A 57,671-nucleotide genomic window follows, 5' to 3' on the forward strand; every position below is an offset into this window, starting at 1 on the left:
CGGCGTAACGTGGCTGCCTGAATGGGGAGAAACCCGGCTGCATAACATGGTCCGCGACAGAGGAGATTGGTGCATTTCCAGGCAGCGCGCGTGGGGCGTGCCGATTCCGGTCTTTTACGAAGAAGACGGCACCGAAATTGTCACCGATGAGACCATTCAGCACGTCTCCCGGCTGTTCCGTGAACACGGGTCGAATATTTGGTTTGAGTGGGAAACGAATGATCTTCTGCCGGAAGGCTATACGTCGGACAAGAGTCCAAACGGCGGGTTTACAAGAGAAATGGATATTATGGACGTCTGGTTTGACAGCGGGTCGTCCCATGAAGCGGTTCTTGAAGAACGAGAGGAATTGAGACGTCCTGCTGATGTGTACCTGGAAGGATCCGACCAGTACAGAGGCTGGTTCAACTCATCACTGACAACGAGTGTTGCGACAAACGGGTCCTCTCCCTACGACATGATCATCAGCCACGGATTCGCTTTGGACGGCCACGCCCGGAAAATGAGCAAATCGCTCGGCAACGTAATGGTGCCAAACGATATCATGAAGCAGCTCGGAGCTGATATTCTGCGGATGTGGACGGCTTCTGTCGACTATCAGGCAGATGTGCGGATCTCCAATGAAATACTGAAACAGGTCGCCGAAGTGTACAGAAAAATGAGAAACACCTTCCGCTTTCTTCTCGGTAACCTTCAGGATTTTGATCCAGATGTGAACCGTGTGCCTGAAGAAGAGTTGTCTGAACTGGACCGTTATATGAAACTCCGCCTGAATGACCTGACGGCAAAAGCGAAACGGGGTTACGATCAATATGAATTTGCGCACGTGTACCATGCGCTGCACAATTTCTGTACGATTGACTTAAGTTCTTTCTACATGGACATTGCCAAAGACACTTTGTATATTCTGCCGGAAAACGACCCGTCCAGACGCGCGTTCCAGACAGTTATGTATGACACCCTGATTGCTCTTGTCCAGTTGTCATCACCAATTATGCCGCATACGGCGGATGAAGTATGGGAATATATCCCGGGTGTAGAGGCATCATCGCCGCAGCTGACGGATATGCCGAATCCTGTCCAAAAAGAAGAAAACGAAGCGCTTCGCCGCAAGTGGGATACTCTTATGGAAATCCGTGATGAAGTATTAAAGGCGCTTGAAGAGGCCAGAAACAATAAGGACATCGGAAAGTCACTGACAGCCGCTGTTACTATTCACGCCGATGAAAATGTGCAACCGTTCCTTGATGGAGAAAATCTAGAACAGCTGTTTATCGTGTCCAAAGCTGAACTTGGAGTGGCAAAAGAGAAAGCCCCTGAGGCAGCGGAACATTTCGAATACACTTCTGTGCAGGTATATCCGGCCGAAGGTGAGACGTGTGAACGCTGCTGGACGGTTCGCACCGATGTCGGCAGTGATCCAAAACATCCGGGCCTCTGCAGCAAATGTGCTGATATTGTAAGCAATCATTACAGTCACGTGAATACAGCCGATGAATAAAACGGTCCTTCGGGGCTTAGGAAAAGCAGGTGTCCAATAAAATGAAAAAGCTGTTATATTACGGACTGGCACTGTTTACGATTGCGGTGGACCAGCTGACCAAATGGCTGGTTGTTCAGTATATGGATTTGAGGGAAAGCATAGAAATTATCCAGGGTTTTTTCTATTTGACCTCCCACCGCAATGCGGGAGCAGCTTTTGGCATGCTTCAGGGACAGATGTGGCTTTTTTACATCGTAACGGTCATTGTCGCCGCGTTCATTGTCTATTATCTGCACCAGTACGGAATGCGGAGTAAATGGTACGGTATTCCTCTGGCTCTCATTCTTGGTGGAGCGCTTGGTAACTTTATTGACCGGGTGCTTTTCGAAGAAGTGGTAGATTTCTTTGATGTCTACATTTTTTCATACAATTATCCGATATTTAACATCGCCGATTCCGCACTTGTCACCGGAGTACTGGTGTTGATTGTGAAAATGGCAGCTGACGACTGGAAAGAAAAGAGGAAAGAGAAGCATGGATAAGTATCATACCTGGAAGATAACGGAAGAAGACGCCGGAATGCGGATTGACAAATTTCTTGCCGCTGCAGGGGCGGACTGGTCCAGAACAAAGGTGCAGCAATGGGCCGGAGAAGGAAGCATTCTCGTCAATGAACGCGTCGTGAAAAGCAATTATGTGCTGCGGGACGGCGATAAAGTGGAAGTCAATGAAGCAGAAAAACAGGAGCAGCTCCTGCTTCCGGAATCACTGCCGCTCGATATTTATTATGAAGACGAGCATATTATTGTCGTCAACAAGCCTAAGGGAATGGTTGTCCATCCAGCACCAGGGCATTATTCGGGAACGCTTGTAAACGCTCTGCTTTATCACTCGGCGGCATTGTCTTCGGTAAACGGTGAAGAGAGACCGGGGATTGTCCACCGGCTCGACAAAGACACGTCGGGGCTCTTGGTCTGCGCGAAACATGACAGTGCCCATCTGCATCTTGCCGCTCAGCTGCAGGATAAAGAGATGAAACGGGTGTATCAGGCGGTTGTGCATGGCAGTATTGCCCATGATACCGGAATTATAGAAGCTCCTATCGGAAGAGATACGGCTGACCGTCAGAAAATGGCGGTCACCGATTATCATTCCAAAGATGCCGTTACACATTTTCGTGTGATGGAGCGTTTTGAAGACTTCACATTGGTGGAGTGCCGTCTGGAAACCGGGCGGACGCACCAGATCAGGGTTCACTTTTCCTATATCGGCCATCCTGCGGCAGGAGATCCAAAATATACGAAGAAGAAGACTGCCGGTTTGAGCGGTCAGGCCCTCCACGCTGCCGGTCTGTCGCTCATCCATCCGGCGAGCGGAGAATGGATGAGCTGGGAAGCGCCTTTACCCGAAGAAATGCATGTATTGCTTGAAGATCTTCGAAAAAAGGATTGACCCGAACAGCATAATCTGACATAATCTATACAAACGATATGAAATCCTTTAAAGACAGTCCCGTGAGGCTGGGAAGGAAACGGATGCCCCTTTTTTAACAGGGGTGGTGTATATTGTGCACGCAGCCATCCTCCCACCCAATCGGGCGGGGGGATTTTTTTATGACAAAAACGGTCCGTCAGGAAAGGTCGTGAAACGATGGGGGAAGATCGAACGTTACTGGATGAGCAGGCGGTCCGCCGGGCCTTGACACGTATTTCACACGAAATAATTGAAAAAAACAAAGGCATTGAAGACTGTGTTCTCGTCGGCATTAAAACAAGAGGTATTTATATTGCCAACCGTATTGCGGCAAATATTAAACGGATCGAAGGAAAGACCGTACCGGTCGGCGAAGCGGATATCACTCTGTATCGGGATGATCTCTCGCATCGCTCGGGCGGCGGAGAGCCGGAACTCCGGGGAACGGATATCCCGGTGGATATCGAAGGCAGAAAAGTCATCCTCGTGGACGATGTGTTGTATACCGGCCGGACGGTAAGAGCCGCCATGGACGCGGTCATGGATCTCGGCAGACCTGCCCACATACAGCTGGCCGTGCTTATCGACCGGGGACACCGGGAACTTCCGGTCCGCCCGGATTATGTAGGGAAAAATATCCCTACATCCAAAGAAGAAATCATCGCCGTGCAGCTGCAGGAGACTGACCGGATTGATGAAGTGACGATTAAAAGCAAAAGCAGTTAAACCCGCTTTAAATCAGTCCAGTGAGGCTGAAAAGGGGTATAAATGGAGCAGGAGAGACGTGTCTTCCTGCCTCCTGTTTGTACCTCTTTGCCTGACGGGCAAAGATTTTTTTTGCCCATGGAAGAGAACACCAACCAGAACAGGAGAGATGACAAATGGAAGACACCCAGGTGAAACTGAAAAAAAACGACGTACCAAAATGGAACGAATGGCTTATCCTGAGTATGCAGCATTTATTCGCGATGTTCGGTGCCACCATTCTCGTACCGGTGTTAACCGGTTTGAGTCCGGCTGTTGCGCTTCTTTCAAGCGGACTCGGAACGCTTGTCTATCTGGTCATAACTAAAGGACAGATCCCGGCTTATCTCGGATCATCGTTTGCCTTTATTATGCCGGTAACATCCGCCATGGCAATCGGCGGGCCGGAAGGAGTTATGATCGGCACCTTTGCCGCTGGAGTTGTCTACAGCATTACGGCTCTTGTGATCAAAAAAACCGGGGTGAAGTGGCTGATGAACCTGCTTCCTCCTATTGTTACCGGACCGGTCATTATCGTAATCGGGCTCGGTCTGGCTGGAACGGCGGTGGATATGGCCATGAATTTCGACGACCAGAGCGGGCAGTATGTCCAGCCGACGCTCCATTTCAGTATTGCGCTTGCGACCCTTGCATTGACCATCATTGTGTCGGTTTTTGTAAGAGGTTTTCTGAATCTTATTCCCATTCTTATCGGATTGAGCGGCGGATATATCATCGCGCTGGCCGTCGGAATTGTAGATCTCAGTGACATCGCGCAGGCAGCCTGGTTCCGGGTTCCGGATCTGGTCGTTCCTTTTATAGGCTTTGAGCCGCAGTGGTCGTGGAGCATTATTTTCATCATGACGCCGATTGCCATTGTGACCCTGGCCGAACATATCGGTGATCAACTCGTCCTAAGTAAAGTTGCCGGCGAAAACTATGTAAAAAAACCAGGTCTGCACCGCTCCATCATGGGAGACGGAGCAGCAACGATCGTGGCTTCTCTGATCGGAGGACCTCCGAACACGACATACGGCGAAAATATCGGGGTGCTCGCCATCACAAGAGTTTTCAGTGTATATGTCATAGGAGGGGCGGCCGTTCTCGCACTGGTTTTTGGTTTTATCGGCAAAGTGGAAGCTTTAATCGCGAGCATACCGGATGCGGTAATGGGAGGTGTCTCTATCCTATTGTTCGGAATTATCGCTTCCTCCGGCCTGCGGATGCTGATAGATAATCAGGTGGATCTTGGGGTGAAGCGGAATCTGATTATCGTCTCCGTCATTCTTGTCATCGGTATTGGAGGTGCCTTTATCGATATTAATGAGAACCTGCAGATCTCGGGAATGGCTCTGGCAGCTGTAACCGGCATTATATTAAACGCGGTCCTGCCGGGTAAGCAGTACGCTTTCGGCAACGGTGCCATGTTTGAGTCTCTGGACGACAAAATGAAAGAAGACGAAGCCGCTTGACATGCCAAAGGTGTTGTACGTATGACAGAAACGAAAAGAGAGGGGAAAAGCCGATGATTCGAATGGATGCGGATAAACCAATCAAAACAGAAACCGGTCCGGCGCATGTGTTAACGATGGAAGACTGGAGTGTTGATGCCATTCATAAACTGCTTGAAAAAGCGCAATGGTTTGCCGATCATCCGGAAAAACTGCCGCTGCAGCGCCTGTATGCCGCCAATCTTTTTTTTGAGCCGAGCACCCGCACGAAGCTGAGCTTTGAAGCAGCAGAGCGCAATCTCGGACTGGATCTGCTCCATTTTGAAGCAGATACGTCCAGTGTCATTAAAGGGGAAAGCTTGTATGATACCGTCAAAACACTGGAAAGTATCGGAGCTGATGTTGTCGTCATACGCCACGACCGGGATCGTTTTTTTGAGGAACTCACGGAAAAGCTGAATATACCAATTATCAATGGAGGAGACGGCTGCGGCCATCACCCGACCCAGTCTTTTCTTGATCTCTTAACGATCCGCCAGGAATTTGGGACGTTTTCGAATGTGAACATTGTCATTGCCGGTGATATTTTTCACAGCCGGGTGGCGCGGTCCAACCTGGACGTCCTCGAAAGGCTCGGAGCGAACGTCTATGTAAGCGGACCAAAGGAATGGATGGGTGACGAGCTCGAGAAGCGCTGGCTGCCGATGGACGAAGCGGTCGAAACCGCTGATGTCATGATGATGCTGCGCATTCAGCATGAACGTCATACGGTAAAGATGGCAGCCGGCCCTGATGAATATCATAAACGGTTCGGTCTGAATGAAGAAAAAGCGGCACGGATGAAACCGGACGCTGTCATCATGCATCCGGCGCCGGTCAACCGGAATGTGGAGCTGGCTGATACGTTGGTGGAATCAGATCGTTCCAGAATTTTTAAGCAGATGAAAAACGGAGTGTTTGTACGGATGGCCGTACTGCGCCACGTACTGGAAAAACAGAAAGGATGTCTCAATCAATGAAACGAAAACTGATGCTTGAAAATGGAACCATATTTACAGGAGAGGCGCTCGGAAGCACCCGTTCCACAACGGGAGAAGTCGTATTCAATACAAGCATGACCGGGTATCAGGAAATTCTATCCGATCCATCCTACTGCGATCAGATTATTACCCTGACTTATCCTTTAATAGGAAATTACGGTATTAACCGTGATGATTTTGAAACACTTCAACCGGCAGCGGGCGGTCTGATCGTAAAAGAATCCGCCCATCATCCAAGTAATTTCCGAAGCGCCGCCCGTCTTGATGATTGGCTGAAAGATAAAGATATTCCCGCCATTTCCAGGATAGATACGCGGATGCTGACCCGTGTCATCCGAAAGCACGGTACGCTGCACGGCCGGATGTTTAACGTGGAAGAGGACGAAAATGAAATACTGGAAGAACTCCGCGCTCTGCAGCCAACACGCAACAAAGTAAAAAAAGTGTCGACCCGCACCGCCTATCACGCACCGGGAACCGGCCGCCGCGTCGTTTTAATGGATTACGGCGCAAAACACGGCATCAGCCGCAACCTGATTCAACGGGGATGTGACGTATTCGTTATGCCCTATGACACGCCGGCCAAAGAAATTTTTGAATTGAACCCGGACGGCATCATGCTCAGTAACGGTCCCGGTGACCCGGAAGATGTACCGGAAGCTGTTGATACGCTGAAAGCTGTTCTCGGCCACATTCCGATTTTCGGCATCTGCCTCGGCCATCAGCTTCTCAGCCTGGCCTGCGGCGCGTCTTCATCGAAACTGACATTCGGCCACCGCGGAGCCAACCATCCTGTAAAAGATGTACGGACGGGCAGGGTTGATATGACCTCCCAGAACCACGGATACACGATTGACAGACAGTCTCTGATGGGGACGGACCTGCAGTTGACCCATGTCAATGTAAATGATGGAACCGTGGAAGGGGTTGCGCATAATGAATATCCTGCTTTCAGTGTGCAGTATCATCCGGAAGCATCACCTGGTCCCGAGGATTCCAACAACCTGTTTGATGAGTTTATGAAGATGATGGACAAAGAAAAAGCAGCGACATCGTTCGTATAAAGGGGAGAGAGACATGCCAAAACGTACAGATATTCAGAAAATACTAGTTATCGGATCCGGTCCCATCACAATCGGGCAGGCGGCGGAGTTTGATTACGCCGGCACCCAGGCCTGCCAGGCGCTGAAAGAAGAAGGGTATGAAGTCATTCTCGTGAACTCCAATCCGGCAACGATTATGACCGATACCACGATGGCCGATAAAGTGTATATGGAGCCGATCAGCCTTGAATTTGTCGTCCGCGTCATCCGCAAGGAAAAACCGGATGCACTGCTGCCGACGCTCGGTGGTCAGACCGGTTTGAATATGGCGATGCAGTTGTACCGGGAAGGCGTTCTCGAAGATCACCGTATATCTCTTCTCGGCACCGAGCTGGAAGCGATAGAAAAGGCAGAGGACCGGGAAGTGTTCCGTTCTCTCATGCGGGAGCTGGATGAACCGGTACCCGAAAGTGAGATCGTGAACACATTTGAACAGGCAAAAGCATTTGTAGAATCGATTGGTTATCCGGTCATTGTCCGCCCGGCCTACACACTCGGCGGAACAGGCGGGGGTCTTGTTCATAACGAAGAAGAGCTGGTTGAAACCGTGGAAACCGGACTAAAATACAGCCCGGTTACCCAGTGTCTGATCGAAAAAAGTATTGCCGGATTCAAGGAAATTGAATACGAAGTGATGCGGGATGCAACAGGTGAGTGCATCGTCGTCTGTAATATGGAAAATTTGGATCCGGTCGGTATTCATACCGGTGATTCGATTGTCGCGGCACCAAGTCAGACCCTTTCCGACCGGGAATATCAAATGCTCCGCAATGCTTCCCTGAAAGTCATCCGTGCGCTTGAAATCGAAGGCGGCTGCAATGTGCAGATGGCCCTGTCCCCGGAAAGTTTTCAGTACTACCTGATTGAAGTGAATCCACGGGTGAGCCGTTCCTCCGCGCTTGCATCCAAAGCCACAGGCTACCCGATCGCGAAGCTCGCCGCAAAGATCGCAGCAGGCTACCGTCTCGATGAACTGAAAAACCCCATTACCGGCACGACCTACGCAAGTTTTGAACCGGCCCTTGACTATGTCGTGACCAAAATTCCGCGCTGGCCGTTCGACAAATTTGAAGCAGCCAACCGGAAACTGGGGACACAGATGAAAGCCACAGGAGAGGTCATGGCCATCGGACGGAATATGGAAGAATCCATCATGAAAGGAATCCGCTCTCTTGAGATAGGCAGACACCATTTGTGTGACCCGGAGTACAGAGAATACTCGGATGAAACACTGACAGATAAACTTATGCATGCCGAAGACGACCGCCTATTTGTTATCGGAGAAGCGTTTCACAGGGCATGGACGGTCGAACATTTGCATCACCTCACCGGTATCGACCCTTTCTTTCTGGAGAAACTTCTGGGGATTGTCAGAATGAGCCGGGAATTGTCGTATGAGCCGGGACATATCGAAAATCTCGCCGCCGCGAAAGAAATCGGCATCCCCGATTCTGAAATCGCAAGGCTTTGGGACTGGCAGGAAAAAGACGTGTACGTACTGCGCCGCCGCAGAGGCATCACACCTGTTTATAAAATGGTGGACACGTGTGCCGCCGAATTTGAATCCCAAACGCCGTATTACTATTCCACCTACGAACAGGAGAATGAAAGCGGCCCAAGCGGACGTCCATCTGTGCTGGTGCTCGGCTCCGGCCCTATCCGCATCGGGCAGGGTATCGAATTTGACTATGCAACCGTGCACGCCGTATGGGCGCTGCAGGAAGAAGGTTATGAAGCGGTTATCATGAATAATAACCCGGAAACAGTATCGACGGACTTCAGTACGTCCGACAAGCTTTACTTTGAACCACTGACGGTGGAGGATGTTATGCATGTCGTGGATCTGGAACAGCCGGAAGGTGTTATCGTTCAGTTCGGAGGACAGACCGCTGTCAATCTGGCCGATGAACTGCATGCGCGCGGTGTAACGATTCTCGGGACGACACTTGAAGATATGGACCGCGCCGAGGACCGTGATAAATTTGAACAGACCCTCCATGAGCTGGACATTCCGCAGCCTCTCGGCAAAACAGCGGTGTCAACGGGAGAAGCACGGAAGATAGCATCCGATATCGGTTACCCGGTCCTTGTACGCCCGTCTTATGTACTCGGGGGCAGAGCGATGGAAATCGTTGATGATGAAACGGAACTGCGTTCTTACATGGAACGGGCTGTGAAAGTGAATGAAAAGCACCCCGTTCTGATCGACCGTTACATGGTTGGAAAAGAAGTGGAAGTAGACGCGGTGTCCGACGGAGAGACGGTCTTTATACCAGGGATTATGGAGCATATTGAAAGAGCCGGCGTTCATTCCGGCGATTCGATTGCGGTGTATCCAACCTGGTCCCTAAGTGAAGAGGTCAAACAGAAGATTGTGGAACGCACGGTTGCGATCGGCAAAGGACTGAATATAAAAGGGCTCCTTAATATTCAGTTTGTCATTCATGAAGAAGATGTTTACGTTCTTGAGGTGAATCCAAGAGCCAGCCGGACCGTACCTTTCCTGAGCAAAATCACCGGTGTTCCAATCGCAGCCGCGGCGACAAGAGCCATGGCGGGTACGACGCTGGTAGAACAGGGCTACGCCGACGGCATGCTTCCGGAGAAGAAAGAAGTCTCCGTAAAAGTTCCGGTATTCTCCTTTGCGAAACTGCGCCGTGTGGATATTTCATTAGGACCTGAAATGAAATCAACAGGTGAAGTCATAGGCCGGGACGCCTCTCTTGAAAAAGCACTCTATAAAGGATTGATTGCATCAGGCATGAGCATCCCTGCCCACGGTTCGGTGCTTTTCACGGTAGCAGACAAAAACAAAGACGAAGCATTGAAACTGGCACAGCGTTTCCATGCCATCGGCTATACGCTTCTTGCGACGCAGGGAACGGCTGATTTTCTGCGCAGACACGCCATTCCTGCTCAAACGGTAAATAAAGTATCTGAGTCATCCCCTGATCTGCTCGATGTGATCCGCAAAGGTCAGGCTCAGTTTATCATTAACACCTTGACCCAAGGCAAACAGCCGGCAAGGGACGGATTCCGGATCCGCCGGGAAGCTGTTGAAAATGAAGTGGTCTGCATGACGTCGATGGACACGGCGGATGCATTGCTCAGGGTGCTTGAAATGTTCTCCTTCTCCACCGAGGCCGTGCCGGAAATGACAAAACGCACGTCACCGGCATCCGGCGGGGTAACCGTATGAAAAAAGAAAACATGACAATTACCAATCACCGCCGTATTGCACGGAATATTTATGAAATGGAACTGGAAGGGAAGCTTGTCCAGGAGACAGCCGGCCCCGGGCAGTTTCTTCACATCCTGCCGCCCGCAAGCGATTCGATGCTGCTGCGCCGCCCGATCAGCATCTGTAAAACAGATAAAAAAACCAGCCGGTTGACGATCATCTACCGGGCGGAGGGAAAAGGGACGAACCAATTGGCTTTTGCTCCGGAAGAAAGCAGGTTGGATGTAATGGGGCCGCTCGGCAACGGTTTTCCGGCGGAAAATGTTTCCCCGGGCGAGCACGTGCTGCTCACCGGCGGCGGAATCGGGGTACCGCCGTTGTATGATACCGCCTGTGATTTACGGGAAAAAGGAATAGAACTGACGACGGTTCTTGGATTCTCAGATAAAGAAACTGTATTTTATGAAGAACGATTCAGAGAGCTTGGAGATGTGTATGTGTCCACCGAAGATGGAAGTTATGGCACAGCCGGCTTTGTGACAGACGTGATAGCGAGTGAAAAGCTGTCTTTTGACCGGATTTTTGCCTGTGGTCCCGTTCCGATGCTGAAAGCACTGGAGGACGCTTATCCCAATGCCCGCGGCAGTATTTCTCTTGAGGAACGGATGGGATGCGGTCTTGGGGTTTGTCTGGCATGCGTCTGCCGAAGCCGGGAGGATTCAGACGGAACAGATTACCGCAAAATCTGCAGCGATGGACCAGTATTTTCATGGGGAGAGGTGCTTTTATGAGCAGAATGTCAGTAAGTCTGCCGGGACTTGAGATGAAAAACCCGGTCATGCCCGCTTCCGGATGTTTTGGGTTCGGAGAAGAAATCGGCACTTTGTATGATCTGGATGAACTGGGTGCGATAGCATTGAAAGCAACGACGCTGGAGGCGCGTTACGGTAATGAAACCCCCCGTGTAGCCGAGACGGCGTCTGGTATGCTGAATGCTATCGGGCTGCAGAATCCAGGTTTGGAGAAAGTGCTGTCGGACAAACTCCCTCCTCTCGCTTCCAAAGAAGTTCCACTGCTTGCCAACATTGCCGGAAGTACGATGGAAGATTATGAAGCAGTGGCGGACGCGCTTTCGGCCAGTGGCCGGGTTGGCGCACTGGAGCTGAATATATCATGTCCGAACGTGAAACAAGGAGGCATCGCCTTTGGTACAGATCCTGATCTGGCAGCTGAGCTGACCGAAAGGGTGAAAGCTGTGTCACACGTGCCGGTATACGTCAAACTATCGCCTAACACAAGTGATATCACCGTGATCGCTGACGCGGTGGAAAAGGCGGGGGCGGATGGGTTGACCCTGATAAACACGCTGACAGGAATGAAAATCGACCGGAAGACAGGCAGGCCGCTGCTTGCCAATCAGGTTGGCGGTCTGTCCGGACCTGCGGTCAAGCCGGTCGCCATCCGCATGATCCATGAACTGCGGCAGCAGACGACACTGCCCATTATCGGAATGGGCGGCATCATGGAAGCTGGAGATATTATAGAATTCATTATGGCTGGAGCCGATGCGGTAGCTGTAGGTACCGCCAATTTCACGAATCCGTTCATCTGTCCGGAATTAATCGGGGAGCTGGGCAGCATGTTGGAACACGAACAGGTGGATCATTTGTATGATCTGCGGGCGGAGGAGGCAGGAGTACGTTGAATCATCCACTGATTATTGCTATGGATTTTAAAGAGAAAACAGAAGCCGATACATTCCTCGAAAAGTTTGCGGAAGAGAAGCTTTTTTTAAAAATTGGAATGGAACTTTTTTACCGGGAAGGGCCTGACCTCATTCATACCTGGAAGGAAAGCGGGCACAGTATATTTCTGGATCTGAAACTGCATGACATTCCCAATACAGTAAAAAGTGCCGCCCGTCAGCTTGCCGCACTCGATGTGGACTTGACGACCGTGCATGCTGCAGGCGGCATGCGGATGATGGAAGCAGCGCTTGAAGGGTTGGACGCCGGTACGCCGGCAGGGCGTGCTGTTCCATCGTGTGCGGCAGTGACCCAGCTCACGAGCACGTCTGAAAGTGTCATGAACAAAGAAATTGGTATTCCGGGGACGCTTGAGGAATCGGTGCTGCATTATGCGCGAGGCGCCGCGGAGGCTGGAATGCAGCATGTTATTTCTTCTGCATGGGAAGCAGGATCAATCAAACAACAGATCCCCGGCATGAAGGCTGTCACACCCGGCATCCGTCTGACAGAAGATGCAGCAGACGACCAGAACCGGGTGGTGACGCCGGCACGGGCAAGGGAGTACGGCAGTGATGCGATTGTAGTGGGCCGCAGTATCACCCTGGCAGAGGAGCCGCTTCCTAAGTACCGTACAATGATGAAACAATGGAGGGACCATTAACATGAAACAATGGCTGGCAGAGGAACTATTGAAAATTGAAGCAGTGAGTTTAAGTCCGAACGAGCCGTATACGTGGACATCTGGTATTAAGTCCCCGATTTACTGCGACAACCGGCTGACTCTGTCTTATCCTGCTCTGCGTAAAGCGATAGCCCGCGGTCTGGCGGACATGATACGAAAAAAATACCCGGAGGCTGACATCGTGGCAGGGACAGCAACAGCAGGCATCGCTCATGCGGCGCTCGCTGCAGATATGATGGAACTGCCTATGATTTATGTCCGTAGTTCGTCCAAATCGCATGGAAAAGAAAACCGGATTGAGGGAGAAATGCAGAGCGGCCGGAAAGTAGTCATTGTGGAAGACCTTATATCAACAGGCGGTAGTGTCGTGAAAGTGAAAGACGCGTTGCTTGAAAACGGCGCCGAAGTGCTCGGCACCGCTGCCATTTTCACCTATGGTCTTCAAAAAGGCGAGGGGCAGCTCCACGGGGCAGGAATGGAGTGGGATACCCTGACTGATTATGGAACATTGATCGACACCGCCCTGCACAAAAACTATTTAAGCCAAAACGAAGCCGAGCGGCTCCACCGCTGGAAGCAGAACCCCGAAGACGAAAGCTGGCTGCAGACGGATGAAGCATCTTCCTCCTGAAAATGTACTGGAAATAAAACGCTTCCGCTTATCATACATGACAGCCGGAAGCGTTTTATTTCGTAATAACCCAGTCTCAGGTTTTTCTTCATGAACACGGTGTTGTAAGGAAACGTTTAGTGTTACTGGTCCGCCTGCAGGCGCAGGATGAGATCCTGGTCGGGGGTGACAAACACGGTGGACTGGTTGTCATAGGTAACAAAACCTGGTTTTGATCCGTTTGGTTTCCATACGTGTTTGATGCTCGTGTAATCGACGGGGACGGATCCCGATTCTCTCGCCTTCGAAAAATAGGCGGCGATGTTAGCAGCTTCAAGCAGTGTTTCCGTTGATGGATCACTGTCCCGGATCACAACGTGGGACCCCGGGATATCCTTTGTGTGAAGCCACGTATCTTCGCGCTTCGCCGCACGGGACGTTAAATATTCATTCTGCTTATTGTTTTTGCCTACCAGAATTTCCGCACCGTCCGATGATCTGTATGTTTCGAGAACCGGTTTGGCTGGTTTATTTTTTCTGCGTTTTTTCTCCGGCTGTTTTTTGATATAACCGCCTTCTGACAACTCTTCACGTATTTCCTCAATATCAGAAGGAGAAGCTGTCTCAAGCTGCTGAATGAGCTGTTCGAGGTATTGCATCTCGGACCGGGCTTCCGATATCTGTTTTCTGCTCATCTCAAGCGACGTCTTCGCTTTGTTGTACTGGCGGAAGAACGCCTGCGCATTATCGGACGGGGCTTTCTGCGGATCGAGTGGAATCGTTATCGTCCCGCCGTTCTCATCATAATAGTCCATGACGTTTACTTCTTCTTCCCCGCCTTTGACGATATGAAGATTTGCCGTCAAAAGTTCCCCGAATTTCTGTGCTTCGTGGGCATTTTCCGCCCTTTTTTCGGTTTCTTCCAGCTTTTTAATTTTCTTTTTGTTTTTCTGCCATTCATTGCGCAGCATACGCTCAAGATCATAGGCGCGCTGCTTCACCCGGTCCCGCTCCGCTTTTCCGGAATGAAAACGATCGAGCATTTCGCCGGTGGAAGAAAACATCTTCTGCTCTCCTTCCAGATGCGTCATATCCAGAACAGCGTAATATTCTTTTCCGCCCTGCTCGATGATCTGCGGGGTGTAGTTTTCGTCCGCGGCTTGTTTCATCATGGACGTAAACATGGAAGCGATGGACCGAGCGCCCGCCCCGATGCCACAGCGGTGAATCACTTCCTTTGCCGTCTGCGGAGAAATACCGGTGAAATGCTGTACCAGCTGCTGGTCCAGCTTTCCTTCGTTCATATCCAGCTTCTTGATAATGGTCTCTTCACCGGCTGCCAGAGGATTCTCTTTATGCTGGACGGGAGGATGAACGTATTCCCTGCCTGGCAGAATCGTACGGTACCGGTTAACAGACGGTGGGAGGTGTTTCATGCTGTCGAGGATGATTCCCGTTTCTGCTTCGACGAGCATGATGTTACTGTGTTTTCCCATAATCTCCACAACAAGGTGTTTGATGGACGTATCCCCGAGTTCATTTTTCCCTTCAATGACAAAGGTGACGATCCGTTCCATACCTTCCTGCCTGATTTCACGGACAAAACCACCTTCGATGTGTTTGCGCAGAAGCATGCAGAACATCGGGGGTTCTTTTGCATTATCGATTTTCATCCCTGTTACATGCATCCGTGCAAAACCAGGATTCGCCGATAACAATACTTGATGATTCTGGTGGTTTGCACGGATGGTGAGAAGCAGGTCGGTTTTATAAGGTTGTTTTATTTTTGTGATACGGCCGTTTTGGAATGTATGGCTGCATTCATCAACGGCTGCTTTGGTCATCATTCCATCAAAAGACATACGGGCATTCCTTCCTTTCTGCTGTCTCACAAGTATAGCATGAATAACGGCTCGTCTGAATACAATGTGATGATACGTTGAAGGACAAGGAGCGAGCGGAATGAACTGGTACAACCAAACCCGGGAAGAACTGGAACGTATGCTGAACGTGTCGGCATCGAGCGGCCTGAAAGATGAAGAGGCTGCATCGAGGAAAAAACAGCACGGCGCAAACCGACTGGAAGAAAAGAAAAAAACTCCGTCATGGAAACTTTTTCTGCAGCAGTTTCAGGATATGATGATTGTCCTTTTGATCGGCGCGGTTCTTGTTTCAGCTCTGCTGGGAGAATACGCGGATGTGTTCACGATTGTCGGTATCGTTTTGTTAAACGGCATTTTAGGATTTATCCAGGAAAACAAAGCGGAAAAATCTCTGGATACGCTGAAGGAACTTTCTTCTCCCATGATGGTCGTTCAGCGCAGCGGTGTCTGGAAAACAATCCCTTCTGAAGATGCGGTACCGGGGGATATTGTACGATTAAAAAGCGGTGACAAAATAAGTGCTGATATCCGTCTTTTCAACGTCCAGGGCTTGATGACGGAAGAATCACCCTTAACAGGAGAATCCCAGCCGGTTGAAAAAGAGGCAGGGCCGCTGGAGAAAAAACATCTTTCCATCGGCGAAAGAGTAAACATGGCATTTTCCGGTACGCTTGTTACGAAAGGACAAGCTGAAGGTATCGTTGTTGCTTCCGGTATGAAAACGGAAATGGGGAAGATCGCTCATCTGCTGTCGGAATCCAAAACAAGCGAAACGCCGCTGCAGCAGAGGCTGGCCCACCTGGGAAAAGTATTAATAAGCGGAGCGCTGATTTTAACGTCGGCCGTCGTATTACTTGGTATTGCACAGGGGCAGCCGTTTTACAAGATGATCCTGTCCGGTGTATCCCTTGCGGTGGCAGCCATACCGGAGGGACTGCCGGCGATTGTGACGGTCGTGCTGGCACTCGGCGTGCAGCGTATGATTAAACAAAACGCTATTGTCCGGCATCTGCCGGCTGTGGAAACACTGGGGTGCGCCTCCATCATCTGCTCGGATAAAACCGGGACGCTTACGGAAAACAAGATGACCGTGACCGGAATATGGAATGAACATGGTTTATCGGTGCGAAGCAAGCGCAAAGACCGGTTTGACCGGAGACGCTGTGAACATCTTCTTATCCAGTCCGTGCTTGCCAGTCAGCAGGCTATTGATACGTACCTGCAGGGCGGGACAAGCGGGGGCGATGCAACAGAGACCGCTCTCATGGAGGCAGCTCAGGAGCTTGGAGTCAATTTTCCCGAGTTGTTCTCTAAATATGAAGTGGAGAAAGTGTTTCCCTTTGATTCTGAACGCAAACGTATGACGATGCTCGTCAAAGACAAAGAAGGGCGGCGGTTCGTTTTCAGCAAGGGCGCCCCGGATGTACTCCTTAAAAAGTGTACAAGCCTGCAGAAACAGGGAAGAACCGTGGCTATGAACAACGGAGCCGTGAAGGAAATCAGGCAGATGATTGAAACGATGGCATCCAGGTCCTGGCGCACGATTGCGGTTGCGTCCCGATCCGCTTCATCCCATGAACGAATCGAAACGGCCGCTGACGCAGAGAAGGACCTGACATTTACAGGTATGCTCGGCATGATGGACCCCCCGCGGCCCGAAGCTGCCGCCGCCGTCCGTGAATGCCGGAGAGCAGGAATCAAAACGGTGATGATCACCGGAGATCATAAAACAACCGCAGCCGCGGTCGCACGCAGTATCGGTATTCTCCCTAAGTATGGAAAGGTGATGAGTGGACAAGAATGGAACACATCAGCTCCTGAAAAAAAACGGGAGATGCTGCAGCGTACGTATGTATTTGCAAGAGTCAGCCCCCGCGACAAACTCGATATTGTTCAGGAGCTGCAGAAAGCCGGGCACGTTGTTGCTATGACAGGGGACGGAGTCAATGATGCGCCGGCACTGAAAGCTGCTGATATTGGTGTAGCGATGGGCCGTACAGGGACGGATGTTGCCAAGGAGGCTGCTGCTCTCGTACTGCGGGACGACAATTTCGCCACCATCCGCCTGGCGATCAAAGAGGGGCGCAATATCTATGACAATATCCGTAAGTTTATCCGCTATATGCTCGCCTCCAATGTAGGGGAAATTCTCGTCATGCTGTTTGCGGTCATGCTTACGCTGCCGCTGCCGCTCGTTCCCATACAGATTCTTTGGATTAATTTAATCACAGACGGACTGCCTGCTATGGCTCTTGGGGTGGATCAACCGGAACGGGATGGTATGAACAGGCCGCCGCGGTCAAAAACAGAGAGTATTTTCGCAGACGGTATGGGAAAAAAGATTGTCAGCAGGGGCTTTTTAATCGGTATTGTCACACTGATCGGGTTTATAACGGCGCTTTGGGAATATCCGCAGGATCTTGTCCGAGCCCAGACGATTGCGTTTTCCACTCTTGTTATGGCACAGCTGATTCATGTGTTTGACTGCCGGGCGTCTACTTCTATTTTTGACCGAAAGCCGTTTGAAAACAAGTTTCTTACCATGTCGGTTTTATCATCGGTGCTGCTGCTTTTGATCGTTATCTACGTTCCGTGGTTTCAGCCCGTGTTCCATACTACGCCGCTTACGGCAATGGAATGGCTTCTTGTTATGGCGCTTGCATCCATTCCTACGTTCGCTCTTGCCGGAGGACGGAATTGGAACAAAAAACGTAACTAATACAGGCTTTCCCCTTTTCTTCGGCTTGTAGCGGGTGATAAAATTAGCTAGAATAGGAGAAGCGGAAGTGATAGAATGCTGAGAAGTATGACCGGCTATGGAAGCAGTACGGTGGAGACCGGGGAAGGCCGGATAACGGTGGAGATGAAATCGGTGAATCATCGATACTGCGATATTTTGTTCCGGATGCCGCGGGCTCTGAATTACCTGGAAGATACACTCCGCCGCCGGGTTCAGGAGAAAGTGGAGCGCGGACGGGTGGAAGTTTTCATATCTTTGGAGGGAGAAGCCCGTTCCAAACGCGATGTGACAGTGGACTGGGGGCTTCTTCATCAATTTCTCGACCGTGCTGATGAAATGGAACAGTGGAATGTGTTTGATGCAAGGCTGCGGCTTCAGGATTTTCTGCTCCACCCGGATATATCAGCCGTAGAAGAACGAAGCGGCCTGAATGATACCTGGGAATCAGGTGTTGAAGAAGCAGTGAAAGAAGCTTCTGCGGATTTGTCGGAGATGAGACAGAAAGAAGGGGAAGCTCTGCAGGCTGATCTGGAAAATAGACTCGCCGTGATAAAACAGGAGGCTGAAGACATTTACCGGAATGCACCATCCGTCGTAGAGGCTTACCGCAGGCGGCTTTATGAACGGATTCAGGAGGCAATACGTGAAACAGGCTATGCTCCCGATGAACAGCGGCTGTTGACGGAAGCAGCAGTTTTTGCCGATAAAGCAGATGTGCAGGAGGAAGTCACCCGTCTTTTCTCTCATTGCAGCCAATTTTCCTCCATTCTCGGTGAAGAGGGTGCCAAAGGCAGGAAGCTGGATTTTCTCATGCAGGAGATGAACCGGGAAGCAAATACAATCGGGTCGAAAGCTGGAAGCGCTGAACTCGGCCGGATTGTAGTGGAAATGAAAAGTGAACTTGAAAAAATGAAAGAACAGGTGCAGAATATAGAATAGACATCGAACGCATTTTCGATTGCAGCACAGGAAGCTCCAAAAACATAGAGCGAAGCCGCCGCTTTGGACGAAGTGAGGGATTGTTGTGAATATTAAACTGATTAATATCGGGTTTGGCAACATCGTGTCGGCAAACCGGATTATTTCCATCGTCAGCCCGGAGTCAGCTCCAATCAAACGGATTATCCAGGAGGCGAGAGACCGGGATATGCTGGTCGATGCAACATACGGACGCAGGACAAGAGCTGTTATCATCGTTGACAGCGACCATGTTATTTTATCGGCTGTCCAGCCGGAAACGGTAGCGCAGCGACTGACGACACGGGATGATTCCACCGACGATTCTTAATTATTTTTTGCAGAAAGGCGTTGGAGTCCATGCAGGATGATAAAGGTTTATTGATTGTTTTATCCGGGCCTGCCGGAGTCGGAAAAGGCACGGTCTGCCGTGCACTGCGGGAACAGAATACAGACATTAAATACTCTGTATCTGCTACAACGAGAAACCCCCGCGAAGGAGAAACACACGGGGTGAATTACTTCTTTAAATCAAAACAGGAATTTGAACAGATGATTGAAGAAGACCGTCTTCTCGAATGGGCCAGATATGTAGATAATTATTACGGCACGCCGCTGGATAATGTACTGGATACCATAAACAGCGGGCAGGATATTATACTCGAAATAGAAGTGCAGGGCGCCGGTAAAGTCAGGGAAAAACACCCCGAAGGCGTTTATATCTTTTTGATGCCCCCGAGTCTGGCGGAACTGCGGTCGCGCATTACAGAACGCGGAACCGAGACCGAAGAACTGATAAATAAACGCATGACAGTGGCCAGAGAAGAACTGGAAATGATGAAACATTACGACTATGTGGTGGAAAATGATGAAGTCGGCTCGGCTGTTGAGCGCATCCGCTCGATTGTTACCGCCGAGCATTGTAAAAAAGACAGGCTGATAAACAAATATCAACAATTAGTGGAGGTCAAGTAATATGCTTTATCCATCTGTAGACACACTCATGAATCATATTGATTCCAAATACACCTTGTGCACCATCTCCGCACTCCGCGCCCGCGAACTGAAAGAAGAACAGCAGGATCCGGAATTCACCGGTAAGGATTATGATTCTTCAAAGCTGGTCGGAGCGGCTTTGCAAGAAATTGACGAGGGAACTCTTGGGTATAAACACAAAGAGTAAAACGACTGCTGGGAGGCTGTATCATAAGGTACAGCTTCTTTACATGGTCCGGGATAGATCATTTGGAAGCAGAAGCCCGGGACCGGAAGTGCTTCCCTCTTTCTATTTCATTTCATCAAGTTTTTCAGGGCTTTTTGTTTGATAGAGCTCTTTGTTTTTTTACGGATAAAAGAAGAGGAGGGACCCAATGATGCTTGAAGGCAGACATGTGGTTCTTGGGGTCACCGGCGGCATTGCTGCTTATAAATCAGCCGCACTTGCCAGTAAACTTGTACAGGCCGGAGCAGAAGTAAAAGTTATCATGACCTCGCACGCAGAGGAATTCATAACACCGCTCACGTTTCAGGCGTTGACCCGGGATGTGGTGTATGACGACACGTTTGCAGAGAAAGAGCCGGAAAAAGTAGCCCATATCGATGTCGCAGACTGGGCGGATCTTATCATCATCGCCCCCGCCACGGCCGATATTTTAGCTCAGGCAGCGGGAGGTCATGCTGTCGATATGCTGACGACCACGCTTCTTGCGGCCCGCTGTCCGGTGTACGCCGCACCGGCCATGAACGTAAACATGTATGAACATCCGGCCGTAGAGAGCAATATGCAGACACTAAAAGCCAGAGGTGTCCGGTTTATTGAACCGGGAGCGGGTTATCTTGCGTGCGGATGGGTCGGCAAAGGCAGGATGGCAGAACCGGAAGATATCACAGCCTTTCTCTCCTCAGAAAATGATCAAAATCAGTCTGCTTTCTCCGGAAAAAAGGTGCTTGTCACCGCAGGACCGACCCATGAGTACAGTGATCCGGCCAGGGTGTTCACCAACCCCTCAAGCGGGAAAATGGGGTTTGCCGCTGCAGCGGAAGCGGCTGCTCGCGGTGCCGACGTTACATTGGTAGCCGGTCCGGTCCAGCTTGAGACTCCTCCAGGCGTACAGCGGATCGATGTTACGTCGGCTGAGGAAATGTATGAGACGGTTACCGGACTCTATCCTGACGTGGATGCTGTATTGAAAGCTGCCGCGGTCTCTGATTACCGTCCGTCTGCCGTATACCCGGATAAAACAAAAAAGCAGGACGGAACTTTGACGATAGAAATGGAACGCACGAAAGACATTCTGGCTGAACTCGGCCATCAAAAAAAGAACCAGCTGCTGATCGGTTTCGCCGCAGAAACCACAAATCTTGAAGCCTATGCACAAAGCAAACTGGAGCGGAAGAATCTTGATATGGTAATCGGCAATCTTATTGGAACCGGTGATACCGGATTCGAAAGCGATACGAATGAGATGGTCATTCTGCGGAATGGGTACGAGCCGCAAAAGCTGCCGCTTCTCACAAAGACGGAGACGGCGGTGCGGATTTTTGATGCGGCGGAACCGCTTCTAAAAAAGGATGAGTCCTGATGTATGCGAAAGTCATTGTGGATGTGGCGGCTGCCCGTACAGATAAAGCCTTTGATTATCTGATTCCGGAAGAACTCGAAGAAATGGTCCACCCCGGCATGCGTGTCATGGTACCCTTCGGACCTCGCAGTATCCAGGGATTTATATGGAAAGTAACAGACCACACCGAATTATCACGCGTTAAGCCTGTCAAAGAAGTGCTTGATCCTACGCCGGTATTAACCGGTGAAATGCTCGAACTTGGGGAGTGGATGGCGGAGGAGACGGTTTGCTTTTTAATAACGGCTTATCAGTCGATGGTTCCTTCCGCCATCCGGGCAAAGCCGAAAAAAATCATCCGTACCAATGTGGAAGCAGCCGGTCTGCCGGAGGTACTGAAGCCGTTCTTTGATGGGAAAGACGAAGCAGCCTGGGATGATGTGGTGCAGACGAAAGAAGCCGCATCGGCACTGAAACAGATGACCGGTGACGGCTCGATGACGGTTGATTACCAGCTTAAAGATAAAACCGGGAAAAAAATGATCCGGATGGTGCGTATTGCCGGTGGGAATCCTGAGGATGAGTACAGCGGCACCCTCGGGTCAAAAGCCGTCAAACAGGTGCAGGTGATGAACTGGATGTCCCGTCATTACGGCACTAAGGCGGTTAGCGTACGGGAAGTGCAGGACAACCTGCAGGTGACATTCGGTGTCCTGCAGGCATTAATAAAAAAAGATTTCCTCCTGGAAGAATCGCTGGAATCGTATAGAGATCCTTACGAAAACCGTATATTTACCGAGTCACAGCGGCCTTTATTGACAAATCAGCAGAAAGAGGCACTCGAACCGGTACAAAACGCGATGCGGGAACAGAAATACGATCCCTGTCTTCTTCACGGCGTCACAGGCAGCGGAAAAACAGAAGTATACCTGCGGGCAATCGAAGAAGTACTGAAAGAAGAAAAAGAAGCGATTGTCCTTGTTCCTGAAATTTCTCTCACCCCCCAGATGGTGGAGCGCTTTAAAGCGCGCTTTGGTTCCGAGGTTGCAGTGCTGCACAGCGCCCTTTCTTCCGGGGAGAAATACGATGAATGGCGCAAAATCCACCGCGGCGAAGTGAAAGTGGCGGTTGGTGCCCGCTCGGCCGTTTTTGCCCCATTCCGTCATCTCGGTCTTTTAATCATAGATGAGGAACATGAGGGGAGCTATAAGCAGGAGGATCATCCCCGCTATCACGCAAGGCAGGTCGCGTTGTGGAGAGGACGCTGGCACAGCTGCCCCGTACTGATGGGAAGTGCCACCCCGTCGCTTGAGTCCTATGCGAGAGCGTCCAAAAATGTCTACCGGCTTCTTGAAATGCCCCACCGGGTCAATGAAGCCGTTATGCCTGAAGTGGAAGTGATGGATATGAGAAAGGAGCTGAAGAAAGGAAACCGTTCGGCGTTTTCCGAGCAGCTTCTCGAAAAAATGCAGGACAGGCTCGAAAAAAAAGAACAAATGGTCCTTTTTCTCAACCGGCGGGGTTACTCCACCTTTGTGATGTGCCGCAGCTGCGGTTATACGGCATCGTGTCCGCACTGTGAGATTACATTAACCTACCACCATACCGGGCGGCAGCTGAAATGTCATTACTGCGGCTACGGGGAACCGTTAATGCAGACGTGTCCGGACTGCCATAGTGAACATATCCGCTTTTTCGGAACCGGGACCCAGAAAGTCGAAGAAGAGCTTACCCGGCTTCTTCCTGATGCAGGTATCATCAGGATGGATGTTGACACGACGTCGCGGAAGGGAGCACACGAAAAGCTGCTCGATTCGTTCCGCAGAGGGGAAGCGGATATTCTTCTCGGTACCCAGATGATAGCCAAAGGGCTGGATTTTCCGAAAATAACGCTTGTCGGCGTGCTCGCTGCCGATACGATGCTGCACCTGCCGGATTTCCGTGCATCCGAGAGAACCTTTCAGCTTTTAACACAGGTAAGCGGCAGAGCAGGAAGAGCCGAACTTCCCGGAGAAGTAGTCGTTCAGACTTATACGCCGGAACATTACAGCATTCAGCATGCGAAAGGGCATGACTACCATTCATTTGCAAGGGAAGAAATGGCTCAGCGTAAACGAGCAGGCTATCCGCCGTACTACTATTTGACGCTCATTACTATCGCCCATGAAGATGCGGCAAAAGTGATGAAGACAGCAGCGCGGATCGCAGACCGTTTAAGAAAACAGCTTTCGCCTGAAGCGGGGGTGCTGGGCCCGACTGTATCTCCCATTGCCCGAATCAAAGATAGATATCGGTATCAATGCATGATAAAATACAAAAATGAACCGGAACTCATCCGGATTCTAAATGATATGAATGCCGAGTACCAGAAAGAAATGGCAGAAGAAAATCTTACCATCTCTATAGATATGGAACCGCAGATGTTTATGTGATGCACCAGCCCCGTTGACGAACGTTTCCTGATACGGGGTTGTTTTAATGGCAGGTTCCTGTAAATCGCGTCAAGAGAAAGCAGAGGGATAGAAATGAAAATTGTGTTTATGGGGACCCCGGATTTTTCCGTTCCTATTCTGGAAGGGATTTTGGAAGAAAATTGGGAAGTTGTGGGTGTGGTCACACAACCGGACCGCCCGAAAGGAAGGAAGAAAATTCTTACTCCGCCTCCGGTGAAACAGGCCGCCGAGGTGCATGGTATTCCGGTGCTGCAGCCAAAAACCCTGAAAAAAGAAGAAAATGTCCAGGCGGTGCTTGATCTTCATCCGGATGTCATCATTACGGCGGCGTTCGGGCAGCTGCTTCCGGAATCACTGCTTTCGGCTCCGCCTTATAAAGCAGTAAACGTTCATGCGTCCCTGCTGCCCAAATACCGCGGCGGCGCTCCTATCCATCAGGCTGTCATAGATGGAGAGGAAAAATCCGGAGTGACGATTATGTATATGGAAAAGGAAATGGACGCCGGCGGCATACTGGCACGCCGGGAAGTGGCCATCACCGAAGTGGACACCGCCGGCACGCTTCATGATAAATTGAGCGCCGCGGGACGGAATCTTCTGCTCGAGACACTTCCGCGTCTGGCTGATCAGCAGATCACATCGGAGCCTCAGGATTCGCAGGAAGCAACATTTGCCCCCAACATTAAGAGGGGGCGGGAGAAGATTAACTGGAACGAACCGGGGCATGTCATTTATAATCAGGTAAGAGGAATGAACCCCTGGCCCGGAGCGTATACGACGTATAAAGGAAAACCGATAAAAATCTGGGAAACCCGTAAAACACATGTATCGTCAGCAAAGGAAACGGCACCGGGAACGATCCTTGCCTTGGAGGAAGATGGTATCGTGACCGCTGCTGCCGATGATACGGCGGTGATAATCACATCTTTGCAGCCTTCCGGCAAGAAAGCGATGAAAGCAGCGGATTATCTCAGAGGATCCCACGAACTGAAGCCGGGAGAAAGGTTTAACGGAGACGAAAATAATGTATAAAAATGTGAGAGAAGAAGCGCTGCAGCTCCTTATCCGAATCGAAAAAGAAGGCGCGTACAGCCATATCCTTCTGCAGCATTCCCTCGAAGACAACAGCATATCAGGTAAGGATGCCCCGCTTTTGACGGAATTGGTTAATGGCACGATAAAGCGGAAAAACACCCTCGATTTCTATATCGAACCGTTTATAAAAAAGGGGACAGCCTCCCTCACTTTCTGGGTACTGGAACTTTTGAGGCTCACGGTGTATCAAATCGTTTTTCTCGACCGCATACCGGAACGGGCGGCTGTTCATGAAGCCGTCCAGATTGCCAAGAAAAAAGGACACAAAGGCATCAGCGGACTCGTGAACGGTGTACTTCGTTCGATGCTCCGAAGCGGCGTCCAGGATATTGGTGCAGAGTATACCGGTACAAAGCGTGATGTTCTGGAAACCAGTCACCCCGGTTGGCTGCTGAAGGAATGGACGGCCGCGTACGGAAGAGAGCGGGCCCTGGATATGGCACGCACGAATCTGGAACCCCCTGTTTTGACTATTCGTGTCAATCGTGTAAAAATCAACAGGGAGGAATTGAAACATCGGCTGCATGAAGAAGGATGCAGCGTAGAACATGGAAACATTTCAGCGGATGCGCTTCTCGTTCAGGAAGGAAATGTGTTTCATACCGAGGCTTTCAAGGAAGGACTCTTCACGGTGCAGGATGAAAGCTCGATGCTCCCTGCAGCCCTCCTTGGTCCAAGCCCGAAAATGAGAGTGCTTGATACGTGTGCGGCACCAGGCGGCAAGACAACGCACGCCGCGGAAAAGATGAACGATGAGGGCAGCGTGTACGCTCACGATCTTCATGAGAAAAAGATCCGCCTGATCACAGAGCAGGCAGACCGGCTCGGCCTCTCGAGCATCCAGGCTTCCGCCCTTGACGCCCGGAATCTGTGTCAGCAGTATGAGCAGCAGTCTTTTGACCGTGTGCTTGTGGATGCTCCGTGCAGCGGTCTTGGCGTTATCCGGAAAAAACCCGAGCTGAAATGGCGGCCGCAGGAGGGGCTTGAACGATTTCCCGGTATACAGCTGGATATCCTGGAATCCGCGGCAGCTGTAATGGCCCCGGGAGGTCGTCTGGTGTACAGTACGTGCACCGTCCGGGCGGAAGAAAATGAACAGGTCGTGGAAGCTTTTCTCGAAAAGAATCCAGACTTTACCATAGATGAACAGGCGGCAGAGAACCTTCCTGCCCCTGCTGCACAAACTCTGAAGGAAAACAGCATGCTGACCATTCTGCCCCAGGATTATCAATCGGACGGATTTTTCATGGCAGCGCTGAGGAGAAAAGCATCATTATAATTAGAAAGGGTGTACAACACCATGGAAGCATTAAAAACAAAAGTGGCGGCCGAAAGTGTCGGTCTGCCGTCCATCTATTCCCTGGAATACGGAGAACTCCAGGAATGGCTGGAAGAACAGGGCGAACCATCGTACCGGGCCCAGCAGATCTTTTACTGGCTTTATCAAATGAGAGTGACGTCGTTTGAAGAAATGACTAATTTATCCAAGAGCCTGCGTCATAATCTGAGTGAGACATTTTCCATCACCGTCTTAAAAGAAGTGACGCATCAGGAGTCCGTAGACGGTACGGTGAAGTATCTCTTCGAACTCAAAGACGGGTATACAATTGAAACCGTCATGATGAAACATGATTACGGCAACAGCGTCTGTGTGACATCACAGGTCGGCTGTCGTCTCGGCTGTACGTTCTGTGCGTCCACACTGGGCGGGCTGAAACGTAACGTGGAAGCTGGTGAAATAACGGCGCAGATCATGGAAATCCAAAAAGATCTGGACCAAATCGGTGAACGTGTGGATTCCATTGTACTGATGGGAATCGGAGAACCGTTTGATAATTATGATGAAGTCGTTTCCTTTCTTAAAATTATCAATCACGACAATGGGCTGAATATCGGTGCGCGCCACATCACGTTATCAACAAGCGGCATGGTACCGAGAATTTATGATTTTGCCGACGAACAGCTTCAGATCAACTTCGCTGTCTCCCTGCACGCGCCAAACTCCGAAATCAGAAGCCGTCTCATGCCGGTAAACCGGGCATGGCCGGTGGAGAAACTGATGGAATCCATTCATTATTACCAGGAGAAAACGAACCGGCGTGTTACGTTTGAATACGGTCTTTTCGGCGGGGTGAATGATCAGGTGGAACATGCTGAAGAGCTGGCCGAGCTGATCAAAGGGCTGAAATGTCACGTAAACCTCATCCCTGTGAATGACGTGCCGGAACGCGACTATGTCCGTACAACCAAAAATGACATTTTTGAATTTGAACGGACACTTAGAGAAAAGGGTGTGAATGTAACCATCCGACGCGAACAGGGACATGATATCGACGCGGCGTGCGGACAGCTGCGTGCCAATGAACGTGCTGAAGAAACGAGGTGAGACACCCTGTGGATAAAGTTTATGTAACGGATACAGGGATAGTTCGGGAACACAATGAGGATGACGGCGGCATTTTTACAAACGAGGCCGGTGATTATCTGGCTGTTGTAGCAGATGGAATGGGAGGTCATCAAGCAGGGGATGTTGCAAGCAGAATGACCGTAAATCTGCTGCGCTCTGTCTGGGAGCCTATCCATCAATCCTTTTCTGTGGAGGAAGCGGAGCACTGGCTGAAAGAACAGATCCGAGACGTGAACCGGCGTGTGTATGAACAGGCAGCATCTGATCAGAAGATGGCAGGAATGGGTACAACGGTTGTTGCTGCTATGTGCATGCGTTCTTTCACTGTCATCGCTCATGTCGGCGACAGCCGTGCCTATCAATTATCAGAATATGAACTGAATCTGATTACAGAGGATCATTCTCTTGTTAATGAACTGAAAAAAAGCGGGCAGCTGACAGAAGAAGAAGCAAATGATCACCCCCGAAAAAATGTTTTGATGCGTGCGGTTGGAACGGAAGAGAATGTAGATATTGAAACAGCGTCGGTGCAGTGGCAGGCTGGAGAAGGATTGCTGCTCTGTTCCGACGGACTGACCAATAAGCTGAATGCAGACAACATTCAGGAGCACCTTCAGGCTCCTGGTTCCTTACATGAGCGGGCAGTCTCGCTCATACATACAGCCAAGGAACGAGGGGGAGAAGACAATATAACGCTTGCCGTGATTTTACAGTCTTCTCTGGAGAAAGAGGTGGAGTGAGTTGAGCAGCCTTATCGGGAGAAGAATCAGTGAACGTTATGACATTTCGGAGATGATAGGCGGCGGAGGCATGGCTCATGTTTACCGGGGAAAAGATGTTATTCTTGACCGCCCGGTAGCGGTGAAGGTTCTGCAGCCTCAGTACAATGAGGATCAGGAATTTATAAGGCGGTTTTACCGTGAAGCGCAGGCAGCTACAAGTCTGGCCCACCCCAACATCGTCAATATCTATGATGTCGGAGAAGAAGAACATCTGTATTACATCGTCATGGAACATATAGATGGAGTCACGTTAAAGGAAAAAATCCAGCAGACAGGACCACTTCCCCTTGAACAGGCTGTCCGTCTCATGGAACAGGTGCTTGATGCTATTCATCATGCCCATGCCAATCAAATCGTTCACCGTGACATTAAACCGCACAACATTCTTTTAAATGACGACGGGGATGCGAAGGTAACGGATTTCGGAATTGCCCGCGCTTCTTCCGCGGCTACCATTACTCACACCAATTCGGTTATGGGTTCGGTGCATTACATGTCTCCGGAACAGGCCAGGGGTGGAGTGATTACAGCGCAGTCGGACGTTTATTCGCTGGGGATTGTCCTTTATGAAATGGTTACCGGTACACTGCCCTACACAGGAGATTCAGCTGTTGGAGTTGCGCTGAAACATCTGCAGGAACCACTGCCGTCACCGTCTGAAGACCGCCCCGGCCTTCCCAGCAGCATCGAAAACGTCATCATCAGGGCCACGGCAAAAAAACTGGAAGACCGCTACATGGATGTTTCACAGATGCAGCGGGATCTGCATACGGCGTTGAACCAGGAAAGAAGGAACGAAGCACCTGTCATACTGCCGGTGGACGAAGAAGCAACAAAAGCTGTGCCTGCCATAAAGGAAGAAAACGGGGATGAGGGCGCAACGATTCAGGCACGTACCGGTGCAGCAGGAAACGGAGGAGAAAAACAGACAGACGAACCAGCAGCTCCTAAAAAAAAGAAAAAGAGCTGGTGGAAGATTATGATGTTTCTGTTTCTGCTCTGTTTCGGCGCCGTCATCGCCGCTTTCACCATTCTGCCTGACTTACTCATGGCAGATGATGTCGATGTACCTGATGTGAAAAATATGTCCGAAGAAGAAGCCATGCAGGAACTTGACGATGCCCGGTTGAACGGGGAGGCACAAAGAGTAGCGGATGATGCGGTAGAGGAAGGTCACGTTATCAGTCAGGAGCCTGGTGCAGGCTCTACTGTGAAAGAAGACAGTGCGGTACAGCTTTATGTCAGCAGTGGACCTGGTACAGAGAGCATGCCGGATCTGAACGGCGTATCACGGGACAGGGCGGAAGAGATGCTGAGCGGCTTCGCTGGTGTAGAATTCACATCGTCCCAGACATCGGAGTATCCGCCGGATCAAATCATTGAACAGGACCCTGCACCAGGAGAAGATGTCGTCCCCCGGGATACAACAGTCCAGCTGACGTACAGCACAGAGCGTGAGTTCTCTCTGCAGAATCTGCAGCAGGAATCCCGTGAAGCGGTGGAGAGCTATCTTGAAACATCCAATCTTGAAGGTTCGTTTGAAACAGAGTTCTCGAATTCTGTAGAAGAAGGAAATGTTATCGAACAGTCACCGGCTCCTTATTCGATGGTGACAGAAGGAGATACCATTACGTTTGTCATGTCAAAAGGTCCCGAAGAACAAAAAACAACGGAACAGGAACCGAAGTCGGAGCAGGTGGAGGCGGTTATCCCGGTCGAAGTTTCACAGGAAGATCAGAAGCAGGGCAGGGAATACAGCATCCGTATCGTATACGAAGATGCAGGTACGAGCGGCCCTACCATTTTCGCTGAAGAAACCATCACCGAAACAAAAACCTACCGGGTGCCGCTTGAAGTGACCCCGCAGACGAACGGGACGTACACATTGTATGTCGATAATGAAGAGGTACAGTCCAACAGTTTTTCCTACGGGGAATAGCAGGACAGGAGGAAATATGGCAGAAGGATTAATAGTGAAAGCGGTCAGCGGATTTTATTACGTCTACGACCAGAATGAAATCTACCAGTGCAGAGCAAGGGGATTGTTCCGCAAGAAAAAGATTAAACCACTGGTCGGGGATATCGTGGAATATGAAGCGCCGAACAAAGAAGAAGGGTACCTGCTTCAGGTCATGGACAGAAAAAACGAGCTGACCCGCCCCCCGGCAGCTAACATTGATCAGGCGTTAATCGTTTTTTCAGCGCGGCAGCCTGCGTTCTCCACTGCGATGCTCGATCGTTTTCTTGTTCATATGGAAGCATTGGACATCTACCCGGTCATTATTGTTAACAAAGAAGACCTGGCGGATGAAAATCTGCACAGAGAACTCGTATACTACCAGGAAACGTATCAAAGCGCCGGCTATCCATTTCATCTCGTTTCAGGGGTGACAGAAACCGGGGTGCAGAAGCTGGATGATTACATCAGCGGCTGTGTCAGCATGGTAACCGGAGAGTCCGGTGTGGGCAAAACGACGCTTTTAAATCTGCTGATTCCTTCCCTTCAACTGGAGACTGCTGAGGTGTCAGAGAGGCTCGGACGGGGAAAACATACGACCAAACACCTGCAGCTGATTCCCTTCAAAGACGGATTCATTGCCGATACTCCCGGTTTCAGTTCCCTTGAATTTGAACAGATAGATGAAGAAGATCTGGATGTTTGTTTTCCTGAGATAAGAGAACGGCTTCCATCCTGTAAATTCAGAGGATGCACGCACCGGAAAGAACCTAGGTGTGCCGTGAAACCAGCAGTGGAAAACGGAGATATCGCGTCTTTCAGGTATGAACACTATGTAAAGTTTTTTGAAGAACTCGCACAACGACGGAGGTATTAAGTAATCATGACAAAAGTAGCGCCATCTATTCTTGCCGCAGATGTCTCCCGATTAAAAGTAGAAATTGAAGATGCGGAGCAGGCGGGAGGAGATTATATTCATGTAGACGTGATGGACGGTCATTTCGTTCCCAATATCACCATGGGGCCGTTTGTTGTATCTTCCATCCGCCCCCATACATCCCTGCCGCTCGATGTCCATCTTATGATTGAAAAGCCGGAGCACTACGTTGAAGATTTCGCCCGGGCCGGTGCCGATATTTTATCTGTTCATGCCGAAGCCTGCCCGCATCTGCACCGCACGATTGAACAGATTCATGAACAAAATGTGCGGGCCGGGGTCGTTCTTAACCCCGCGACCCCTCTGTCGGCCATCCAGCATGTGTTGAAAAATGTTGACTTAATTTTGTTAATGACCGTCAATCCAGGATTTGGAGGGCAGGCTTTCATTGAAGATGTGCTTCCCAAAATCACGGAGCTCAAAACCATGCTGAAAGAAGCTGGCCGCGATGCAGAAATAGAAGTGGACGGTGGAGTGGATGAACATACGGCCACCCTGTGCCGGGAAGCTGGAGCCGATGTTCTAGTTGCCGGTTCCGCCGTCTTCAAGAAACAAAACAGAAAAACAGCCGTCGAAGCTATAAGAAGCGGCTCGTGAGATAGATATAGGCCGGCACAAAACCATCAACATCTAAGACATGGAACTGTATCAAAGGGTACAGTTCTCTTTTTTTTTTGAAAGAGAATGCAGCGATGGGTAAACGAGCACAGTGGTCTTTCTGCAGTACAGGTTCGGTAAGTCAGCGTGGCAGCGTTGGCTGTTGTTGTTCATCCAGCCGTGGATAAATATTTCAGTCTTTGAGTCATGAGTGGACACTTACATTGAAAAATAAAAGCTTAGTGTCTACGGATCACCGTTTTGTGGACACTGCGCCGCTGAAATCAGGAATTAGTATCCACCGGTGAAAATCTGTGGATACTATCTGCAGATGACAAAAGCTTAGTGTTCACTAACACTGCCTCGAAGGACACTGTGTATGCCGGCCGGCGCTGTAGTGTCCACGGAACCAATCCCATCTGCCATCCGCAGAAGGAAGCCCGGAACAACGCAAGTATAGCAGAGCAGCAAAATTTTTTGCGAAATTCCATGTACTATTTCCCCTTTGTTGAATATACATATAAAAGAATGCTTGAAAGCGGAGCGGTTCACCAGGAAGAGGAGACACCGGAAGGATGTGTACCGGGCGATGCGGCGCGTGCCGCAATCATCACTGAATGAGGAGGAGTTTATCATGAAATTTTATACGATTAAACTGCCGGGGTTTCTGGGAGGATTCGTACGCGCTGTCATTGGCACCATCAAGAAAGATTAACAGTAATATTATTATGTAAACTAAAGACGGAGTATAAAAAAGAAACGGGGTGGCTTTTGGCAAGTGTCCCGTTTCTTTTGCATTATATGAAACAATTATACGCGCTGTACTTTGCCGGATTTAAGAGCACGGGCGGAAACATACACACGCTTTGGCTTTCCATCGACCATGATGCGTACTTTCTGAACGTTCGCGCCCCACCGCCGTTTCGTGGCGTTGTTGGCGTGTGAACGATTGTGCCCTGTTTTCGGACCTTTTCCTGTCACATTACATTTGCGGGCCATGGACATGCACCTCCTTATCGTCTTCCGTTGTTGCTGTGCACAATATCAGTCATACTTTTATATTCTAGCACATGCCACCAGGCTGTGCAATGACATATTATCCCCTGAAAAAAGGGCCGCGGCGGAGGGCAGATTCACAAATATTTATGCAGCAGCGCTTTTTCGTAAGTATTCGGTTAATTGCATTTTGCTCTTTTTCCTCCTCCTTTCAAAAAAAGAAGGAGTATAGTAAAATAACCTTAGCTTAGAGAAGGTATACGAAAGGGAGGCGCTGCTATGACGATTGAAATGAATTCTCAGCTTGGTTCCATTGATGTTTCCAGGGAAGTGGTATCTACTATTGCAGGAGGAGCTGCGGTGGATTGTTACGGCATCGTCGGCATGGCGTCCCAGAAACAGATCAAAGATGGACTGTCGGAAATACTCGGAAAAGACAATTTTTCACGCGGCGTATTGATCCGGGAAGCAGAAGACGGCATTCATATAGATATGTACATCATAGTCAGCTACGGAATCAAAATCTCTGAAGTGGCGTATAACGTCCAGTCAAAAGTAAAGTACCAGCTTCAGCAGATGCTCGGTCTGACCGTAGACTCGGTAAATGTATATGTACAGGGAGTAAGAGTGACGTCGAACCAGGCTTAGGAAATGAGGAGGAGAGGACGTTGACGGACAGGATTGTAAATGGAGAACAGCTGGCCTCGATGTTCAGGGAAGGGGCTGCCGTTCTCGGCACTAACGTAAAACAAGTCGATGCCTTAAACGTATTTCCTGTACCCGATGGGGATACCGGCACGAATATGAACCTTACCATCACGTCCGGTGTAAGGGAAGTTGATCAAAACGAAAAACACCACGCCGGAAATGTGGCAAGAACGTTTTCCAAAGGTCTGCTGATGGGAGCGCGCGGAAATTCGGGAGTTATTTTGTCTCAGCTGTTCCGCGGTTTTTCGAAATCAGTGGAGAAAAAAGAGACACTGACTGTTGATGATTTGCAAAAAGCTCTTCAGGAAGGGGTGGATACCGCCTACAAAGCGGTGATGAAGCCTGTTGAGGGAACGATTTTAACCGTGGCAAAAGAGGCCGCGGATATGGAAAGTGATTATATCGGCAGTGACCAGGACCCGGCCTCCTGGATGGAAGAGGTGTGCAGAAAGGCGGCATCTTCATTGGAAAGAACTCCGGAGCTGCTGCCTGTACTTAAGGAAGTAGGAGTTGTCGATTCCGGCGGCCAGGGACTCGTTTATATCTACCAGGGTATGATGCAGTCGCTTTCCGGCATTACATCGCAAAATAAAACGGAGAATAACCCGTCGATGGAGGAACTGGTCAAAGTGGAGCATCATCAGAATACCCGGTCTCATTTGTCTTCAGAGGAGATAGAGTACGGATATTGTACGGAACTGATGGTGAAGCTGGATAAAGAGAAATCATCCGGACAATCTTTTGATGAGAACGCCTTCAAGCAGGAAATGTCGCGTTGGGGTGATTCCCTTTTGGTTGTCAGCGATGATGATATAGTAAAAGTACATATACATGCCGAGTATCCCGGCGAAGTGCTGTCTAAAGCACAACAGCACGGAAGTCTTATTCATGTTAAAATTGATAACATGAGGGAACAGCATGAGGCGTTGCACGGGAACCAGGACGGGAATCCGGAACCCGTAGAGGCAGATGCGGGGTCCCAAGCGGCTTCTGCCCCTTTTGGGTTCGTTACCATAGCCGCAGGAGAGGGAGTGCAGGCGTTGTTCCGCGGTCTCGGTGTACAGGAAGTGGTCGCTGGAGGACAGACGATGAATCCAAGCACGGAAGATATTTTAAACGCGGTGAAGAAAGTGGAAGCGGAAACGATATTCATTCTTCCGAATAACGGCAATATCGTCATGTCGGCGGAGCAGGCTGCGGAGGTGTCCGGAAAACACGTTCGTGTTATCCCGGCAAAAACGATCCCACAGGGTCTTGGCGCAATGTTCGCGTTCTCAGAAGACGCATCCCCCGAAGAAAATGAACAAGCGATGAAACAAGCCTGCGGCGAAGTGACGAGCGGTCAGGTCACTTATGCTGTAAGAGAAACTACAATGGGCGGTCTCCACATTAATAAAGGCGATTATATGGGAATCGTTGAAAAAGATATTGCCGTGGCAGGACCGGAACTTCAAACGGTGGTCATCAATCTGTTGAAAGAGATCCTGAATGAAGAAGCCGAAATTGTCACGCTGATCCGCGGTGAAGAGGGAACCGAAGCAGTGGAGAAAGCCGTTTTTTCCTACATGGAAGAAACGTATCCGGATGTGGAACTTGAAATCCACGACGGAGGTCAGCCGCTTTATTCCTATATCATCGCAGTGGAATAAGGGTCCATACAAAAAAGGAAGGCAGGGATGACGGGTGGGAAAAGTAAAAATTGTAACGGACAGCACCGCTGACATTCCAGCAGAGCTGCTTCAGAAATATCAGATTACGGTCATACCGCTTAAAGTAATGATCGAAAACGAAACGTATCAGGATGGGGTGAATTTAACTCCGGAAGCGTTCTATAACAAGCTTGATATGATGAACAGCGTCCCCGCCACGTCGCAGCCCACTCCTTTTGAATTTGAGACAATGTATCAGAGGATCCGTGAAAAAGCCGGAGAAGAGATATCCATTCTATCTATCCATCTTTCTTCGGCCATGAGCGGCACTATTCAATCTGCGGTTCTGGCAGCGGAAGCGGTGAAAGAAGAAGTGAGCGTGGAAGTGGTGGACTCGTTAAAAGCCTCCTACGCGGTCGGTATTCTTGTTGTCGAAGCAGCCAAGCTTGCCGCACAGGGAGCCGGTATCGAAGGATGCAGAAAAAAACTGGAGGAACGTAAAGAAGAAACAAGCGTGTACTTCCTCGTTGACACGCTTGAATATCTTCAGAAAAACGGACGGATCGGGCGGGCATCTGCATTGATAGGGTCGCTTCTGAAAATGAAACCGGTCCTTAGTCTGAATAGAGACGGGGAAGTATATCCCTACCGTAAAGCGCGGGGAAAGAAGAAGGCAGTGGCGGTTATTCAGGAGGCGCTCGAGCATCAATACGGCACCCGCCCGGTTCACATCGGGGTATCTCATGCACAGGCAGAAGAGAGCGGACAAGAGCTGCTGGAGGCCGCAGAGGCAGTGCTGAACAGCCGTTCATCGACCTTGACGAAAATAGGTTCGGTCATCGGTTCGCACACGGGCAGAGGAACGGTTTCGGTGGCAGTGACTCCGGCCGAATAAATACAAAGACTGACCTGGAAAACGGAACCGGGACAGTCTTCTTTTTTCAGACAGAATACATATTTGAAAGGGGGAAGCCGCATGTATGATTGGGCATGCACGATGAACTGTTCTACAATTAGGAGCTTCCCGCATGAAGACAATGAATAAGAAACTGGGACAGCCGGTCGGTGTTCTGCCCGGCATCGGGGAGGAAAAAGAGAAAGAACTGCAGCAGATCGGCCTTTCGACCATTGAAGATCTGTTCCACCATTTTCCTTACCGCTATGAAAATATGGAAGTGGAACCGGTTGAAAATCTCCGGCACGGCGATCGTGTGACAATAGCAGGTATGATTCAGTCGGAACCGGCCGTACGGTATTACGGCAGAAAGAAATCACGGTTGAGTGTCCGCATTCTGGTCGAGAATATTCTTGTTACCGCCGTCTTTTTTAACAGGGCCTTTCTGAAAGGAAAAATGAACAGCGGTGATATGCTCACGTTGACCGGTAAATGGGATAAATACAAATTAACGATAACCGTTCAAGACGTTCAATGGGGAAGCCCCGATCCGTCCAGGAAGCTGCAGCCTGTTTATTCCGTCGGAGGCAGTGTGACCGTGAAGAAACTGACGAGGTGGATCCAGCAGGCTCTCCAGTCTTTTGGAAACGAAGTGGAGGAAGTGCTTCCGGAGGCACTGCTCTCATCCTACCGGCTTCCAGCCCGGAATGAAGCGTTTCAAATGATTCATATGCCGGCAGATAAGGAAAAGTTGAAGCAGGCGAGACGCCGTTTTGTGTATGAGGAGCTTTTGATGTTTCAGCTGAAAATGCAGACATTTAAAAGACAGGAACGCCTTGCTGCAGACGGAAACTCCCAGGAGTTCAGCAAGGCGGAAGTGAATGCATTCCTCCACACACTGCCGTTTCCGCTCACCGGTGCCCAGCGCCGGGTAGTGGATGAAATTACGAAGGACATGCAGGATCCGCTGAAAATGAACCGGCTTCTTCAGGGGGATGTAGGATCAGGAAAAACTGTCGTAGCTGCAGCCGCAATGTATGCCTGTTACCTTGCCGGAGGACAGTCGGCCCTTATGGTTCCAACGGAAATACTGGCGGAGCAGCATGCCGATGGACTGCGGCAGTTGTATGCACAAACCGGATTGAACGTTGTTTTATTAACGGGGTCTATTAAAGGACAAAAACGCCGGGAAAGAAATGCTGCCATATATGAAGGGACGGCTGACATTGTAATCGGCACCCATGCCTTGATTCAGGAAGATGTTCATTTCCGGAATCTCGGCCTCGTGATTACCGATGAACAGCATCGGTTCGGCGTGGAGCAGCGCAGATTGTTAAAAGATAAAGGGTATGAGCCGGATGTGTTGTTTATGACCGCGACACCGATTCCGAGGACACTCGCCATTTCCGTGTTCGGCGACATGGACGTTTCTTCCATTGATGAACTTCCGGCCGGGCGGAAACCGATTAAGACATACTGGGTGAAACACGGCATGCTGGAGCGGATTCTCACCTTTATTGATAAGCAGGTGAAAGAGGGAAGGCAGGCTTACGTCATCTGTCCGCTTATTGAAGAATCAGACATGCTCGATGTGCAGAATGCGATTGATGTGCACGCTCAGCTGCAGCAGTTTTTTGAGTCGTGCCGTGTCGGCCTGATGCACGGACGCCTCTCCTCTGATGAAAAAGAAGCAGTGATGCAGGCCTTTGCCGCAAATGAGATACACGTGCTTGTATCGACAACCGTGGTGGAAGTCGGCGTGAATGTACCGAATGCGTCTGTCATGCTCATCTATGACGCCGACCGCTTCGGCCTTTCCCAGCTTCACCAGCTCCGGGGTCGTATCGGGCGCGGGGAGTACCAGTCCTACTGCGTGCTGATGGCTGATCCTAAGGGTGAAACCGGCCAGGAACGAATGCGGATTATGCAGGAAACCGAAGACGGATTCAAGCTTTCCGAAAAAGATCTGGAACTGAGAGGGCCGGGTGATTTTTTCGGAAGAAAACAGAGCGGGATGCCTGAATTCAAAATGGCCGACCTCGTCCACGATTACCGGGCGCTTGAAACCGCCCGGCGTGACGCAGCTTCCTTCATTCAGAGCAGATCATTCTGGAATGACCCTCAGTACGCCGGACTGCGCTCCATACTCGAGGAGAGCGGCATTCTGGATGGAACGAAACTTGATTAAACATGCTTGAAAAAGAAAGAGTGGAATTATATACTACTCTTAGTACCTAGTCATAGAAGCGGATGGTGTAGGAGTGAAACGAAATAAAAAAGAACGGCAGCAGCAGTTGAAGCAGATTCTGGAGACAGATCCGTTTCGGACGGATGAATCGCTTGCCGTGGATTTTGAGGTGAGTGTCCAGACCATCCGGCTGGACCGGCTGGAACTTTCCATCCCGGAATTAAGAGAGCGGATCAAACATGTCGCCAGGGAACGACTTGATGAAGTGCAGGCGCTGCCACTCGAAGAAGTGATCGGCGAAATCGTTGATCTAAGGCTTGATGAAGAAGCGATTTCGATTTTGGATATTACGAAAGACCATGTTTTTTCAAGAACAAAAATCGCAAGAGGCCACTACCTGTTCGCTCAGGCTAATTCTCTTGCGGTTGCGATCATTAACGACGAACTGGCGTTGACTACAAAGGCGTCGGTTCATTTCAGCCGGCAGGTGAAGGAAGGGGAACGGGTTGCTGCAAGAGCAGTCGTTACCAGCTCAAAAGGTCATAAAACATGGGTGGAAGTAACGAGCAGTGTGCAGCAGGAACCTGTTTTTCACGGTGAGTTTGTCATGTACCGCTCCCACCGCTGAGAATTAGTGAAAAAGGAGACAATGTTCATGAAAATTGTCATCGACGCAATGGGAGGAGACTACTCTCCCAAAGCACACGTTGCCGGCGCCATGGCGGCAGAACGGGCATTCGACGATGTGGAAATCATACTGGCAGGTCACGAAGAACAGATTAATGAACATTTAACAAAGGCAAAACGTATTTCCGTTCTCCATACCGACGAAAAAATAGAGCCGGAGGACACCCCGACCAAAGCCGTGCGTAAAAAGAAAAATGCGTCGATGGTGCTTGCTCTCCGGGAAGTCCGTGAAGGACGTGCGGATGCGTGCATTTCCTCCGGCAATACCGGAGCGCTCATGACAGCAGGACTGCTTCATGTCGGCCGCATTGAAGGCATTGAACGTCCGGCACTTGCTCCCATGCTTCCGACGTTGGACGGGGAAGGATTTCTTCTTCTTGATGTAGGAGCAAATGTTGACTCCAAAGCAGAACACCTTCTGCAGAATGCGTTTATGGGGTCAATCTACATGGAAATGGTGAAGAAAGTAAACCGGCCGCGGGTCGGACTCGTGAACATTGGTACCGAAGAAGGGAAAGGCAATGAGCTGACCAAAGAAGCCTATGAGCTTCTCGAACAGGCTCCCCTTCATTTTGTCGGAAATGTCGAGGCCCGTGACCTGCTTGAAGGAGTCTGCGACGTAGCGGTGAGCGACGGATTCTCCGGCAACCTGATATTAAAATCCATTGAAGGAACGGCAGGAACGCTGTTTTCTCTGTTGAAGAAAGAATTAACGAGTACGTGGTCGAACAAACTCGCAGCGGGTATACTTCGTTCAAGTTTCAGTAACATCAGAGATAAAATGAGTTATTCGCATTATGGCGGGGCCGGCCTGTTCGGGCTGAATGCCCCTGTCATTAAAGCGCATGGATCATCAGACCACACCGCGGTTTTTCATGCCATCCGCCAGGCAAGGCAGATGGTCAATGAACAGGTGACTGATATTATGAAAAAGGAAGTCAAGCATCAGGGGGAATGGAAAAATGGGTAAAACTGCGTTCCTTTTTCCGGGGCAGGGATCACAGCATCCCGGAATGGCGAAAGCATTCTATGACGAAAGTGCCGATGCAAAAGCATTAATCGATGAAGCGGATCGTATTCTTGATTATCCGCTTTCCGGTATGATGTTTTCCGGACCGGAAGACGAGCTGAAAAAAACCGAGCATGCGCAGCCGGCTTTGTTAACGGCGGAAATGGTTTCGCTAAAAGCGCTGAAACAAAAAGGAATTACCGCCGACTATGCGGCCGGTCACAGCCTCGGAGAATATACGGCGCTGACGGCTGCAGGAGTCATGTCTTATGAAAATGCCCTCCGTATCGTGAAGCAGCGGGGTCTGTTCATGGAGGAGGCCGTTCCCGCAGGAGAAGGATCCATGTCGGCTCTCATGGGCCTGGAGAGGGAAACAGTGGAACGCATCTGTTCCGACATTTCATCAGCCGGCGGCATCGTCCAGGCGGCCAATCTTAACGCCCCCGGTCAGATTGTCATTTCCGGAGACAAAGACGCGATTGCCAAAGCGGAAGAAATGGCGCAGCAGGAAAAGGCAAAACGCGTGATCAGTCTTGAAGTAAGCGGTCCGTTTCATTCGCGGATGATGGAACCGGCTCAGGAAAAACTCGAAAGCGCCATGGAACCGATCTCCTTTTCGAAACCGGCATTCCCGGTTTTGTCCAATGTGAATGCGCTCGAAGAAACCGACCCGGGTCAGTTGAAACGAAACGTGATTGAACAGGTCACGTCTCCGGTGTACTGGGAAGATACCATCCGACGGCTGCTGGAGCTCGGAGTGGATACATTCATTGAAGCAGGTCCGGGCAATGTTCTCGGAGGACTTGTCCGCCGGGTGCAGCGCCGTGGAGTAAACGTTTATTCCGCGCAGGATCCGGAATCGGTCGAAAAAACTGCAGCAGCCTTAACATAAGGAGGGAATGACATGTTTAATGGAAAAACCGCGCTTGTAACCGGTGCCTCCAGAGGTATCGGAAAAGCGATAGCTCTGGAGCTTGCCGCAAGCGGCGCCAATGTCGCTGTCAATTATTCAGGCAGCGCGCAGAAAGCGGAAGAAGTCGCCGCAGCGTGCCGGGATCAGGGAGTGAAAGCTTTCTCCGTCCAAGCCGATGTCGCTGTCGAAGAAGATGTGAAAGCCATGATAAAAGAAGTGACGGACCAATTCGGTCAGTTGGATATTCTGATTAACAACGCCGGTATTACAAGAGATAATCTGTTGATGCGTATGCGGGAAGAGGACTGGGATGCTGTTCTTGATACGAACCTGAAAGGTGTCTATCATTGTGCGAAGAGTGCCTCGCGTCAGATGATGAAACAGCGTTCCGGTAAGATTGTCAACATTTCATCAGTCGTCGGTGTGATGGGCAATGCCGGCCAGGCCAATTATTCTGCGGCAAAAGCAGGCGTTCTCGGTTTGACAAAAAGCCTGGCGAGAGAATTTGCCCCGCGTAATATCCAGGTTAATGCGGTGGCCCCCGGCTTTATTGAAACGGAAATGACCGAAGAGTTGGATGAAAAAACGCAGGAGTCACTACTTCAGAGTATTCCGCTCGGCAGGCTCGGAGAAGCCCGGGAAGTGGCACGGGCTGTGCGTTTTCTTGCCTCCGGGGATGCTGATTATATGACGGGCCAGACCCTGCAGATTGACGGCGGAATGGTCATGCATTAATCTTTCCCGTCTGTAAGATGGCATTTTTGTATGTTATCTTCTATAATGGCGGCAGGAACCAATTTGTTAAAGGAGGTGAAGAAAATGGCCGAAAATACGTTGGAGCGTGTGAAAAAGATTGTAGCTGAGCGTCTGGATGTAGAAGAATCGGATATTACCCGGGAAGCTGCATTTAAAGATGATCTCGGTGCCGATTCATTGGATGTGGTGGAACTTGTCATGGAGCTTGAAGATGAGTTTGACCTCGAGATTTCCGATGAAGAAGCAGAAAAAATTGTAAGTGTTGCTGATGTTGTGAACTACATAGATGGTCAGCAATAAAAAAGCATCGCCGGAGCCGCTGAAAGCTTCTGACCAGCGGCTCCAGGGCTTTGCCGCGTGTAAGGGAAGGATCGACTAAACGGAGGACGATATGGGACAGAATACAGATAAAAAGAACCATGGCTCCCGTTCTAAAAAATCGAAGAAACTGGTATTAACCGAAAAACACCGGCAGAATCTTTACCAGACGCTGGAACGGCTTGGCTTGTCTTTTTCTGATGAAAAACTGCTGATTCAGGCTTTCACCCATTCATCCTATGTGAATGAGCATCGGATCCGTTCGGTCTATGACAACGAACGGCTGGAGTTTTTAGGGGACGCGGTACTCGAATTGTCGGTATCGCAGCATCTGTTTAAACGATTTTCCACGATGAGTGAGGGAGAAATGACGAAGTTACGCGCTGCTATCGTCTGTGAAGCATCGCTTGCCAATCTGGCAGAAGAACTGGAGTTCGGCGAGCTTGTATTTCTCGGTAAAGGCGAGGAAATGACCGGCGGACGTAACAGACCTGCTCTCCTTGCGGATGTATTCGAAGCTTTCACGGGAGCATTATATCTCGATCAGGGAATGGATGCCGTGTATACCTTTTTGGAACAGACGGTTTATCCAAAAATCGATGACGGTGCTTTTTCGCATATGATGGATTTTAAAAGCCAGCTGCAGGAACATCTGCAAAAAGACAACCACGGCCCCATTCATTATGAAATCAAAAATGAGATCGGTCCGGCTCACAGCAGAGAGTTTATTTCGGCAGTATACCTCAATGAAGACTTACTTGGTGAAGGAAGAGGCCGGTCGAAAAAAGAAGCGGAACAACATGCCGCCCAGCAGGCTCTCTCCAGACTGGATCCGGAAAAAAAGAAAGAAGACTGAAAGAGGCTGCCCCAGTCATGTGGGACAGCCTCTTTTTTCAGGATTTTTTAATACGTCCGAGTTCGGAGATGATGGCATCCATTTCACTCACGCTTACGTTTTCTTTGGATTCAATCAATTCATACATTTCTTTTATCTCATCATAATGGCTGATATCAAAGTTACCCGGTTCAAATGCAGAAGCATTCACGACCTGCAGTTTTTTTCCGATTTCCTCCACCATGAAATTCAGATTTTCTTCGGTCGGCTGTTCAAGACCCAAATGATCTCCCCCTTCTATGTTGTGGCTGTATGCCGCTCGTTTAATTGTATCGACTCAATCGAAAAAGAGCAAATACCGTTTGATGAGCCTTATGCACGCTTTCGTATTATGATAAAATAGAAAAGTGTTCTTTTCAGTAATAAAAGGAACCGGAAGAATGATGACACCCAGGAGGAGGACACCTGATACGATGTTCCTCAAACGAATAGAAATTAAAGGATTTAAATCTTTTGCTGAAGCAATGAATATAGAATTTGTACCCGGCGTAAACGCGGTCGTGGGACCGAATGGAAGCGGAAAAAGCAATGTGTCCGACGCCATACGCTGGGTGCTCGGCGAACAGTCGGCCCGGTCGCTGCGGGGGGCAAAAATGGAAGACATTATTTTTGCCGGCAGTGATACAAGAAAGCCGATGAACGCCTCCGAAGTCACCCTTGTGCTCGAGAATGATGACGAGTACCTGAATCTTGACTATCATGAAGTCAGCGTTACGCGGAAACTGTACCGCACCGGTGACAGTGAATATCTAATAAACCGCCAGTCCTGCCGGCGCAAAGATATTGTAGAGCTGTTCATGGACTCCGGAATGGGAAAAGAAGCCTTTTCCATCATCGGTCAGGGACGGGTGGAAGAAGTACTGTCCAGTAAACCGGAGGAACGGCGCGCGATTTTTGAAGAAGCGGCCGGGGTCTCCAAATACAAACAGAGGAAAAACCAGGCGGGAAAAAAATTAAGTGAAACCGAAGATAACCTGAACCGGGTGGAAGATATTCTGCATGAGCTCGAAAATCAGGTGGAGCCGTTAAAAGAGCAGGCGTCCATGGCAAAGGACTATCTAGCCAAAAAAGAAGAACTGGAAGAGAAAGATATTGCCCTGACGGCGGGTGAAATAGAACAGAAACATCAAAGATGGAGCACGCTTCAGGACACGATTGCCCATTTGGAAGAACAGCAGCAGAAAACGGACAATCTCATCAAGGAGCAGGAACAGAAACAGACGGAAGCAGAGACAAAAACAGAAGAAATCGATGAAGCCGTCAGCAGGATTCAAAATGATCTCGTCAACGTCAGCGGAAAGCTTGAAAAAGAAGAAGGACGCAGGCGGGTGCTTGAAGAACGCGGAAAAAATGCCGGCGAAAAAAAAGAGGAATGGGAAGAGCGGTACGCGGAGCTGAAACAGAAAAGCGCGCAGTCCCGGAAAGATTGGGAAAATCAGGTCCGTATCATGAAAGAAAGCGGCAGCCGGTACCAATCGCTGAAAGACAAACATTCTTCCATTCAGGAAGAATGGAAAACATACAAAGAAAGCCGGCGTGAAGAGATTGAATCATTAAAAAGCGAATATATTGAGCGTTTGAATGAACAGGCGGCCGTCCGTAACGAAGAGAAGTACCTCGACGAACAGAAAAAACAGCTCGAGCATAAACATGGATCGCTCACAAAAGACAATCAGGAATATGTGAAAGAACGAGAGCAGGCTGAAAAACTCGTAGAGAACGCCCGCGGGAAAAAAGAAAACGCAGCGAGCGTACATGAGCAGGAAAAAGAAACATGGAAAACCCTGCAGGAGGCGTGGAAAGAAAAAAGTGAATCGGTGGAAGGTCTCGAACAGAAACTGTATGAAGCGTACCGGCATGTGGATCAGACCCGCTCCAGAATTCATGTACTCGAAGAAATGGAAGCCGATTACTCCGGTTTTTACCAAGGGGTAAGAGAGGTACTGAAAGCAGGCAGGGACACGTTAAACGGTGTTGTCGGCGCGGTGGCGGAACTCATCGATGTGCCCAAGAGCTATACATTGGCTGTTGAAACAGCGCTTGGAGGCGCTCTCCAGAATGTTGTAACAAAGACGGAAGAGGATGCCAGGAAAGCGATACAGTTTCTGAAAACCCGTCAAAAGGGAAGAGCAACTATTCTTCCGGCAGAGGTAATCCGGCCGCGCCGGCTTTCTGCGGATTTCCGGAATAAACTCCAGTCTGACGAAGGATTTATCACAACTGCAGCCGATGCTGTGAATGTAGAGGATTCCTACAGGCATATTGTCGAACATCTCCTCGGACAGGTCGTGCTGGCTGCATCGCTTGAAGCGGCGAACCGTATGGCACGTCTGACCGGTTATAAGGTACGGATTGTGACCCTGGACGGTAATGTCGTCAATCCAGGCGGCTCCATGACCGGGGGAAGCAGCGGCAGAAACAGCAGCCAGATTCTCGCCAGACAAAATGAACTGGAAGAACTGCGTGAAAAGCACCAGGACATGCAGGCGAAGACGGAAACGCTGGAAAAGAAAGTAAAACAGGAAAAGCAGAACCGTGATGAAACAGCAGAGCAGCTGGAAGAAAGCCGCAGACGGGGAGAAGAAGCAAGAGATACGCTGGAGCAGGCCAAGGAAGAACTTGCCGGTGCCGAGGCAGACCTTGAAAAAGCCAACTCCAAGCTGTCGATGTATGATAAAGAATCTTCCTCCCTTGAAGAGGAGCAGGAGCGTCTGCAGTCACGGGAAAAAGTACTTATGGAAAACAAAGACAGTGTCGCGGAGAAACTGCGTGTGCTCGACGAACAGATTTCACAACTGGAAGAACAGGAAAAAGAACGCGGCGAAAAGCTGGAAGAGCTGAAAGAAAAAGAAACAGACATAAAAGTGGAATTGGCGGGCGCTAAAGAATCCGCTGCCAATGATGAAGCCGAAGAAAAGCGTTTGAAAAAACAGTGGGAGGAAGAAGCCGCCCAGCTGGAGAAACTGGAACAGGATATAGCATTGCTCGATGAACAAATGTCTTCCATGGAGGGAGACGAAGATGTGGAAACAGAGATTGAAAGGCTGCGGGAAGAAAAGGAATCTCTTTCCCAGGAGATGGCACGGCTGCGCCGGGACAGGGTCGAATCCGGTGATGACGCTGAGCAGCGGAAATCGCGCATCCAGCAGCTGAACCATGACCGAAATGAAAAACAGCAGGTGCTTCACGATCATCAGATTGAGCTGAATCGTCTGGATGTAGAGCTTGATACAAGACTTGAACACCTGCAGGAAAATTACGAAATAAGTTTCGAACGGGCAAGAGATCAATATCCTCTGAAAGAAGATCTGGAAGAAACCCGCAAACGAATCAAACTGGTCAAAATGGGGATGGATGAACTCGGTAATGTCAATCTTGGAGCGATTGATGAGTATGAGCGTGTACACGAACGTGTCACCTTTCTCCAGGAGCAGAGGCAGGACTTGAAGGAGGCCTGGAATTCGCTCAATGAAGTGATACAGGAAATGGACGACGAAATGAAACGCCGGTTCTCCGAAACGTTTGAAGCGATCCGTTACCACTTCCGGTACACGTTTCAGGAACTCTTCGGGGGTGGAGAAGCCGATCTTGAGCTGACCGATCCCGATCATCTTCTTCATACCGGGGTGGATATTGTAGCACGGCCTCCGGGAAAGAAACGGCAGAATCTGTCCCTTCTGTCGGGAGGAGAAAAGGCTTTAACCGCTATCGCGCTGCTCTTTTCGATTGTAAAAGAGAAGCCTGTGCCTTTTTGTGTGCTTGATGAAGTAGAAGCAGCGCTGGATGAAGCAAACCTGGCCCGGTTTGCCAAATACCTGCGTACGTTCAGTGAGACCACCCAGTTTATTGTCATCAGCCACCGCAAAGCGACGATGGAGGAAGCAGATGTGTTGTACGGAATTACAATGGAAGAATCAGGTGTATCGAGAATGGTATCGGTTAAAATGGAAGATGCAGGTGAGTTGGTGGAATCTGCGGCAACGTAATCGCAAAGGAGGTAGAATCTGCAGCAAACTGCAGGCACAGTTATGGGATTTTTTGAAAAACTGAAAAACAAGGTAACCCAGCAGACAGACACGGTGACGGAAAAATTCAAAGAAGGACTTACAAAAACGAGAGACTCCTTTGCTGAGCAGATGAATGAGTTATTTGCGCAGTACAGAACCGTCGATGAGGAATTTTTCGAAGAACTGGAAGAAATTCTGATCGGCGCGGACGCGGGTGTGAATACCGTGATGGAGCTGATTGATGAACTGAAAGAAGAAGCACGCCGCCGTAATATTAAGGATTCAAAGAACATCGCGCCGCTCATTACGGAGAAATTGTCGGAAAAACTGGACAAAACCGGTGACGACGCTTCTCTGAACATCCAGCAGGATGGCATGACGGTAATTCTGTTTGTCGGTGTGAACGGTGTCGGCAAAACAACGACCATCGGAAAAATGGCCCACTCTTTTAAAGAAGAAGGGAAGAAAGTCGTGATGGCCGCCGGAGATACGTTCCGGGCAGGTGCCATTGAGCAGCTGGACGAGTGGGGGAAACGGGTTGGTGTAGACGTTGTGAAACAGCAGGCCGGATCGGATCCTGCAGCGGTAATGTACGATGCCATTCAGTCCGCCCGCTCGAAAAACGCAGACGTATTGTTGTGCGATACCGCGGGAAGACTGCAGAACAAAGTGAATCTCATGAAAGAACTGGAAAAAGTGAAACGCGTTATTTCACGCGAAATTCCAAACGCGCCCCATGAGGTTCTGCTCGTTCTGGATGCCACAACCGGACAGAATGCGATGAGCCAGGCGAAGACGTTTCAGGAAGCAACGGATGTAAGCGGCATTGCGCTTACGAAACTCGATGGGACGGCCAAAGGCGGCATTGTTCTGGCTGTCCGGAATGAACTGGATATACCGGTGAAACTGGTGGGACTTGGTGAAAAAATGGACGACATGCAGCCGTTTGATGCCGAGCAGTTCGTATATGGTTTGTTTCGGGAACTCGTGGAAGAACAGACAGAAGAATCATCGTAAAGGTTTTGTCTTGACAGTGCAAAATGTCTTTAGTAGGCTTATCTGTGTATAGGAAGGATTCAGGATTAACAAAAGGGTGGGACTTATGCTGGAAAAAACGGTGCGGATGAACGCATTGTTTGACTTTTATCAACCCTTGTTAACGGCAAAACAGCAGAAATACCTGGAGCTCTATTATCTGGATGATTATTCGCTCGGCGAAATTTCGGATAGATACGATGTGAGCCGTCAGGCGGTGTATGATAATATCAAACGAACCGAAGTTATGCTGGAGGAATACGAAGAAAAACTCGGCCTCTACCGTAAATACAAGCGGCGGATGTCATTTTATCAGGAACTCCGGCAGTACGCCGGCGGCTGTGCTTCTCCTTCCCGGGAGATGCTGGATACGATAGAGGCTCTGGAAAAACTCGAGGAGGAGGGGGCGATGTAATGGCGTTTGAAGGGTTGGCAGAACGGCTCCAGTCCACCTTCGATAAAATGAAGGGACGCGGAAAGGTATCGGAAGCCGACGTCAAAGAAATGATGCGGGAAGTACGTCTGGCCCTCCTGGAAGCAGACGTAAACTTCAAGGTCGTCAAAAAATTTGTCAATGATGTAAAAGAGCGTGCAGTTGGCCAGGAAGTAATGAAAAGTCTGACTCCCGGCCAGCAGGTTATCAAGGTCGTCAATGAAGAACTGACGACACTTATGGGCGGGGAAGAAAGCAAAATCGCAGCGTCTCGTAAACCGCCTACCGTTGTTATGCTCGCCGGCCTGCAGGGTGCGGGGAAAACAACGACGGTGGCGAAAGTAGCCAACCACCTCCGCAAACATCATAACCGTAAGCCGCTGCTCGCCGCGGCTGATATCTACCGGCCGGCTGCGATTGATCAGCTGGAAACGCTCGGCAGACAGCTCGATATGCCTGTCTATTCCAAAGGAACTAAAGCTTCTCCGGTTGATATTGCAAAAGACGCGGTGGAACAGGCGAAAGAAGAAAACTGTGATTATGTTCTAATTGATACCGCCGGCCGTCTTCATGTAGATGAAGAACTGATGAGTGAACTGCAGCAGGTGAGAGAAGCGGTGGATCCCGATGAAATCCTCCTCGTCATTGACTCTATGACCGGTCAGGACGCCGTCAATGTAGCACAAAGCTTTCACGAACAGCTCGGGGTGACAGGAGCCATACTTACCAAGCTGGATGGCGACACCCGCGGCGGCGCGGCTCTTTCTGTACGGGAAGTAACCGGCGTTCCGATTAAGTTTGCCGGAACAGGTGAAAAGATTGATGAAATCGATGTGTTTCATCCCGAACGCATGGCCTCCCGAATTCTTGGGATGGGCGATATGCTCTCCCTCATTGAAAAAGCGGAGACAAGTGTCGATGATGAACGCGCCAAAGAACTGCAGAAAAAAATGAAGTCGGCCGATCTTACATTTGATGATTTTCTGGAGCAGCTGGAACAGGTGCGTAACATGGGGCCGCTTGATGAATTGCTGCAGATGATGCCCGGCGCGAACAAAAAGGCAATGAAAAACATTCAGGTGGACGAAAGCCAGATCGGGCGGGTGGAAGCGATTGTCCGTTCGATGACGACCCACGAGAAAGAAAACCCGTCGGTGATGAATGCCAGCAGAAAACGGCGTATCGCAAAAGGAAGCGGCACAACGATTCAGGATGTGAACCGGCTGCTGAAACAGTTTGAAGATATGAAGAAGATGATGAAACAGATGACAGGCGGCAATCAAAAAGGGAAGAAAAAAGGAAAAGGCGGCATGCAGCTCCCTTTTCTACAGTGAAAAGGAAAAACCCTTTACAGGGAAGTTCTGTCCTATTATAATAATTTATTGTGCGAAAAAAATTTGGAGGTGTCTGCTAATGGCAGTTAAAATCAGACTTAAACGTATGGGAGCAAAAAAATCACCATTTTACCGTCTTGTAGTGGCCGACTCCCGCGCTCCGCGCGATGGCCGTTTTATTGAAGAAATTGGAACGTACAATCCGCTGAAAGATCCGGCAGAAGTAAGCATTAACGGCGAGAAAGCCGTACAGTGGATGCTGGACGGCGCCCAGCCTTCCGATACTGTGCGCAACCTTTTTTCCAAAGAAGGTCTGATGGAGCGTCTTCATAACGAGAAAAACGGAAAGTAAAAAGCGTTGTCTGCTGCCCGATTATGGAGAAAGGCGGGGAAATCTTTGAAACAGTTGGTCCAGACAATGGTCCTCGCGCTCGTTGACTTTCCCGAAGAGGTGGAAGTAACAGAGCGCCGGGAAGGAGAAATTCTCGTCCTGACATTAACGGTGCACAAGCAGGATATGGGGAAAGTGATCGGAAAACAGGGCAGAACCGCAAATGCGATGCGTTCTGTCCTGTATGCCGGTGCCTCCCATCATCAAGAGCGCATTCGATTGGATATTATCGAATAGGAGAAAAGGCAGGGACCCGCATTCCCTGCCTTTTTTTAAAAAAGCGGACCGGTCAATGCCCGGTACCCTTCATACCCGGATGCGGACCGCTCCATCACTTGTTTTCAACTGAGGTGAATCCATGCGTATCATTAAAAAAGCCGCTGTAAAACATGTATTGACAGACAAAATGCGGGAAAAGATGGTTTCTGATTTTCACCGGGACCAAAGGCAGCTGAACAAAGAAATAGAGCAGCTCCGGTTTCAGATGCAGAAACAGTGGAAAACAGCAGATACCGGATGGAAGAAAACAGAAATTAAAGAACGATATGATAAAGAAATAGAAAAGCGTAAAGAAAAGGTGAAGCACTCTGAATTTCAGCTGACTCAGCTGGAACAGCTTCCGCCCGGCACTGAAATAGGATCCAGGGAAGTGGACGTAATCGAAGAGGTGGCTGAAGGGGATGAATGGCCGTCGCAGAATCAGGAAATTGTCGTTCAGGACGGGATCATTACACAGATAAGGAATAAAAGATCGGATGATGAGAATGGAATGGTTTAATGTTGGCAGAATCGTGAACACTCATGGAATAAAAGGAGAATGGAAAGTGTTCCCGATTACTGATTTTGAAGAGGAGCGGTTTGCTCCGGGAGTGACGCTCTACCTGTCAAAAGGCAGTAAGGAACGCACTCCGGTTACGGTCTCGCATTCCCGGCGGCATAAACAGCACCGGCTTCTGACGGTGGAGGAAATTTCGTCGGTGGAAGAAGCTGAGGCCTGGCGGGAAGCTGTTCTGCAGATACCTGAAACGGAACTTTCAGAGCTTGAAGACGATGAATTTTATTATTATGAAATCATCGGCTGCCGGGTTTATGCAGAGGATAAAACACTGCTTGGTGAGGTCAAAGAGGTGCAGTCCCCCGGCGCCAATGACGTATGGGTGGTCGAGGCAGCCGGGGGCGGCCGGGATATTCTCGTTCCCTACATTGATGATATTGTCAAACGGGTGGACATAAAAGAAAAAACCATTATCATTCATGTCATGGAAGGACTGCTGCCGTGATGAGAATGGATTTTTTAACCCTTTTTCCAGAGATGTTTCCCGGTGTACTCCAGTCCTCCATGCTGAAACAAGCCCAGGACAAGCAGGCTGTATCCTATCACGTGCATAACATCCGCGATTTTTCCGAAAATAAACACCGCAAAACCGACGATTATCCGTACGGCGGCGGAGCCGGAATGGTTCTGACTCCGCAGCCGGTGTTTGATGCAGCAGCGTTTGCCCGGCAGCAGAGCTCCTCGCAGGCACGAATTATTCTGCTCTGTCCGCAAGGGGCGCCGTTCACCCAGGAAGACGCGGAAGAACTGGCGGGCGAGAAGCAGCTCATATTCCTATGCGGTCATTACGAAGGGTATGATGAGCGGATACGCACGCATCTGGCAACAGATGAGTACTCCATCGGCGACTTTATCATGACTGGCGGGGAGCTTGGTGCCATGACGCTTGCCGACAGTATCACCCGGCTTCTGCCCGGAGTGCTCGGAAACAGTGAATCGGCTGCGGCAGATTCGTTTTCCGAATCTCTGCTCGAACATCCTCATTACACGAGACCGGCTGATTTCAGAGGGTTGAAGGTGCCGGATGTGCTTTTGTCCGGACATCATAAAAATATCGAAACATGGCGCCGGCAGCAGGCGCTTGAGAGAACGCGGAAACGACGCCCGGATCTGCTCGAAAAAAGCGCGGAACACCTTTCAGTGAAAGAAAATGAAGAAAACCGTTGAAGAGCGCCATCCGGTGTGGTAGGATAAATTTTGTGGTGAAAGCCGCTTACTACGATGTTCCGCTGCCGGATAGAACGGCATGAGCATTCGAGAGAAGGAGGCAACAAAAATGCAGGAACTGCTTCGTGAAATCACGAAAGATCAGCTCAAAACCGATGTGCCGGATTTCCGTCCGGGGGATACGGTGCGGGTACACGCAAAAGTCGTGGAAGGCTCCCGTGAGCGTATTCAGGTATTCCAGGGCGTAGTTATCAAACGCCGCGGAGGCGGAATCAGTGAAACGTTTACCGTTCGTAAGGTATCTTACGGTATCGGCGTGGAACGTACATTTCCGGTTCATTCCCCGCGTATTGACAAGATTGAAGTGAAGCGCCGCGGCAAAGTACGTCAGGCGAGACTTTACTATCTCCGCAATCTGCGTGGAAAAGCTGCCCGCATCAAAGAAATTCGATAGGGAATCCCGAAGACTGCCACGGCAAACGCGCCGTAGCAGTCTTTTTTTAGAAGAAAAAAACTCCCCAAACAGGGCAGACAGGAAAGGAGTACAGCCATGACGATTCAATGGTATCCTGGACATATGGAAAAGGCAAAACGCCAGGTGGCTGAGCAGTTGAAACGGGTGGATGCGGCGGTTGAGCTGGTAGATGCCCGTATTCCTTTTTCTTCACGGAATCCGATGCTTGATCAAATACTGCAGGACAAACCCCGAGTTGTTGTTCTTACAAAAAGTGACATGGCCGATCCTGATGTGAGTGCACAGTGGCTCCGTTTTTACGAAGCACAAGGAGCGGAGGCGGTGACGTTGAATGCTCTCCAAAGTAAGGGGGCTAAACCGGTCATAGACAAGGCGGAAAAGGTCACAGCTCCGATTTTTGATAAAATGAAACAAAAAGGCATCAGACCCCGTGCCATCCGCGCGATGATACTGGGAATTCCGAACGTCGGGAAATCAACGGTCATTAACCGTCTCGTCGGCAGAAAGACGGCGAAGACAGGCGATAAACCGGGCATCACGAAAGCGCAGCAGTGGCTGAAAGTGGGAAATAAAATGGAACTGCTTGATACACCAGGCATTCTATGGCCGAAATTTGAAGACCAGATGGTAGGATACAGGCTCGCGGCAACAGGTGCGATTAAAGATGAGCGGCTCGATCTGGAGGACATTGCTCTTTATCTGACGAGACTTCTGAAAGAACGCTATCCGCAAGCGTTGAAGGAGAGGTACCGGATCGAAGAACTGCCTGCTGACGACCACGACCTGTTTACACAGATAGGAAGCAAAAGAGGGTGCCTGCAGCCGGGAGGTTATGTGGATGAAGAACAGTGCGCCGCCCTGATCCTGCGCGAATTCAGAGATGGAAAGCTGGGACGCCTGTCGCTTGAAACACCATCGGATCATGAGGAAAAAAAGGATACGCATGCCTCTTCGAATGCAGAGAAGTCATCCGATATAATGAGTAGAGATAAGGATGCAGATGTATGAAAAAATTGAGTATTTCCGATATCCGGTATTATTTATTCGAGGAGCAGCCGGATGCAGCGTGGCTGGAGACGCTGCGGCAGGATGAGAGAAAGGGCGTCCGTCAGCTGATCAGCCGCTACGACAAACATAGAGAAGCAGAAAAGGTGAGGGAAGCGGCGTTTCTGGACTCTCTGTTTTTTGAGAACCAGTACAGGGAACAGGGCTTTACGGCCGCCGCGGGCGTGGATGAAGTCGGAAGAGGCCCTCTTGCCGGACCGGTGACCGCGGCTGCGGCGATCCTTCCCCGGAACTGCTTTCTGCCGGGGCTTACAGATTCGAAGAAACTGAAAAAAGAAGAGCGGAATTATTTTTATGAAAAACTGACAGCGGAGGCAGTGTATCACATTGTGCATGTTCCGGCGGACGTGATTGATGACATAAACATATACCAGGCCTCCAGAAAAGCCATGAAGCAGGCGGTGGAAGGTCTCAGAGAAGAAGCGGATATCCTGCTTGTTGATGCGGTCACCATCTCCACCAGCCTGCCGCAGCTCCCTTTGACGAAAGGGGACGAGCGGAGTGCCTCCATTGCTGCAGCCTCGGTGCTTGCCAAAGTGGAACGGGACCGGTATATGTCGGAACTCACGCGAACCTACCCGGAATACGGTTTTGATACAAATGCAGGTTACGGAACAGCTGAGCACCTGGAGGCTCTGAACCGGCTGGGGCCGACTCCGGAGCACCGGCGCAGCTTTGCACCTGTGCGGGACAGCATCCAGCACTAAGAAACAGGGTGGAACGTTATGGATCCATTACAATTGCAGGCATCATCTTTAACCAAAAAAAGTGCATCCCGGCAGACGACTCTGTCCCTTCCGAAAGGCCAGGTGTTTGAAGGAGAAATCACCAAATTGTTTCCCAATCAGACAGCGGCTCTGCGCCTTGGGGGCATGAATGTAACGGCCAGGGTGGAAGCGGCGCTCCATGCTGGTCAGAGATATTTCTTTCAAGTGAGCCAAAATGATGGCATTCCAAGACTTCAAGTGCTGGAAGCGGATCAGCAGGCGTTGAAAAGCACTGCTGCGGATCAGGGTAGTGCGGCGAAAGTGCTTCAGGCGCTGGGGCTTGAAGAAAATAAAGCAAATTTATCGATGATCCGCCACTTTCAGCAGGAACAGCTTCCATTTTCCAAAGAAATGATCCGGCAGGGTGCTGCCGTGCTGAAACAAGCGGGTGTGATGAACCAGGAAGGCGTACAGCTTCTTTCCGCCATGAACCAGAAGAGCTTCCCGCTCACCTTGGAGACGTTCCAGAGTCTGTATCAGGCTGAACATGGAAAGCCGCTGAGCACCCAGATTCAGCAGCTTCAGAGCGGTCTGCAGCAGCTTCAGGCAACCGGACTCTCAGGAAGCCGCGACTCTGCCGTATCAAAGCTCGCCGGGGCGGTCCAGGAGACGGTATCAGCCGGTATGATGAACCAGTCCGGCCGTAGTGACGCAGTGAACCAGCTGGCGCGTCTTTTTCAACTCGCAGGAGCAGAGCACGCGCCCGGGTCTGTACAAAGTGGAGCCGTATCGCTTCTGCACAAAGCAGGCGTCATGCCGGCAGGGATGGACACCGCAGAAGGGCTGGCCGCTTTTAAACAGACGATTCTTCTGCCTGAGAACCGGGGTGTGGTCCAGGAGATATGGCCGGAGACAGCTGCCGCCCGGAATGGGAGAAGTTTTGCTGCGATGGAATCGGCAGAACTGTTTCAGACGTTAATGACCCGGTTTTCGCCGGCGGAAGGAGAAGCCGGCAGGCAGCAGCTGCAGCTGCTGCTGTCGCTGATGCAGCAGGCAGGCGGACAGTCCCAGGGAGTCCAGACGCCACAGGCTTCCCAGGAGCAGTTGCAGCAGTTGATGCAGACCATACTTGCGCGCACGTCAGGAAGCTCGGAAAATCAGGCATTGACTGTCCTGCTTCAGGGGTCATTTGCCAACGAACGGGCAGGCGGAACGCAGGGCTTTTCACAGACAGCGGGTCAGTTTATGCAGCTGCTGCAGCAGCTTGGCCTCCATCATGAATCCGGACTCGCGCAGCAGACTGCAGCAACATCAGGAAGTCAATTGGAGAGCATGAACACCGAAAATCTGAAACAGTCTCTTCTGCAGCATATGGCATCGCTTCCTCAGCCGGTACGCGACCAAGCCGAGGCACTGCTTCACAAAATTTCCGGACAGCAGCTTCTTTCGCAGGAGCAGCAGGGGCAGTTTCAGCAGACGGCTGTACAGATTCCCCTTTCTCTTGCCGGTTTTCATACCGACCTCTCGATTCAATGGGAGGGGAAAAGGCAGCAGGACGGCACGCTTCATCCGGATCACTGCCGTATTCTTTTTTATCTGGAGATGGAGCATCTGGGGGAAACCGTCGCCGACGTGCAGATTCAGAACCGCAGCGTGACCGTCCACGTATACAATGAAACACAGAAGCCGGATAAACTGATGGAACTGCTTCAGCCTTACCTTGAAAAACGGCTGGCAGAACAAAACTATACCTTAAACGCCGTTCACTGGAAATCGGTACATGAAGAACAGCATGCGCGCAGAACGCCGGCTTCTTCCTATAGTGGCTGGGAAGGAGTGGATGTACGGATATGACAGATAAAAAACAAAGCCGCCTTTCAGCTGTGGCGCTTGGCTATCAGGCTCAGTCGGAGCATGCCCCCAGCGTGAAAGCGAAAGGAAAAGGACTTGTAGCCGAAGAAATTATCGAACGCGCCAGGGATAACAATATTCCCGTGCAGGAAGATCCTTCGCTTGTGGAACTTCTCTCCCAGCTTGAGATTAACCAATCGATTCCTCCTGAGTTATACGAAGTCGTGGCGGAAGTGTTTGCCTTTTTATACAGGGTCGATCAACATTCTTCGTCATAGAATACAGGGGAAACGGGCACCCTATACGTAAAAAAGGAGCCTGTCATGAAACGAAGACGATCGAAAGATAAACAGAAGTCCTATAAAATGGAAGCCGGACAGGAACTTGGATATTTCCGCAGCACATCGGAAGTCCGCTCCTTGTCGCTGTTAAAAGAACTATGGAAAAGACTGACGAAAAAAACAAATGGAAAATAATGATACTCCATAAAGAAATATCCCGTATTATGTCTGCTCCCGGTGGTTCTGCCCCGGGATTTTTCATTGTTCCGGTGAAAAAATGACAGCGGTTCACGACAAAATCGTGCCGAATTGTTGAATTTGCCGGAGTTTTTTTATACGATAATAAGTGCGTGCGAAACAATGGCCTGCTGATACAGCCTGCGCCTGGCACCTGATATCCTTTCCCGAAAGGTCCGGCCTGAAGCGGGTATTCGTATCGAATCGTTAGGAGGATGGAGAGAACATGAATATTCATGAGTATCAAGGAAAAGAGCTCCTCAGAGAATACGGGGTAGCCGTACCGAATGGAAAAGTAGCCTTTTCCGCAGACGAAGCAGTGGAAGCTGCCAAAGAACTCGGATCTGCAGTTTCTGTCGTGAAAGCCCAGATCCATGCAGGCGGGCGCGGAAAAGCCGGCGGGGTCAAAATTGCAAAGACACTCGACGAGGTGCGTACATACGCCGAAGAACTTCTGGGCAAGACACTTGTCACGCATCAGACAGGTCCGGAAGGAAAAGAAGTAAAACGGCTTTTCATTGAAGAAGGATCCGATATTCAAAGCGAATATTATGTCGGACTTGTCATGGACCGTGCATCGTCCCGTGTCGTTATGATGGCCTCCGAAGAAGGTGGAACAGAGATTGAGGAAGTAGCGGAAAAAAACCCTGAAAAGATTTTCCGCGAATATATTGATCCGGCAGTCGGTATGCAGCCGTACCAGGCACGCCGCCTCGCCTTTAACATCAATATTCCGAAAGATCTCCTGAAGCAGGCAGTTAAATTTATGCTTGGCCTGTATAATGTGTACATGGAAAAAGACTGCTCTGTCGCAGAAATCAATCCGCTTGTAACAACAGGCGACGGCAGTGTAATGGCACTTGATGCGAAGCTGAATTTTGATTCCAACGCGCTGTACCGCCAGAAAGACATCCTGGAATACCGCGATCTGGATGAAGAAGATCCAAAAGAAATC

Annotated in this window: 56 protein-coding genes (2 of these 56 running past the window's edge); 53 read left to right on the top strand and 3 right to left on the bottom strand. The window is 50.1% G+C overall.

Features of this window, described 5'->3' with window-relative positions; genetic code table 11:
• The 12 genes from ileS to pyrE all read left to right on the top strand — a co-directional run.
• Positions 1-1,501, top strand: partial view of an isoleucine--tRNA ligase gene (gene ileS, locus BM124_RS01945; protein ID WP_093334971.1) — the 3' portion only. 1,280 nt of this gene lie to the left of the window's left edge; 1,501 of the gene's 2,781 nt are visible here — the last part of the coding sequence; the start codon falls outside the window, past its left edge; the stop codon is at positions 1,499-1,501.
• Between the two features lie 41 nt (positions 1,502-1,542).
• Complete coding sequence (gene lspA, locus BM124_RS01950) at positions 1,543-2,025, top strand: signal peptidase II (protein ID WP_093334972.1); 483 nt, start codon at positions 1,543-1,545, stop codon at positions 2,023-2,025.
• A complete protein-coding gene (locus BM124_RS01955) occupies positions 2,018-2,935 on the top strand; it encodes an RluA family pseudouridine synthase (RefSeq protein WP_093334973.1) in 918 nt (305 codons plus the stop codon). Before lspA ends, BM124_RS01955 begins: the two co-directional genes overlap by 8 nt.
• Positions 2,936-3,133: 198 nt before the next feature.
• Positions 3,134-3,682 (top strand): bifunctional pyr operon transcriptional regulator/uracil phosphoribosyltransferase PyrR, encoded by a 549-nt coding sequence (gene pyrR / locus BM124_RS01960; protein WP_093334974.1) that lies wholly within the window; start codon positions 3,134-3,136, stop codon positions 3,680-3,682.
• A gap of 155 nt (positions 3,683-3,837) precedes the next feature.
• Positions 3,838-5,172, top strand: coding sequence for a uracil-xanthine permease family protein (locus BM124_RS01965; protein WP_093334975.1), 1,335 nt, complete (start codon positions 3,838-3,840; stop codon positions 5,170-5,172).
• Between the two features lie 62 nt (positions 5,173-5,234).
• Positions 5,235-6,170 (top strand): aspartate carbamoyltransferase catalytic subunit, encoded by a 936-nt coding sequence (locus BM124_RS01970; protein WP_093335164.1) that lies wholly within the window; start codon positions 5,235-5,237, stop codon positions 6,168-6,170.
• Positions 6,167-7,255 (top strand): carbamoyl phosphate synthase small subunit, encoded by a 1,089-nt coding sequence (locus BM124_RS01975; protein ID WP_093334976.1) that lies wholly within the window; start codon positions 6,167-6,169, stop codon positions 7,253-7,255. The genes BM124_RS01970 and BM124_RS01975 overlap by 4 nt, the downstream gene beginning before the upstream one ends.
• A gap of 13 nt (positions 7,256-7,268) precedes the next feature.
• Positions 7,269-10,493 carry a carbamoyl-phosphate synthase large subunit gene (carB, locus tag BM124_RS01980; protein ID WP_093334977.1) on the top strand — a complete coding sequence of 1,075 codons (3,225 nt, stop codon included), beginning with the start codon at positions 7,269-7,271 and terminating at the stop codon, positions 10,491-10,493.
• Positions 10,490-11,266, top strand: coding sequence for a dihydroorotate dehydrogenase electron transfer subunit (locus tag BM124_RS01985; RefSeq protein ID WP_093334978.1), 777 nt, complete (start codon positions 10,490-10,492; stop codon positions 11,264-11,266). Before carB ends, BM124_RS01985 begins: the two co-directional genes overlap by 4 nt.
• Positions 11,263-12,180, top strand: coding sequence for a dihydroorotate dehydrogenase (locus BM124_RS01990; RefSeq protein ID WP_093334979.1), 918 nt, complete (start codon positions 11,263-11,265; stop codon positions 12,178-12,180). Before BM124_RS01985 ends, BM124_RS01990 begins: the two co-directional genes overlap by 4 nt.
• Complete coding sequence (pyrF, locus tag BM124_RS01995) at positions 12,177-12,884, top strand: orotidine-5'-phosphate decarboxylase (RefSeq protein ID WP_093334980.1); 708 nt, start codon at positions 12,177-12,179, stop codon at positions 12,882-12,884. Before BM124_RS01990 ends, pyrF begins: the two co-directional genes overlap by 4 nt.
• A 1-nt stretch (position 12,885) precedes the next feature.
• A complete protein-coding gene (gene pyrE, locus BM124_RS02000; RefSeq protein ID WP_093334981.1) occupies positions 12,886-13,536 on the top strand; it encodes an orotate phosphoribosyltransferase in 651 nt (216 codons plus the stop codon).
• A 122-nt stretch (positions 13,537-13,658) separates the two neighbouring features.
• Here pyrE and BM124_RS02005 read toward each other — a convergent pair whose 3' ends face one another.
• On the bottom strand, positions 13,659-15,377 hold the full coding sequence (locus BM124_RS02005) for an Rqc2 family fibronectin-binding protein (protein WP_093334982.1): 1,719 nt from the start codon (positions 15,375-15,377) through the stop codon (positions 13,659-13,661).
• 100 nt (positions 15,378-15,477) lie between these two features.
• Between BM124_RS02005 and BM124_RS02010 the strand changes: the two genes are divergently transcribed.
• The 15 genes from BM124_RS02010 to spoVM all read left to right on the top strand — a co-directional run bounded on the left by BM124_RS02010 (position 15,478) and on the right by spoVM (position 32,599).
• On the top strand, positions 15,478-18,117 hold the full coding sequence (locus BM124_RS02010; RefSeq protein ID WP_093334983.1) for a calcium-translocating P-type ATPase, PMCA-type: 2,640 nt from the start codon (positions 15,478-15,480) through the stop codon (positions 18,115-18,117).
• Positions 18,118-18,192: 75 nt separating this feature from the next.
• Positions 18,193-19,077, top strand: coding sequence for a YicC/YloC family endoribonuclease (locus BM124_RS02015; RefSeq protein ID WP_093334984.1), 885 nt, complete (start codon positions 18,193-18,195; stop codon positions 19,075-19,077).
• An 85-nt stretch (positions 19,078-19,162) separates the two neighbouring features.
• Positions 19,163-19,426, top strand: a complete 264-nt coding sequence (gene remA, locus BM124_RS02020) for an extracellular matrix/biofilm regulator RemA (RefSeq protein WP_090925560.1) — start codon at positions 19,163-19,165, stop codon at positions 19,424-19,426.
• A 29-nt stretch (positions 19,427-19,455) separates the two neighbouring features.
• Complete coding sequence (gene gmk / locus BM124_RS02025; protein WP_093334985.1) at positions 19,456-20,070, top strand: guanylate kinase; 615 nt, start codon at positions 19,456-19,458, stop codon at positions 20,068-20,070.
• Between the two features lies 1 nt (position 20,071).
• Positions 20,072-20,278, top strand: coding sequence for a DNA-directed RNA polymerase subunit omega (rpoZ, locus tag BM124_RS02030; RefSeq protein WP_093334986.1), 207 nt, complete (start codon positions 20,072-20,074; stop codon positions 20,276-20,278).
• Between the two features lie 187 nt (positions 20,279-20,465).
• Positions 20,466-21,677, top strand: coding sequence for a bifunctional phosphopantothenoylcysteine decarboxylase/phosphopantothenate--cysteine ligase CoaBC (gene coaBC / locus BM124_RS02035; protein WP_342028577.1), 1,212 nt, complete (start codon positions 20,466-20,468; stop codon positions 21,675-21,677).
• A complete protein-coding gene (priA, locus tag BM124_RS02040; protein WP_093334987.1) occupies positions 21,674-24,088 on the top strand; it encodes a primosomal protein N' in 2,415 nt (804 codons plus the stop codon). The genes coaBC and priA overlap by 4 nt, the downstream gene beginning before the upstream one ends.
• Before the next feature lie 93 nt (positions 24,089-24,181).
• Positions 24,182-25,141, top strand: a complete 960-nt coding sequence (gene fmt / locus BM124_RS02045) for a methionyl-tRNA formyltransferase (RefSeq protein WP_093334988.1) — start codon at positions 24,182-24,184, stop codon at positions 25,139-25,141.
• Positions 25,134-26,483 (top strand): 16S rRNA (cytosine(967)-C(5))-methyltransferase RsmB, encoded by a 1,350-nt coding sequence (gene rsmB / locus BM124_RS02050; RefSeq protein ID WP_093334989.1) that lies wholly within the window; start codon positions 25,134-25,136, stop codon positions 26,481-26,483. The genes fmt and rsmB overlap by 8 nt, the downstream gene beginning before the upstream one ends.
• A gap of 21 nt (positions 26,484-26,504) precedes the next feature.
• Positions 26,505-27,590, top strand: a complete 1,086-nt coding sequence (gene rlmN, locus BM124_RS02055) for a dual-specificity RNA methyltransferase RlmN (RefSeq protein WP_093334990.1) — start codon at positions 26,505-26,507, stop codon at positions 27,588-27,590.
• Between the two features lie 8 nt (positions 27,591-27,598).
• On the top strand, positions 27,599-28,351 hold the full coding sequence (locus BM124_RS02060) for a Stp1/IreP family PP2C-type Ser/Thr phosphatase (protein WP_093334991.1): 753 nt from the start codon (positions 27,599-27,601) through the stop codon (positions 28,349-28,351).
• 1 nt (position 28,352) lies between these two features.
• On the top strand, positions 28,353-30,332 hold the full coding sequence (pknB, locus tag BM124_RS02065; RefSeq protein WP_244504201.1) for a Stk1 family PASTA domain-containing Ser/Thr kinase: 1,980 nt from the start codon (positions 28,353-28,355) through the stop codon (positions 30,330-30,332).
• A gap of 16 nt (positions 30,333-30,348) precedes the next feature.
• On the top strand, positions 30,349-31,227 hold the full coding sequence (rsgA, locus tag BM124_RS02070; protein ID WP_093334992.1) for a ribosome small subunit-dependent GTPase A: 879 nt from the start codon (positions 30,349-30,351) through the stop codon (positions 31,225-31,227).
• A gap of 6 nt (positions 31,228-31,233) precedes the next feature.
• On the top strand, positions 31,234-31,884 hold the full coding sequence (gene rpe / locus BM124_RS02075; protein ID WP_093334993.1) for a ribulose-phosphate 3-epimerase: 651 nt from the start codon (positions 31,234-31,236) through the stop codon (positions 31,882-31,884).
• A 634-nt stretch (positions 31,885-32,518) separates the two neighbouring features.
• A complete protein-coding gene (gene spoVM / locus BM124_RS18495) occupies positions 32,519-32,599 on the top strand; it encodes a stage V sporulation protein SpoVM (protein WP_139217058.1) in 81 nt (26 codons plus the stop codon).
• A gap of 95 nt (positions 32,600-32,694) precedes the next feature.
• On the opposite strand, the gene rpmB is transcribed toward spoVM, so the two are convergent.
• Entirely contained in the window at positions 32,695-32,883 is a 189-nt protein-coding gene (rpmB, locus tag BM124_RS02085; protein ID WP_093334995.1) for a 50S ribosomal protein L28, read from the bottom strand.
• Positions 32,884-33,159: 276 nt separating this feature from the next.
• Between rpmB and BM124_RS02090 the strand changes: the two genes are divergently transcribed.
• From BM124_RS02090 to rnc, 10 genes are all read left to right on the top strand, one after another.
• Positions 33,160-33,528, top strand: coding sequence for an Asp23/Gls24 family envelope stress response protein (locus tag BM124_RS02090; protein ID WP_093334996.1), 369 nt, complete (start codon positions 33,160-33,162; stop codon positions 33,526-33,528).
• Positions 33,529-33,548: 20 nt separating this feature from the next.
• Positions 33,549-35,237: a DAK2 domain-containing protein gene (locus tag BM124_RS02095; protein WP_093334997.1), complete on the top strand. Its 1,689-nt coding sequence runs from the start codon at positions 33,549-33,551 to the stop codon at positions 35,235-35,237.
• A 34-nt stretch (positions 35,238-35,271) separates the two neighbouring features.
• Positions 35,272-36,132, top strand: a complete 861-nt coding sequence (locus tag BM124_RS02100; RefSeq protein ID WP_093334998.1) for a DegV family protein — start codon at positions 35,272-35,274, stop codon at positions 36,130-36,132.
• Between the two features lie 142 nt (positions 36,133-36,274).
• Positions 36,275-38,320, top strand: a complete 2,046-nt coding sequence (recG, locus tag BM124_RS02105) for an ATP-dependent DNA helicase RecG (protein ID WP_093335167.1) — start codon at positions 36,275-36,277, stop codon at positions 38,318-38,320.
• Between the two features lie 73 nt (positions 38,321-38,393).
• Entirely contained in the window at positions 38,394-38,948 is a 555-nt protein-coding gene (gene fapR, locus BM124_RS02110) for a transcription factor FapR (RefSeq protein ID WP_093334999.1), read from the top strand.
• A gap of 27 nt (positions 38,949-38,975) precedes the next feature.
• Positions 38,976-39,977: a phosphate acyltransferase PlsX gene (plsX, locus tag BM124_RS02115; RefSeq protein WP_093335000.1), complete on the top strand. Its 1,002-nt coding sequence runs from the start codon at positions 38,976-38,978 to the stop codon at positions 39,975-39,977.
• On the top strand, positions 39,970-40,908 hold the full coding sequence (fabD, locus tag BM124_RS02120; RefSeq protein WP_093335001.1) for an ACP S-malonyltransferase: 939 nt from the start codon (positions 39,970-39,972) through the stop codon (positions 40,906-40,908). The genes plsX and fabD overlap by 8 nt, the downstream gene beginning before the upstream one ends.
• Before the next feature lie 12 nt (positions 40,909-40,920).
• Entirely contained in the window at positions 40,921-41,664 is a 744-nt protein-coding gene (gene fabG, locus BM124_RS02125) for a 3-oxoacyl-[acyl-carrier-protein] reductase (protein ID WP_093335002.1), read from the top strand.
• An 84-nt stretch (positions 41,665-41,748) separates the two neighbouring features.
• The gene (acpP, locus tag BM124_RS02130) at positions 41,749-41,985 is read left to right on the top strand and encodes an acyl carrier protein (RefSeq protein ID WP_093335003.1); all 237 of its coding nucleotides are present in this window, start codon (positions 41,749-41,751) and stop codon (positions 41,983-41,985) included.
• 91 nt (positions 41,986-42,076) lie between these two features.
• Positions 42,077-42,859 carry a ribonuclease III gene (gene rnc, locus BM124_RS02135; protein ID WP_093335004.1) on the top strand — a complete coding sequence of 261 codons (783 nt, stop codon included), beginning with the start codon at positions 42,077-42,079 and terminating at the stop codon, positions 42,857-42,859.
• Positions 42,860-42,896: 37 nt separating this feature from the next.
• Here the strand turns inward: rnc and BM124_RS02140 are convergent, their stop codons facing one another.
• Positions 42,897-43,121, bottom strand: a complete 225-nt coding sequence (locus BM124_RS02140) for a DUF1128 domain-containing protein (RefSeq protein WP_093335005.1) — start codon at positions 43,119-43,121, stop codon at positions 42,897-42,899.
• Between the two features lie 190 nt (positions 43,122-43,311).
• Between BM124_RS02140 and smc the strand changes: the two genes are divergently transcribed.
• From smc to sucC, 16 genes are all read left to right on the top strand, one after another.
• Positions 43,312-46,884: a chromosome segregation protein SMC gene (smc, locus tag BM124_RS02145; RefSeq protein WP_093335006.1), complete on the top strand. Its 3,573-nt coding sequence runs from the start codon at positions 43,312-43,314 to the stop codon at positions 46,882-46,884.
• Between the two features lie 42 nt (positions 46,885-46,926).
• On the top strand, positions 46,927-47,922 hold the full coding sequence (ftsY, locus tag BM124_RS02150; RefSeq protein WP_093335007.1) for a signal recognition particle-docking protein FtsY: 996 nt from the start codon (positions 46,927-46,929) through the stop codon (positions 47,920-47,922).
• 85 nt (positions 47,923-48,007) lie between these two features.
• Positions 48,008-48,355, top strand: a complete 348-nt coding sequence (locus BM124_RS02155) for a putative DNA-binding protein (RefSeq protein WP_093335008.1) — start codon at positions 48,008-48,010, stop codon at positions 48,353-48,355.
• Positions 48,355-49,707: a signal recognition particle protein gene (gene ffh / locus BM124_RS02160; protein ID WP_093335009.1), complete on the top strand. Its 1,353-nt coding sequence runs from the start codon at positions 48,355-48,357 to the stop codon at positions 49,705-49,707. The genes BM124_RS02155 and ffh overlap by 1 nt, the downstream gene beginning before the upstream one ends.
• 79 nt (positions 49,708-49,786) lie before the next feature.
• Positions 49,787-50,059, top strand: coding sequence for a 30S ribosomal protein S16 (gene rpsP, locus BM124_RS02165; protein ID WP_093335010.1), 273 nt, complete (start codon positions 49,787-49,789; stop codon positions 50,057-50,059).
• A gap of 45 nt (positions 50,060-50,104) precedes the next feature.
• On the top strand, positions 50,105-50,335 hold the full coding sequence (locus tag BM124_RS02170; protein ID WP_093335011.1) for a KH domain-containing protein: 231 nt from the start codon (positions 50,105-50,107) through the stop codon (positions 50,333-50,335).
• Positions 50,336-50,456: 121 nt separating this feature from the next.
• The gene (locus BM124_RS02175; RefSeq protein WP_093335012.1) at positions 50,457-50,876 is read left to right on the top strand and encodes a YlqD family protein; all 420 of its coding nucleotides are present in this window, start codon (positions 50,457-50,459) and stop codon (positions 50,874-50,876) included.
• Entirely contained in the window at positions 50,857-51,378 is a 522-nt protein-coding gene (gene rimM, locus BM124_RS02180) for a ribosome maturation factor RimM (RefSeq protein ID WP_093335168.1), read from the top strand. The genes BM124_RS02175 and rimM overlap by 20 nt, the downstream gene beginning before the upstream one ends.
• Entirely contained in the window at positions 51,378-52,100 is a 723-nt protein-coding gene (gene trmD, locus BM124_RS02185) for a tRNA (guanosine(37)-N1)-methyltransferase TrmD (protein WP_093335013.1), read from the top strand. Before rimM ends, trmD begins: the two co-directional genes overlap by 1 nt.
• Positions 52,101-52,209: 109 nt before the next feature.
• Positions 52,210-52,554: a 50S ribosomal protein L19 gene (gene rplS, locus BM124_RS02190; protein ID WP_093335014.1), complete on the top strand. Its 345-nt coding sequence runs from the start codon at positions 52,210-52,212 to the stop codon at positions 52,552-52,554.
• Between the two features lie 96 nt (positions 52,555-52,650).
• Positions 52,651-53,583: a ribosome biogenesis GTPase YlqF gene (gene ylqF, locus BM124_RS02195; RefSeq protein ID WP_093335015.1), complete on the top strand. Its 933-nt coding sequence runs from the start codon at positions 52,651-52,653 to the stop codon at positions 53,581-53,583.
• The gene (locus tag BM124_RS02200; protein WP_093335016.1) at positions 53,580-54,347 is read left to right on the top strand and encodes a ribonuclease HII; all 768 of its coding nucleotides are present in this window, start codon (positions 53,580-53,582) and stop codon (positions 54,345-54,347) included. The genes ylqF and BM124_RS02200 overlap by 4 nt, the downstream gene beginning before the upstream one ends.
• Positions 54,348-54,365: 18 nt before the next feature.
• Positions 54,366-56,201 carry a hypothetical protein gene (locus BM124_RS02205; protein ID WP_093335017.1) on the top strand — a complete coding sequence of 612 codons (1,836 nt, stop codon included), beginning with the start codon at positions 54,366-54,368 and terminating at the stop codon, positions 56,199-56,201.
• Entirely contained in the window at positions 56,198-56,476 is a 279-nt protein-coding gene (locus BM124_RS02210) for an EscU/YscU/HrcU family type III secretion system export apparatus switch protein (RefSeq protein WP_093335018.1), read from the top strand. Before BM124_RS02205 ends, BM124_RS02210 begins: the two co-directional genes overlap by 4 nt.
• Positions 56,477-56,521: 45 nt before the next feature.
• The gene (locus tag BM124_RS18690; protein ID WP_170840913.1) at positions 56,522-56,674 is read left to right on the top strand and encodes a hypothetical protein; all 153 of its coding nucleotides are present in this window, start codon (positions 56,522-56,524) and stop codon (positions 56,672-56,674) included.
• 268 nt (positions 56,675-56,942) lie between these two features.
• Positions 56,943-57,671, top strand: partial view of an ADP-forming succinate--CoA ligase subunit beta gene (sucC, locus tag BM124_RS02215; RefSeq protein WP_093335019.1) — the 5' portion only. Its footprint extends 432 nt past the window's final position; only the first 729 of its 1,161 coding nucleotides appear in the window; its start codon is at positions 56,943-56,945; its stop codon lies beyond the right edge, outside the window.

Source organism: Salibacterium halotolerans, assembly GCF_900115625.1.
GTDB lineage: Bacteria > Bacillota > Bacilli > Bacillales > Marinococcaceae > Salibacterium > Salibacterium halotolerans.

Excerpts from the sequence above, each read along its gene's own strand:
- rsmB (WP_093334989.1), top strand. The coding sequence starts at position 25,134 with ATGTATAAAAATGTGAGAGAAGAAGCGCTGCAGCTCCTTATCCGAATC.
- BM124_RS02010 (WP_093334983.1), top strand. The coding sequence starts at position 15,478 with ATGAACTGGTACAACCAAACCCGGGAAGAACTGGAACGTATGCTGAAC.
- BM124_RS01970 (WP_093335164.1), top strand. The coding sequence starts at position 5,235 with ATGGATGCGGATAAACCAATCAAAACAGAAACCGGTCCGGCGCATGTG.
- rpoZ (WP_093334986.1), top strand. The coding sequence starts at position 20,072 with ATGCTTTATCCATCTGTAGACACACTCATGAATCATATTGATTCCAAA.
- rnc (WP_093335004.1), top strand. The coding sequence starts at position 42,077 with ATGGGACAGAATACAGATAAAAAGAACCATGGCTCCCGTTCTAAAAAA.
- lspA (WP_093334972.1), top strand. The coding sequence starts at position 1,543 with ATGAAAAAGCTGTTATATTACGGACTGGCACTGTTTACGATTGCGGTG.
- ylqF (WP_093335015.1), top strand. The coding sequence starts at position 52,651 with ATGACGATTCAATGGTATCCTGGACATATGGAAAAGGCAAAACGCCAG.
- acpP (WP_093335003.1), top strand. The coding sequence starts at position 41,749 with ATGGCCGAAAATACGTTGGAGCGTGTGAAAAAGATTGTAGCTGAGCGT.
- fabD (WP_093335001.1), top strand. The coding sequence starts at position 39,970 with ATGGGTAAAACTGCGTTCCTTTTTCCGGGGCAGGGATCACAGCATCCC.
- BM124_RS02205 (WP_093335017.1), top strand. The coding sequence starts at position 54,366 with ATGGATCCATTACAATTGCAGGCATCATCTTTAACCAAAAAAAGTGCA.
- BM124_RS02210 (WP_093335018.1), top strand. The coding sequence starts at position 56,198 with ATGACAGATAAAAAACAAAGCCGCCTTTCAGCTGTGGCGCTTGGCTAT.
- BM124_RS02015 (WP_093334984.1), top strand. The coding sequence starts at position 18,193 with ATGCTGAGAAGTATGACCGGCTATGGAAGCAGTACGGTGGAGACCGGG.
- ftsY (WP_093335007.1), top strand. The coding sequence starts at position 46,927 with ATGGGATTTTTTGAAAAACTGAAAAACAAGGTAACCCAGCAGACAGAC.
- smc (WP_093335006.1), top strand. The coding sequence starts at position 43,312 with ATGTTCCTCAAACGAATAGAAATTAAAGGATTTAAATCTTTTGCTGAA.
- ffh (WP_093335009.1), top strand. The coding sequence starts at position 48,355 with ATGGCGTTTGAAGGGTTGGCAGAACGGCTCCAGTCCACCTTCGATAAA.
- carB (WP_093334977.1), top strand. The coding sequence starts at position 7,269 with ATGCCAAAACGTACAGATATTCAGAAAATACTAGTTATCGGATCCGGT.
- rpsP (WP_093335010.1), top strand. The coding sequence starts at position 49,787 with ATGGCAGTTAAAATCAGACTTAAACGTATGGGAGCAAAAAAATCACCA.
- pyrE (WP_093334981.1), top strand. The coding sequence starts at position 12,886 with ATGAAACAATGGCTGGCAGAGGAACTATTGAAAATTGAAGCAGTGAGT.
- trmD (WP_093335013.1), top strand. The coding sequence starts at position 51,378 with ATGAGAATGGATTTTTTAACCCTTTTTCCAGAGATGTTTCCCGGTGTA.
- rimM (WP_093335168.1), top strand. The coding sequence starts at position 50,857 with ATGAGAATGGAATGGTTTAATGTTGGCAGAATCGTGAACACTCATGGA.
- plsX (WP_093335000.1), top strand. The coding sequence starts at position 38,976 with ATGAAAATTGTCATCGACGCAATGGGAGGAGACTACTCTCCCAAAGCA.
- rplS (WP_093335014.1), top strand. The coding sequence starts at position 52,210 with ATGCAGGAACTGCTTCGTGAAATCACGAAAGATCAGCTCAAAACCGAT.
- spoVM (WP_139217058.1), top strand. The coding sequence starts at position 32,519 with ATGAAATTTTATACGATTAAACTGCCGGGGTTTCTGGGAGGATTCGTA.
- BM124_RS02200 (WP_093335016.1), top strand. The coding sequence starts at position 53,580 with ATGAAAAAATTGAGTATTTCCGATATCCGGTATTATTTATTCGAGGAG.
- BM124_RS01965 (WP_093334975.1), top strand. The coding sequence starts at position 3,838 with ATGGAAGACACCCAGGTGAAACTGAAAAAAAACGACGTACCAAAATGG.
- BM124_RS02175 (WP_093335012.1), top strand. The coding sequence starts at position 50,457 with ATGCGTATCATTAAAAAAGCCGCTGTAAAACATGTATTGACAGACAAA.
- BM124_RS01990 (WP_093334979.1), top strand. The coding sequence starts at position 11,263 with ATGAGCAGAATGTCAGTAAGTCTGCCGGGACTTGAGATGAAAAACCCG.
- rpe (WP_093334993.1), top strand. The coding sequence starts at position 31,234 with ATGACAAAAGTAGCGCCATCTATTCTTGCCGCAGATGTCTCCCGATTA.
- BM124_RS02090 (WP_093334996.1), top strand. The coding sequence starts at position 33,160 with ATGACGATTGAAATGAATTCTCAGCTTGGTTCCATTGATGTTTCCAGG.
- fmt (WP_093334988.1), top strand. The coding sequence starts at position 24,182 with ATGAAAATTGTGTTTATGGGGACCCCGGATTTTTCCGTTCCTATTCTG.
- rsgA (WP_093334992.1), top strand. The coding sequence starts at position 30,349 with ATGGCAGAAGGATTAATAGTGAAAGCGGTCAGCGGATTTTATTACGTC.
- BM124_RS01955 (WP_093334973.1), top strand. The coding sequence starts at position 2,018 with ATGGATAAGTATCATACCTGGAAGATAACGGAAGAAGACGCCGGAATG.
- BM124_RS01985 (WP_093334978.1), top strand. The coding sequence starts at position 10,490 with ATGAAAAAAGAAAACATGACAATTACCAATCACCGCCGTATTGCACGG.
- BM124_RS02155 (WP_093335008.1), top strand. The coding sequence starts at position 48,008 with ATGCTGGAAAAAACGGTGCGGATGAACGCATTGTTTGACTTTTATCAA.
- rlmN (WP_093334990.1), top strand. The coding sequence starts at position 26,505 with ATGGAAGCATTAAAAACAAAAGTGGCGGCCGAAAGTGTCGGTCTGCCG.
- coaBC (WP_342028577.1), top strand. The coding sequence starts at position 20,466 with ATGATGCTTGAAGGCAGACATGTGGTTCTTGGGGTCACCGGCGGCATT.
- BM124_RS01975 (WP_093334976.1), top strand. The coding sequence starts at position 6,167 with ATGAAACGAAAACTGATGCTTGAAAATGGAACCATATTTACAGGAGAG.
- BM124_RS18690 (WP_170840913.1), top strand. The coding sequence starts at position 56,522 with ATGAAACGAAGACGATCGAAAGATAAACAGAAGTCCTATAAAATGGAA.
- pyrR (WP_093334974.1), top strand. The coding sequence starts at position 3,134 with ATGGGGGAAGATCGAACGTTACTGGATGAGCAGGCGGTCCGCCGGGCC.
- gmk (WP_093334985.1), top strand. The coding sequence starts at position 19,456 with ATGCAGGATGATAAAGGTTTATTGATTGTTTTATCCGGGCCTGCCGGA.
- BM124_RS02005 (WP_093334982.1), bottom strand. The coding sequence starts at position 15,377 with ATGTCTTTTGATGGAATGATGACCAAAGCAGCCGTTGATGAATGCAGC.
- recG (WP_093335167.1), top strand. The coding sequence starts at position 36,275 with ATGAATAAGAAACTGGGACAGCCGGTCGGTGTTCTGCCCGGCATCGGG.
- rpmB (WP_093334995.1), bottom strand. The coding sequence starts at position 32,883 with ATGGCCCGCAAATGTAATGTGACAGGAAAAGGTCCGAAAACAGGGCAC.
- fabG (WP_093335002.1), top strand. The coding sequence starts at position 40,921 with ATGTTTAATGGAAAAACCGCGCTTGTAACCGGTGCCTCCAGAGGTATC.